This is a genomic window from Propionibacterium cyclohexanicum (genome assembly GCF_900111365.1).
GTDB classification, from domain to species: domain Bacteria; phylum Actinomycetota; class Actinomycetes; order Propionibacteriales; family Propionibacteriaceae; genus Propionibacterium; species Propionibacterium cyclohexanicum.
The window spans coordinates 1-45,093 of the sequence record NZ_FOGZ01000024.1 but is presented as its reverse complement, the minus strand read 5'-3'; the positions used below and the strand labels follow the sequence as shown (position 1 = coordinate 45,093).

44 protein-coding genes are annotated in these 45,093 nt (G+C 65.7%); 26 read left to right on the top strand and 18 right to left on the bottom strand.

Annotation, left to right across the window (positions count from 1 at the left end; translation table 11 throughout):
* Positions 1 to 98: 98 nt before the first annotated feature.
* Positions 99 to 3,557 carry a MobF family relaxase gene (gene mobF / locus BMX93_RS13350; RefSeq protein WP_091970867.1) on the top strand — a complete coding sequence of 1,153 codons (3,459 nt, stop codon included), beginning with the start codon at positions 99 to 101 and terminating at the stop codon, positions 3,555 to 3,557.
* On the opposite strand, the gene BMX93_RS10585 is transcribed toward mobF, so the two are convergent.
* Positions 3,554 to 4,447 carry an O-methyltransferase gene (locus BMX93_RS10585; protein WP_091970866.1) on the bottom strand — a complete coding sequence of 298 codons (894 nt, stop codon included), beginning with the start codon at positions 4,445 to 4,447 and terminating at the stop codon, positions 3,554 to 3,556. The genes mobF and BMX93_RS10585 overlap by 4 nt on opposite strands.
* The gene (locus BMX93_RS10580) at positions 4,447 to 5,862 is read right to left on the bottom strand and encodes an ATP-binding protein (RefSeq protein ID WP_091970865.1); all 1,416 of its coding nucleotides are present in this window, start codon (positions 5,860 to 5,862) and stop codon (positions 4,447 to 4,449) included. The genes BMX93_RS10585 and BMX93_RS10580 overlap by 1 nt, the downstream gene beginning before the upstream one ends.
* Positions 5,863 to 6,025: 163 nt before the next feature.
* Here BMX93_RS10580 and BMX93_RS10575 point away from each other — a divergent pair, with 163 nt between their 5' ends.
* Positions 6,026 to 7,309: a DNA cytosine methyltransferase gene (locus BMX93_RS10575; protein ID WP_218139310.1), complete on the top strand. Its 1,284-nt coding sequence runs from the start codon at positions 6,026 to 6,028 to the stop codon at positions 7,307 to 7,309.
* Positions 7,310 to 7,316: 7 nt separating this feature from the next.
* Here BMX93_RS10575 and BMX93_RS10570 read toward each other — a convergent pair whose 3' ends face one another.
* Positions 7,317 to 7,712 (bottom strand): very short patch repair endonuclease, encoded by a 396-nt coding sequence (locus BMX93_RS10570; RefSeq protein WP_091970864.1) that lies wholly within the window; start codon positions 7,710 to 7,712, stop codon positions 7,317 to 7,319.
* 211 nt (positions 7,713 to 7,923) lie between these two features.
* Here BMX93_RS10570 and BMX93_RS10565 point away from each other — a divergent pair, with 211 nt between their 5' ends.
* On the top strand, positions 7,924 to 8,298 hold the full coding sequence (locus tag BMX93_RS10565; RefSeq protein ID WP_091970863.1) for a sulfate permease: 375 nt from the start codon (positions 7,924 to 7,926) through the stop codon (positions 8,296 to 8,298).
* 282 nt (positions 8,299 to 8,580) lie between these two features.
* Here BMX93_RS10565 and BMX93_RS10560 read toward each other — a convergent pair whose 3' ends face one another.
* Entirely contained in the window at positions 8,581 to 8,865 is a 285-nt protein-coding gene (locus BMX93_RS10560; protein ID WP_218139309.1) for a helix-turn-helix domain-containing protein, read from the bottom strand.
* 422 nt (positions 8,866 to 9,287) lie between these two features.
* Here BMX93_RS10560 and BMX93_RS12965 point away from each other — a divergent pair, with 422 nt between their 5' ends.
* The 5 genes from BMX93_RS12965 to BMX93_RS10535 all read left to right on the top strand — a co-directional run bounded on the left by BMX93_RS12965 (position 9,288) and on the right by BMX93_RS10535 (position 13,965).
* Positions 9,288 to 9,734: an SHOCT domain-containing protein gene (locus BMX93_RS12965; protein ID WP_245725831.1), complete on the top strand. Its 447-nt coding sequence runs from the start codon at positions 9,288 to 9,290 to the stop codon at positions 9,732 to 9,734.
* 318 nt (positions 9,735 to 10,052) lie between these two features.
* Positions 10,053 to 10,703, top strand: a complete 651-nt coding sequence (locus BMX93_RS10550) for a TetR/AcrR family transcriptional regulator (protein ID WP_091970860.1) — start codon at positions 10,053 to 10,055, stop codon at positions 10,701 to 10,703.
* A gap of 17 nt (positions 10,704 to 10,720) precedes the next feature.
* A complete protein-coding gene (locus BMX93_RS12795; protein WP_143052895.1) occupies positions 10,721 to 11,944 on the top strand; it encodes a twin-arginine translocation signal domain-containing protein in 1,224 nt (407 codons plus the stop codon).
* A gap of 208 nt (positions 11,945 to 12,152) precedes the next feature.
* Positions 12,153 to 13,409: an amidohydrolase family protein gene (locus BMX93_RS10540; protein WP_091970859.1), complete on the top strand. Its 1,257-nt coding sequence runs from the start codon at positions 12,153 to 12,155 to the stop codon at positions 13,407 to 13,409.
* 31 nt (positions 13,410 to 13,440) lie between these two features.
* The gene (locus BMX93_RS10535; RefSeq protein ID WP_091970858.1) at positions 13,441 to 13,965 is read left to right on the top strand and encodes a DUF1097 domain-containing protein; all 525 of its coding nucleotides are present in this window, start codon (positions 13,441 to 13,443) and stop codon (positions 13,963 to 13,965) included.
* Positions 13,966 to 14,154: 189 nt separating this feature from the next.
* Here BMX93_RS10535 and BMX93_RS10530 read toward each other — a convergent pair whose 3' ends face one another.
* The 4 genes from BMX93_RS10530 to BMX93_RS10515 form a co-directional block, all read right to left on the bottom strand.
* Positions 14,155 to 14,550 (bottom strand): DoxX family protein, encoded by a 396-nt coding sequence (locus BMX93_RS10530; protein ID WP_091970857.1) that lies wholly within the window; start codon positions 14,548 to 14,550, stop codon positions 14,155 to 14,157.
* Between the two features lie 45 nt (positions 14,551 to 14,595).
* Positions 14,596 to 15,516 (bottom strand): carbohydrate kinase family protein, encoded by a 921-nt coding sequence (locus BMX93_RS10525; protein ID WP_091970874.1) that lies wholly within the window; start codon positions 15,514 to 15,516, stop codon positions 14,596 to 14,598.
* 147 nt (positions 15,517 to 15,663) lie between these two features.
* Positions 15,664 to 17,070, bottom strand: coding sequence for a glutamate decarboxylase (gene gad, locus BMX93_RS10520; RefSeq protein ID WP_091970873.1), 1,407 nt, complete (start codon positions 17,068 to 17,070; stop codon positions 15,664 to 15,666).
* Between the two features lie 165 nt (positions 17,071 to 17,235).
* Positions 17,236 to 18,696 (bottom strand): NAD-dependent succinate-semialdehyde dehydrogenase, encoded by a 1,461-nt coding sequence (locus BMX93_RS10515; protein ID WP_091970856.1) that lies wholly within the window; start codon positions 18,694 to 18,696, stop codon positions 17,236 to 17,238.
* Between the two features lie 350 nt (positions 18,697 to 19,046).
* Between BMX93_RS10515 and pflB the strand changes: the two genes are divergently transcribed.
* Both pflB and pflA read left to right on the top strand, forming a co-directional pair.
* Positions 19,047 to 21,317, top strand: coding sequence for a formate C-acetyltransferase (pflB, locus tag BMX93_RS10510; protein ID WP_091970854.1), 2,271 nt, complete (start codon positions 19,047 to 19,049; stop codon positions 21,315 to 21,317).
* A 30-nt stretch (positions 21,318 to 21,347) separates the two neighbouring features.
* Positions 21,348 to 22,175 (top strand): pyruvate formate-lyase-activating protein, encoded by an 828-nt coding sequence (gene pflA / locus BMX93_RS10505; RefSeq protein ID WP_245725830.1) that lies wholly within the window; start codon positions 21,348 to 21,350, stop codon positions 22,173 to 22,175.
* Between the two features lie 148 nt (positions 22,176 to 22,323).
* On the opposite strand, the gene BMX93_RS10500 is transcribed toward pflA, so the two are convergent.
* Entirely contained in the window at positions 22,324 to 23,241 is a 918-nt protein-coding gene (locus tag BMX93_RS10500; protein ID WP_091970852.1) for a 2-hydroxyacid dehydrogenase, read from the bottom strand.
* Positions 23,242 to 23,273: 32 nt separating this feature from the next.
* Between BMX93_RS10500 and BMX93_RS10495 the strand changes: the two genes are divergently transcribed.
* The 3 genes from BMX93_RS10495 (at position 23,274) to BMX93_RS10485 (ending at position 25,820) form a co-directional block, all read left to right on the top strand.
* Entirely contained in the window at positions 23,274 to 23,735 is a 462-nt protein-coding gene (locus tag BMX93_RS10495; RefSeq protein WP_091970850.1) for a DNA polymerase Y subunit UmuC family protein, read from the top strand.
* A gap of 859 nt (positions 23,736 to 24,594) precedes the next feature.
* Positions 24,595 to 24,840, top strand: coding sequence for a hypothetical protein (locus BMX93_RS10490; RefSeq protein ID WP_143052893.1), 246 nt, complete (start codon positions 24,595 to 24,597; stop codon positions 24,838 to 24,840).
* 761 nt (positions 24,841 to 25,601) lie between these two features.
* Positions 25,602 to 25,820 carry a hypothetical protein gene (locus tag BMX93_RS10485; RefSeq protein WP_091970846.1) on the top strand — a complete coding sequence of 73 codons (219 nt, stop codon included), beginning with the start codon at positions 25,602 to 25,604 and terminating at the stop codon, positions 25,818 to 25,820.
* A gap of 403 nt (positions 25,821 to 26,223) precedes the next feature.
* On the opposite strand, the gene BMX93_RS12960 is transcribed toward BMX93_RS10485, so the two are convergent.
* The gene (locus BMX93_RS12960) at positions 26,224 to 26,373 is read right to left on the bottom strand and encodes a hypothetical protein (RefSeq protein WP_177170193.1); all 150 of its coding nucleotides are present in this window, start codon (positions 26,371 to 26,373) and stop codon (positions 26,224 to 26,226) included.
* 717 nt (positions 26,374 to 27,090) lie between these two features.
* Here BMX93_RS12960 and BMX93_RS10470 point away from each other — a divergent pair.
* The 9 genes from BMX93_RS10470 (at position 27,091) to BMX93_RS10430 (ending at position 35,376) form a co-directional block, all read left to right on the top strand.
* Positions 27,091 to 28,032 carry a metal ABC transporter solute-binding protein, Zn/Mn family gene (locus tag BMX93_RS10470; RefSeq protein ID WP_218139308.1) on the top strand — a complete coding sequence of 314 codons (942 nt, stop codon included), beginning with the start codon at positions 27,091 to 27,093 and terminating at the stop codon, positions 28,030 to 28,032.
* Positions 28,032 to 28,904, top strand: coding sequence for a metal ABC transporter ATP-binding protein (locus BMX93_RS10465; RefSeq protein ID WP_091970832.1), 873 nt, complete (start codon positions 28,032 to 28,034; stop codon positions 28,902 to 28,904). Before BMX93_RS10470 ends, BMX93_RS10465 begins: the two co-directional genes overlap by 1 nt.
* 2 nt (positions 28,905 to 28,906) lie before the next feature.
* The gene (locus BMX93_RS10460) at positions 28,907 to 29,824 is read left to right on the top strand and encodes a metal ABC transporter permease (RefSeq protein ID WP_091970830.1); all 918 of its coding nucleotides are present in this window, start codon (positions 28,907 to 28,909) and stop codon (positions 29,822 to 29,824) included.
* 319 nt (positions 29,825 to 30,143) lie between these two features.
* A complete protein-coding gene (locus BMX93_RS10455) occupies positions 30,144 to 31,232 on the top strand; it encodes a polyprenyl synthetase family protein (protein ID WP_091970828.1) in 1,089 nt (362 codons plus the stop codon).
* Positions 31,229 to 32,143: a phytoene/squalene synthase family protein gene (locus tag BMX93_RS10450; protein ID WP_177170192.1), complete on the top strand. Its 915-nt coding sequence runs from the start codon at positions 31,229 to 31,231 to the stop codon at positions 32,141 to 32,143. Before BMX93_RS10455 ends, BMX93_RS10450 begins: the two co-directional genes overlap by 4 nt.
* Positions 32,140 to 33,750 (top strand): phytoene desaturase family protein, encoded by a 1,611-nt coding sequence (crtI, locus tag BMX93_RS10445; RefSeq protein WP_091970826.1) that lies wholly within the window; start codon positions 32,140 to 32,142, stop codon positions 33,748 to 33,750. The genes BMX93_RS10450 and crtI overlap by 4 nt, the downstream gene beginning before the upstream one ends.
* Complete coding sequence (locus BMX93_RS10440; RefSeq protein ID WP_091970824.1) at positions 33,747 to 34,121, top strand: lycopene cyclase domain-containing protein; 375 nt, start codon at positions 33,747 to 33,749, stop codon at positions 34,119 to 34,121. The genes crtI and BMX93_RS10440 overlap by 4 nt, the downstream gene beginning before the upstream one ends.
* Positions 34,118 to 34,468: a lycopene cyclase domain-containing protein gene (locus tag BMX93_RS10435; RefSeq protein WP_091970822.1), complete on the top strand. Its 351-nt coding sequence runs from the start codon at positions 34,118 to 34,120 to the stop codon at positions 34,466 to 34,468. The genes BMX93_RS10440 and BMX93_RS10435 overlap by 4 nt, the downstream gene beginning before the upstream one ends.
* The gene (locus BMX93_RS10430) at positions 34,465 to 35,376 is read left to right on the top strand and encodes a prenyltransferase (RefSeq protein WP_218139307.1); all 912 of its coding nucleotides are present in this window, start codon (positions 34,465 to 34,467) and stop codon (positions 35,374 to 35,376) included. The genes BMX93_RS10435 and BMX93_RS10430 overlap by 4 nt, the downstream gene beginning before the upstream one ends.
* A gap of 52 nt (positions 35,377 to 35,428) precedes the next feature.
* On the opposite strand, the gene BMX93_RS10425 is transcribed toward BMX93_RS10430, so the two are convergent.
* Positions 35,429 to 36,970: a patatin-like phospholipase family protein gene (locus tag BMX93_RS10425; RefSeq protein WP_091970820.1), complete on the bottom strand. Its 1,542-nt coding sequence runs from the start codon at positions 36,968 to 36,970 to the stop codon at positions 35,429 to 35,431.
* Positions 36,971 to 37,077: 107 nt separating this feature from the next.
* On the opposite strand from BMX93_RS10425, the gene BMX93_RS10420 reads away from it, so the two are divergent.
* Positions 37,078 to 37,998, top strand: coding sequence for a cation diffusion facilitator family transporter (locus BMX93_RS10420; RefSeq protein WP_245725829.1), 921 nt, complete (start codon positions 37,078 to 37,080; stop codon positions 37,996 to 37,998).
* Positions 37,999 to 38,110: 112 nt separating this feature from the next.
* Positions 38,111 to 38,575 (top strand): deoxycytidylate deaminase, encoded by a 465-nt coding sequence (locus BMX93_RS10415; protein ID WP_091970816.1) that lies wholly within the window; start codon positions 38,111 to 38,113, stop codon positions 38,573 to 38,575.
* A gap of 9 nt (positions 38,576 to 38,584) precedes the next feature.
* On the opposite strand, the gene BMX93_RS10410 is transcribed toward BMX93_RS10415, so the two are convergent.
* The 5 genes from BMX93_RS10410 to BMX93_RS12785 form a co-directional block, all read right to left on the bottom strand.
* Positions 38,585 to 38,962, bottom strand: a complete 378-nt coding sequence (locus tag BMX93_RS10410; RefSeq protein ID WP_091970815.1) for a PRC-barrel domain-containing protein — start codon at positions 38,960 to 38,962, stop codon at positions 38,585 to 38,587.
* Positions 38,963 to 39,119: 157 nt separating this feature from the next.
* A complete protein-coding gene (locus BMX93_RS10405; RefSeq protein WP_091970813.1) occupies positions 39,120 to 39,365 on the bottom strand; it encodes a PLDc N-terminal domain-containing protein in 246 nt (81 codons plus the stop codon).
* A gap of 470 nt (positions 39,366 to 39,835) precedes the next feature.
* A complete protein-coding gene (locus tag BMX93_RS12955) occupies positions 39,836 to 40,006 on the bottom strand; it encodes an RHS repeat-associated core domain-containing protein (RefSeq protein ID WP_177170191.1) in 171 nt (56 codons plus the stop codon).
* Positions 40,003 to 40,512, bottom strand: a complete 510-nt coding sequence (locus tag BMX93_RS12790) for a hypothetical protein (RefSeq protein WP_143052892.1) — start codon at positions 40,510 to 40,512, stop codon at positions 40,003 to 40,005. The genes BMX93_RS12955 and BMX93_RS12790 overlap by 4 nt, the downstream gene beginning before the upstream one ends.
* Before the next feature lie 20 nt (positions 40,513 to 40,532).
* The gene (locus tag BMX93_RS12785; RefSeq protein ID WP_143052891.1) at positions 40,533 to 41,321 is read right to left on the bottom strand and encodes a hypothetical protein; all 789 of its coding nucleotides are present in this window, start codon (positions 41,319 to 41,321) and stop codon (positions 40,533 to 40,535) included.
* A 206-nt stretch (positions 41,322 to 41,527) separates the two neighbouring features.
* Here BMX93_RS12785 and BMX93_RS10400 point away from each other — a divergent pair, with 206 nt between their 5' ends.
* Entirely contained in the window at positions 41,528 to 42,412 is an 885-nt protein-coding gene (locus BMX93_RS10400; RefSeq protein WP_091970812.1) for a 1,4-dihydroxy-2-naphthoate polyprenyltransferase, read from the top strand.
* A gap of 907 nt (positions 42,413 to 43,319) precedes the next feature.
* On the opposite strand, the gene BMX93_RS13450 is transcribed toward BMX93_RS10400, so the two are convergent.
* Positions 43,320 to 43,442, bottom strand: a complete 123-nt coding sequence (locus BMX93_RS13450; protein ID WP_281245667.1) for a hypothetical protein — start codon at positions 43,440 to 43,442, stop codon at positions 43,320 to 43,322.
* A 555-nt stretch (positions 43,443 to 43,997) separates the two neighbouring features.
* The gene (locus BMX93_RS13130) at positions 43,998 to 44,321 is read right to left on the bottom strand and encodes a hypothetical protein (protein ID WP_218139306.1); all 324 of its coding nucleotides are present in this window, start codon (positions 44,319 to 44,321) and stop codon (positions 43,998 to 44,000) included.
* 19 nt (positions 44,322 to 44,340) lie between these two features.
* On the opposite strand from BMX93_RS13130, the gene BMX93_RS13125 reads away from it, so the two are divergent.
* Positions 44,341 to 45,033, top strand: a complete 693-nt coding sequence (locus BMX93_RS13125; protein ID WP_218139305.1) for a transglycosylase SLT domain-containing protein — start codon at positions 44,341 to 44,343, stop codon at positions 45,031 to 45,033.
* The last annotated feature ends 60 nt before the right edge of the window (positions 45,034 to 45,093 follow it).

Below are 45,093 nucleotides of genomic sequence, written 5' to 3'. Positions count from 1 at the left end.
GGAACCTCCATCCTCGGAAGACCTCGACCCCTCCCCCCACACCGACGCGCCACCCGACCGCGCGACATGCCCTACACCCTCATCTATGAAGAGCCCCGTTGACGCGCTACTACGCGGAGGAGGGGAGCCCGCCTGGTCGCTGGCTCGGCTCCGGCGTCGCCGCGCTTGGCGGTGGCCGGATCGCGGTGGGCGATCAGGTCTCGGAAGCCCAGCTCCAGCTCCTCGTCGGCATGGGCCGCGACCCGATCACCGGCGTCCCGCTGGGGCGCGCGTACCCGGAGTACCGCAGCGTCGCGGAGCGGATCGCTGCCCGTGTCGCCGACCTGGACCCCGACATGGGGCCGGCGGCGAAGGCCGAGGCGGTCGCCGGGATCGAGGCCGAGGAGACCGAGCGCGGCACCCGCCGGGCGGTTGCGGGGTTCGACTTCACCTTCTCGATCCCGAAGTCCGCGTCGGTGCTCTGGGCGGTCGCGGACGCGGGGACGCAGGCGCTCATCGCGGACGCGCACCATGCGGCGGTTGCGGAGGTGGTTGCGTTCATGGAACGGGAGGTTGCAGCCACCCGCACCGGCGCAACCGGACGCAACGGCGCGGTTGCGCAGGTCGACGTGGCCGGGCTGATCGCCACCGCGTTCGACCACTACGACAGCCGGGCGGGCGATCCGCATCTGCACACGCACGTCGTCGTGTCGAACAAGACGCAGACCGTCCTGGACGGCAAGTGGCGGTCCCTGGACGGTCGGCCGATGCACGCCGCGACGGTCGCCCTGTCCGAGCTGCACGAGGCCGTGTTCGCTGACCACCTGACCCGCGCGTTCGGGGTCGAGTGGGAGGCCCGGGACATGGGCCGGGACCGGAACCCGGCGTGGGCGATCGCCGCGGTGCCGGAGGAGCTGGTGGCCGAGTTCTCCTCCCGCTCCCGGCACATCGACGCGGAGAAGAACCGGCTCATCGCCGAGTACGCGGCACGGCATGGCCGGCAGCCCTCGATGGCGACGATCATCAGACTCCGCGCCCAAGCCACGCTGAGCACGCGGCCGGAGAAGGAGGTCCGCTCGCTCGCGGACCTCACCGCCGACTGGCGACGGCGCGCCGGCGGGCTGCTCGGAGCCGATGCGACCGGATGGGCGCGCACCGTCGCCGCGAACGACGCGCCGCTGCCGCTGCGCGCCGACGACGTGTCCCTGGACGTGATCGCCAGTCTCGGGCTGAGCGTCGTGGAGGCGGTTGGCGAGAAGCGGTCCACCTGGCGCCGCTGGAACCTGACCGCCGAGGCGGCTCGGCAGACGATGGGCTACAGGTTCGCCACCATCCACGACCGCGAGGCGGTCGTCGGGCTGGTCGTGGATGCCGCCGAGGCCGGGTCGCTGCGCCTCACGCCGCCCGAGCTCGCGTCCAGTCCGGCCGCGTTCCAGCGGCGGGACGGGACCAGCGTGTTCCGACCCCGCCACTCGACAGTGTTCTCCTCCGAGGTCCTGCTGGTGGCCGAAGACCGCCTCCTGAAGCGCGCCCGCACCACCACCGGCCCGACCGTGCCGTTGGCGACCGTTGAGAGGATCACGGGCAAGCCCGACCGCGAGGGCCGGGTCCTCGGCGACGACCAGGCCGGCGCCCTCGCCTCGGTCGCCGTCTCCGGCCGTGTGGTCGACGTGCTCGTAGGGCCGGCCGGCGCCGGCAAGACCACGGCCATGTCGGCGCTGCGGCGGGCGTGGGAGAACGAGCACGGCCACGGCTCCGTCGTCGGGCTAGCGCCCTCGGCGGTCGCTGCGCAGGTGCTCGCCGATGACCTCGGGATCAGAACCGAGAACACCGCGAAGTGGTGGGACACCCACCAGCGCACCGGGGCCACGTTCCGCAAGGGCCAGCTCGTCATCGTCGACGAGGCGTCCCTGGCCGGCTCCCTGTCCCTGGACCGCATCACCGGGCTTGCGGCCGAGGCTGGGGCGAAGGTCTTGTTGGTGGGCGACTACGCGCAACTCCAGTCCCCGGCCGCGTCGGGGGCGTTCGCGATGCTCGTGCACGACCGCGACGACGCCCCCGAGCTGGTCGACATCCACCGCCTCGTCAATGAGTGGGAGAAGGCCGCCTCCCTCGGGCTCCGGCACGGCCGCACCGAGGCGATCGACGCCCACCTGGAGAACGGCCGCGTCGCCGAGGGCGAGACGGAGGCGATGATCGACGCCGCCTACCGCGCCTGGCGCACAGACACCCTCGCGGGCAGGGCGGCGGTGCTGGTCGCGGACTCCAACGAATCGGTGCTCGCGCTGAACGAGCGGGCCAGAGCCGACCTGATCCTCGACGGCACCGTGGACGCACGCCGAGAGGTCGAGCTGCGCGACGGCACGAGAGCCGCGGTCGGGGATACCGTGATCACCCGCCACAACGACCGCCGCCTGCGCGCCGGGAGGGGCTGGGTCCGCAACGGCAACAGATGGACGGTCACCGAGGTTCGGGACGACGGCTCTCTCACCCTGCGCCGCGCCGGCCGCAAGTGGGGCGGCTCCGTCGTCCTGCCCGCGGACTACGCCGCCGGGCACGTCGAGCTTGGCTACGCGGTGACCGCCTACCGCGCCCAGGGCATCACCGTGGACGCCTCGCACGTCCTGGTCGACGCGAGCACGACGCGGGAGAACTTCTACGTCGCCATGACCCGAGGCAGCCACGCGAACGTCGCCTACGTCGCCGTCGAAAAGCCCGACCCCGCACACGAGACACCGCACCCCAGCGACAATGCCGAGGCGACCGCGCGGAGCGTGCTGTTTGGGGTGCTCCAGCACGTCGGCGCCGAGCTCTCCGCGCACGAGACGATCACCGCCGAGCAGGAGGCGTGGGGTTCGATCGCTCAGCTCGCGGCCGCGCACGAGACGATCGCCGCCGCCGCGCAGCACGACCGCTGGGCTGCCCTCATCCGCGCCTCCGGCCTCACCGACGACGAGGCAGAGGACGCGATCGCCTCCGAGGCGTTCGGGGCGCTCACCGCCGAACTGCGCCGGGCCGAGGCCAACCACCACAGCATCGAGGCCCTGCTGCCGCGCCTGGTCCGAGCGCGCGGCTTCACCGATGCCGACGACATCGCCGCCGTCCTGCACTACCGCGTCGCCACGACCACCGCCCGGCCGGCAGGTTCGGGTCGCGCCCGCAAGACGCCGCGGCTGATCGCGGGACTCATCCCCGAAGCCACCGGGACCATGAGCACCGAGACGCGGCAGGCGCTCACCGAACGCCGCGACCTCATCGAGGCCCGCGCGGACGCCCAACTCGCCGGCGCTCTACAGGACGGCGAGATGTGGACGGTCGCGCTCGGCCCCGAGCCGAAGGATGCCAAGGCCGCCGCGCTCTGGCGGCGGCACGCTCGCACCGTCGCCGCCTACCGCGACCGCTACAGCATCACCGGCCCCACACCGCTCGGAGCGCCGGCCGAGAGCGCGGCACAGAAGATCGACGCCGCCCGCGCTCAGGCGGCGCTCGACCGAGCCCAGAGACTCACCGATGTCGAATGGCACGCGCAGCCACCGACGCTGCGTACGGGACCACGGAGAATCGGTCCAGGTCTCTAGCGAGTGCCCACTCTCCAGCGGTAGACCTGCGCGAATGCCTTAATGTCCTTTGGTTCGACGCCCTTGATCTTTGGCAGGGCGCCGGAGGTTGACCCGACGAGTTCGGTCTCCAGGTAAGTGATTTCGCGCTCGGTGAGAACGGGAACGTTGATCTCGAAGGCATCGTCTCCGGTGCGGACGAAGTGGAGGTCATCGAACCGGCAGGCGTCGATGGTGCGGTCGAGGTTGGCGCTGGTGACGATCCCGCCCCAGGTGAGCATCTTGGCATCGTCGGCGTAGTGGAAGTTGAAGAGCTGGCGGAATGGCAGACCGTGCGCGTCGCGGCCCACCGAGTGGGCCGTGGCTTGGAGCACACTCCGTTCGACCTGCGCGGGTCCCCAGCCGTTCATGTCACTGGCGTTCAGATCGTCGCCGATGAGGTCCCCGAGTTTGTCGCGAAGATTGTCGAGCCGATTCGACAGGGGGTACGTGGCGGCTCCGTTCACGGTGACGAGCACGATGCTGCCGGGAACGCTCGACCTCACTACATAGTCGAGGTCGCGCAGGATGTCCTTTGTCAGCACGTCCGTGTAGTCGAGCCAGGTGATCGACAACTTTGTCCAATCTACCTGTGGGAGTTGATCGCGCGCCTCGCCCATGAGGACTCGGATGCTGTTGTAGGGCTTATTGAACTCGAGCCGGTGCTGAATGTTGGTGTCGCGCTCGATGCTCGTCATCAGAGGGATGCCGAGGCCGCGGTGAAACTCGACAAAGTCGATGAACTCCAGCCCGCCGAAGCCGACGTACTGGTACTGGTCCAGCGCCGAGATGGCCGTGAGACGACGGCACGCATCCACGATCATTCTTCGCTGGGCAGCCTTCGCCGGGCGGAACTCGTACTGTCGGGCCATTAGCCGATTTCTTGGTCGTAGAAGTAGTCGAACGTGAGGCGGCCGACCTCGGAGCCGCTGGTTGCACCGAGTGCGGTTGCCACCTCATCGAACCGTTTCGGGTCGACGGCATACTGAATCCGCTGAATCTTCGGCGTCGGGGGAGCCTTCGGCTTCGGCGGCGGTGCTGCCGGCGCGACCATCTGGGTCGATGCCGAGAGCGATGTGATCGGCTGATCTTGAGCCTCGTCCAGGGCGACCAGAATCTCGGGTTTCTGCTCGTCCTCCTCCAGTCGGGAGCGAACTTGCTTCGCGCGGTTGATGACAGCTTGAACCGCAACGAGGGCCGTCTTCATTTCCGATTGGACAGCTCGGAACACGGGCGAGTCGCGGTCGACGGCGGTCTTGGTCGTGTTCCAGGGCAGGAGACCGGCGTCGTCGGCCGAGAGGTAGACGAAGCCTCGGAAGGCTCGATACTGCGGGTGGTAGGCGGCAGCGGGATTGCCCCAGCCGGTCAGAGGAGTCCGGTCGGCCACCAGCAACAGGCGGTCGTTGCAGAACAGGTACCAGCCGGCGTCGCCTGGGTCCTGGAAGTTCTCTGCCTGGCCGTCGTCCTCGGGATCGGCGTCCTTGTCGCGCTTCGGCGGCGCGACGGTTCCCGCGTACAGCTTCACCTCGACCGTGCCCCCACCAGCACCCGCCACTTGGAACTCCTTCACGAGTGGTCGAACCACGTCCGATGCCTGGAGCGATGGCCTCGACGCGGTGAGCGGCTGCTCGCTGTTGAGGTGGAGTTGAAGGCCGCTTTGGATCGACTCCTGGTGGCGCACCCGAAGCTCTGTTCGGAGCGCCTGGATGATCGCGGGGTCTCCGAGGTCATCTTGGACGCTCGGATGAAGCTTGGTGACGGAGATGACTGTGCCCGCTACCTCGTCCGGGCCAAGCGCGACTGACTCCTCGACGGAGCCGAACTGGAACGTCCATTCGTCCTGTTGCGCCCATTCCTCGACGTCGACGCTGAGGTCGAAGCGGGAGCCGTCGTTCGTTCCGGGCGTGCCTCGGAAGGCGGATTGCACCGCGAATGCCTGCCCGATCTTGAAGATGGCCCGCTTCATGCCAACGCCGAACTGGCCCACCGACCGCTTGACGCCCGTGAAATCCTTGGAGCGTCCGAACCGGAACGCGTAGTGCCGAGCGATGTCGACGGAGATGCCACCCGAGTTATCGGAGATGGTGAACGACTCGTCGCCGAACTCGATCTTGACCCACTGACCGCTGAGGTTGCCGTCCGGGTGCAGACCCCGAGCGCCGTCGACGCTGTTGTCCACCAGGTCTACGATCGCCGGCAGCAGCTCGATATCCTTCGTAAGCATCTCGATGAAGAAGCGCTTCTCTGCGCCGGCGTCGATCGTCGTGTCAGGGGTGGATGTCACCATGTACTCATGATGCCCGACCTCTGCCCGCTTCGAGGGAGACACGATGCCCTCGGTGCGTGCGCTAGGGGGCAAGATGTGCGATCGTCATAGGGTGTCGGTTACCTCTGCTCGCGCTCGCCTGACCAGGCCGATCGCCGTCGACCTGTTCTCCGGCGCCGGAGGGATGAGCCTGGGCTTTGAGCAGGCGGGCTACGACGTGGTTGCGGCGGTCGAGTACGACCCGGTGCACGCAGCTACCCACGCCTTCAACTTCCCTGAGTGCGAGGTCTTGTGCCGCGATGCCTCCAACTTGTCGGCAGCCGACGTGCTCGCGGCTGCCGAGCGCGGGTTCAAGTGCCTGCACCCTGGCGTTCCTTGGCCGGGACGGCTCGACGCGGTGGTCGGCGGGCCACCCTGTCAGGGATTCTCGACTGGCGGCAAGCGAGAGCACGACGACGAACGTAACGATCTGCTGCTGCACTTCGTTCGGCTGATCGAAGAGCTGAAGCCTCCGACGTTCTGCTTGGAGAACGTGGCGGGGCTGTTGGAATCGAAGTTCGACAAGGTGCGCGAGGAAGCATTCGGCCGGCTCCGCGCAGCGGGGTACGCCCTGTCGGGAACAGACAAGCCCGTCAATAGCCTCAACTTCGGTGTTCCTCAGTCTCGGCGTCGCGTCATTGTCCTGGGGGCGCTAGGCGATGCTGCTCCTTCGCGGCCGACTCCGGTCGAGGGCGAGGTGTCGGTCGAAGAAGCTCTCGACGGTCTGCCGTCCCCAGCGAGCTACGCGACATTGCTCGATTCCGACGAGGTGGACTTGACTCCCGAAGACGTGGAGCGACGTGCGTCGATCAAGAGCCCGTATGCGCGCATTCTCGCCGGTCTCGAAGCGTTGCCGGGCGACAAGTCGAGGCCCCGAGCATGGGAACCATCGACGCTGACGGGCTCGCGGAGGACCACCCACACGGAAGCAACTGTCTCGCGGTTCGCGAAGACAGAGCTCGGTGCCGTGGAGCCAAAGAGCCGCCTGTATCGGCTGCCGCTCGATGGCCCATCCCGAACGCTGAGGGCTGGCACCGGCTCAGAGCGTGGCTCGCACACATCTCCTAGGCCCATCCACCCGCGCGAGGATCGCGTCATCACCGTACGTGAAGCCGCGAGGCTCCACGGCTATCCCGATTGGTTCCGGTTCCACACCACCAACTGGCACGGCCATCGTCAGGTGGGAAACAGCGTCCCGCCGCCACTCGCCCGGGCGGCCGCGCTCGCCTTGCTCGGGTCGTTGGGCTACTCGCCCGTGGCGCTTCGAGCTGCCGTCTCACTCGGCGACGTATCTCTCCTGTCTCTGTCGCGGACAAAGGCGCAGCCTGTGATGGACGCGCTGGTTGAAGAGCTGCCCGCGACGAGGATCAGAAAGCCGATCACCCAAGACGATCAGGCAGCCGACGCCTACCAGGCCGAGGTCGGTTGACTCCTGTTCAACGCCCTGACGGTCGGGCACCGTCAGGGCCGCGCACATGGAACTCGACCGACGATGCAACTACATCCGGAGGAACGTGACTCCAATATCGGAGCACCGTCCACCCTGCCTCTGATAACGCCTGAGTCGTCTCTTGGTCCCGCACGGCATTCGCAGCGATCTTCGGTGTCCAGTACGCGAGGTTCGACTTCGACGGAACATAGTGCTCGGGACATCCGTGCCAGAAGCAACCGTCGATGAACACGGCGATCTGCTTGCCAGGGAACACGATGTCCGCCGTCCGTCGCGATGAGGGCAGAGGGCGCGCGTTCACTCGATAGCGCAGTCCGCGCGCGTGCAGAAGGCGTCGCACCGCAAGCTCGGGCTTCGTGTCGCGCGACCGATTCCCGCGCATGACCTTCGCGGAGTGCGGACTGCTTGCCCACGAGTCTGCTCCCACCCTTCCAGGCTATGCCGGTGCCTTCCCCTTGTCGCAGGTCAGTCGTACAGTGGTAGGCGAGGCCGGTTTCCTTCTCTGCGGGTCCCTCGGGACAAGGCCCTTCGGGGCGATCATCCACGTACTGCCTCCTCGACGGAGAACTACGTGTTGATGAGAGGTCCGAACCATGCTTCGCCTGCTCTGGGCGGCGAGCGTCCGCATCCGCTACTTCCTGCGGCGCTACATGCCCACCAACATCCTGCTCGACCTGATCCGCACTCGTCGCGGCCTGAAGTGGGGCATCCCCGCGATGCTCCTGGCCGTGCCCTACCTGCTCCTCGCGAGTATCTGCGCCAACCTCGTTCCTGACGCCGGTCCCGGCTGGCTCAACCTGCTCGTGCTCCTGTTCGTCTGGAACGCGCTCAAGTTCATCGTCATGGGGCCGGTCAGCCTCGCGCTGCTGGTCCGCGTTCGCATCCGAGAGGCCGTCGCCCGCCGCCGAGCCCGGCGTCAGGACGACGCGATGGAGCCTGTCGCCTATGCGGAAGCGAGCATGGCCTGATGCGCGCCGCGATCTACATCCGCACCGCCGTACCAAACCCCGCAGCGCACGAGCGACAGCGAGAAGCCTGCGAACGACCGCGAGGCATCCGCGGTCGTCGTCGCTGACCTCGACCGACTCGGCCGCACCCTCGACGCGTTCGCACAGATCATGGCGACGCTGGACGACGCGGCGCGCCCTTGTACGTCGTCGAGCAAGGCCGCGTGATCCTCCCCACGACACCGGCGGTCGGCATCATGCGCGCGTTCGCCGAGTACGAGGCCGAGCACGCAGAGGACGACATCACACACTGATCCGAGGGCGGCGGCCGCGCGGGCGAATCTCGGCACCCTCCGCGGCCACCGCCCTTCTTGCTGCCCCCTGGCTGACTCCGAAGTGCAGGCCAACCTCCATCAGCGTCAACCCCTTCTCGTAGAGCCGCACGGCCTCCGGCACCTGCTCCTCGGTGAGCCCTCGCCGACGCATCGGCACCGAGCGGCGAACAAGATGCGCGGCCACCGTGCGGTGATAGACCCCGAACCTCTCGCCGAGCTGCGGCAGGCTCAGGCCTTGCTCGTACAGCGCCACCAGCTCATCCACCTGGGCCGGGCTCAAAAAGGTTTGAGCCATCCCAACCGAGCGCACGAGACGCCCCCGATCATCCATGATCGACGGCTCAGACGGCCGCTCGCTACGCTTGTAGATGCCCCGAGACAGGCGGGAAGCCACGGTTCTCAGTGCCGGGGAGGGGTTCTCAAACTCTCTACGAAGGGGCACCGCTTATGGGTGGAAGCATTGCGGACAGCTCATCGGCTGGGCGACCACCCTCCGATACAGCTCTGAGCGGGGTGATCCGCGTACATCGCCGCGCACAGACTGCACGGTGGACCAGTCGGATCCAGGGGCCCGGGTGGGGACGGCGAGAGTGAGCGTCCGCTAGTGTCGGCGCCATGAGCGCAGAAGCCCCCCTCTATCAGTTCACCTCGCACATCCTGGGGAAGAACGCGAAGGTGACGATCTACCCCGGCCGCCTCGAATGGCGCGTCGATCGTGGCGTGTCCGGCGCGAAGGTCACCGCCGGGATCATGACGGGCGGCCTGTCGATGCTCGCGACCGGCGTGAAGCACGGGAAGGCCGGGACGGAGATGATCCCGGTGAAGGCGATCACGTCAGTGACGACGGCGCGCGAGGGGATGCTTAACTGGAAGGTGTCGGTGATAACAGCGGGGAACACGATCGACTTCCGGGTTTCGCACAAGGAGGCCGAGATCGTGAAGTCAACGTTGACCTCGCTGATTCTCGGCACCCACCCGAGCCTCGCATCGGCCGCGGCCGCGCCGGCTGCAGGCGGGGACACCGCTGCGCAGCTGCAGCAGCTCGCATCGCTGCGAGACGCCGGCGTGCTCACCGAGGCGGAGTTCGCGGCGAAGAAAGCGGAGATTCTCGCGCGGCTCTGAGCTTGCTTGCACCCATGGGAGAGTAGGCACTGCGAGGTGGCGTCGCGCAAGAGCAGCATCCTGCACTGAAAGTCGGGAGTACCAGGTCGGCATCGTTGACCAGGCTCCAGAGGCAAGACGAGCTTGTCACTGATGTGCACACGGCGACGAGGATGCTGAGCCGGTGGCCGTCTGGGCATCCATCCCTTCTGGGCCAGCGAGGCAACGAGATGCCGCTCGAAGTCGATGACCTCGAACCCGCGATCACTCGGCTCTGGGAGGTAGCGAGGAAGTATCAGCTTCCTAGAGTAAATACTCTATTTGCGCTACTGTCATGGCATGACGATGCCAGCCCGAGTCCCGCGCCGCGCGGCACCGCGTCGTGCTGCCATTCTGGAAACCGCTCGACGACTGTTCACCGAGCAGGGCATCGGCCCGGTCACGACGAATCTCATCGCCCAGCAGGCGGGCATCAGCCCCGGGAACCTGTACTACTGGTTCGGGTCGAAAGCCGAGATCGTCCGCGCGCTGTTCGACGACTGGACGGCCCGGATGAGTATCCCCGAGGAACTTCCCTCAGACCCCGTCGACCAGCTGCGATGGTTGTGGAGACGGCTGGTCGAATTGCCCCAACCCGACCCGGACTACGCATTCTTCTTGCGCGACCTGTTTCCCTTGCTGCACGCCGATCCGCTGCTCGCGACCACCTACCGCAGCAATCACGCAGTCCGTCGCGATCGGCTCGCCGCCACGATGGACGGCCTCGTGGCTGCCGGCCTGGTGCAGGCACCCACGCCGCCCACGACGACGCGTGAACTCGTGGATCTCGTCTGGCTCGTGACTGAGACCGCGCAACCCTTCGCGGCCGCACTCGGCGAGGATCGCGCGCAGGCGAATCATTACGCCCGAACGGTCGCCGAGGCGCTGCTCACCGATGAGGGGCGAGATGCCCTCGAGCTGGCGGCCCGGCGCACCGGGAGCGAACAGTGACAGGCCCGGATCAGGGCATGGCGAACCCGCCCGACAGCAGCGCAGCGCCGCGGGAGGCTGCGCACCGGAGGCTCACGAGGCGGGGCGTGCTCAAGGCCTCCGCGGTGGGTGGGGGTGCCGTCCTCGCCGCAGCGGCATCGGGAATCGCGATTCGGGGCGCGTCGAACGGAGCATGGGACCAAGGGCAGACAGAGCCGTACCTCCTGTGGCGTGATGGGCCCACCGCCCCCGGTCTGCTCAAGCTGGTGGCGGCAGGCGCGCTGGCCGCAAACCCCCACAACATCCAGCCCTGGTCCTTCCAGGTGGGAGCCACCAGCATCGACCTCTACGCCGACCCGTCCCGGGCGATGCCGCTGGGCGACCAAGATGGACGCGAGCGGATTGCCGGATATGGCTGCGCCATCGAGAACATCGTTGTGGCCGCTCGGTCGGCCGCATTCGACCCCCATCTCGTGGAATGGCCAGACGACGACCCCGCCCACGTCGCGCACCTCGACGTCGACGCTGGAGAGCCCGCCAGCTCTGCCGAGTCAGAACGGGCGCGCGCAATCACAGCGCGCCACAGCAATCGCGGACCATACAGCGCCAGGGCCGTCGACCCGATGACGCTCGAGACGCTCGCGGCGCAGGGCCCTGACGGGGCCGAGGTCGTCTGGGTGACCGATCAAGCGGCCATGGCGGAGATCGGCGCGCTGTATGTCGAGGCGACACAGGCGAGTGTCGACGATCTCGAGGTGTCGGTCGAGGCGTTCTCCTGGTTCCGCAACGATCGCCAGGACATCGAGCGCCACCGAGACGGTCTCACCCTGGACTGCCAGGGACTTGATGCGTTCACGCTGTTCATGGCCAAGATCCTTCCGGCCCAATCCCGTGAGAGCGGCGATGCCTTCTGGGTGAGAACCACCCGTGTCACCCACACGGCAACCGCCCGGGCCTACGGCATCATCCGGGTCGCCGACATACGCGACCGTCATGCCCGCCTCGCCGGCGGGCGCCTGGTGCAGCACGTGCACCTGGCCGCCACGGTGCAGCACCTGGGGATGCAGCACATGAACCAGGTGAGCGAGCGGATTGCGCGCGACGCTGCGAGGGGTCAGCCGGACCGGTTCTCGCGGCGCTGGGAATCGGCAACGGGTGTGCCCGCAGGGCAGGCGCTGCTCGCATTCCGGGTCGGCTATCCGGACCGCGTCGCGAAACCCAGCCCGCGTCGTCCCCTGACCGAGATAGCCCGGGAACCCTGACCAGCGCACCGTGATCCTTTCGGTTGCCGAGCGCGGCAACGCACAGTCCCACAGCAATGCACAGTCCCCACGGCAAGCGTCGGCCTCGACGACATGTGGACACATGACCGGACAATTGAGTGGCCCGTGATAGTCATTCTCCTCGACGTCACGCATCCCTGTGCGTGGCGAAGCACCGTCCGGCGGACTGCGGAAATGGGAGTGCAGCATGGCGGAACTCGTCCTTGCAGATGTGAACATCGGGAAGTCGACCAGTCGCAACGTTCTGATCCGTGAGGGCACGATCGCGTCCATCGCGGCGACCCTCGGCGCACTCCACGCGCAGCCCGGAGCGACGCTCATCGAGTGTGGTCACCGGGCGTTGGTCCCGGGCTTCGTCGAACCACACATGCATCTGGACAAGGCCCTGCTCGATGCCAGAATGCCTAACCTCGAGGGGACCCTCGAGGGCGCCATCGCGGTGACCGGCGCTCTCAAGGGCCAGTTCACGCTGGAGGACGTGACCGAGCGCGCCCGCCTGGTGCTCGACATGGCCATTGCCCACGGCACGACCTTCATCAGGTGCCATCCCGATGTCGACCCGATCGAGAAGCTGATCGGCGTCGAGGCATTACTTGCGTTGCGCGAGGAATACCGGGGACGCGTCGATCTGCAGATTGTCGCCTTCCCCCAGGAGGGCATTCTCAAGGCACCCGGAACCTATGAATTGATGGACCAGGCGATGGCGGCGGGAGCCGAGGTGGTGGGCGGGTGCACGTACAACGAGCCAACACTCGAGGGTTGCCTGCGACACATCGACATGGTCTTCGACTTGGCCGCGAAATATGACGCGCCGGTGGACATGCACTGTGATTTCCAGGTGGACACGTCGGATCCGCGCTACGCGCTGGTGGAGCACATCGCTGATGTCACCATCGCTCGTGGCTGGGAGGGCCGCGTGACGCTCGGCCACGTGACCTCACTCGCGTCATTGTCGGGGAAACACCGAATTGAGGTCTGGGACCGGATCAAGCAGGCAGGCATCAATATCGTCCCGCTGCCTTTCACCGACATGCACCTCAACGCTCGCGGTGATGACCATAATATTCGCCGCGGAATTGCGCCGATCAGTTTGATGTGGGCCACCGGGGTGAGCGTTGGCCTGTCCTCGAACAATGTGCGCAATGCCTTCACGCCCTTCGGGAATGCCGATCTCATGGATGTCGCACTTTTCTCCGCCCAGACAGGCCATATGGGCGCACCGGCTGATTTTGAACAACTCATCGACACGATCACCTACCGAAATGCTTCCATCGTCGGCATCGCCGAGGGATACGGAGTATCTGTCGGCGATCGGGCTGATCTCGTGGTCCTCGATGCCCCCGATCAGGGAACCGCCCTACTGGATCGGGCGGTGCGTTCCTGGGTGATCAAGGCAGGTCGCGTGGTATCCACTACGAGCATCACCACGACATTGACCCGCTGATTCCTGCAAGACCTGATCGAAAGGACACGCCATGCTTTCGCGTGTACCCAAGGAAGTCATCGCCTCGATTCTCGCGGCAACCACTGCTTACATCGGATCGACCGCTCTGCATCTGCCGCCTTGGGCCATTTTTGTGGCCTGGGCGGGTACCTATCTTGCCGGTGGTCCCACCGGGCCTGTCATGAAGAAGATGTGGGCCACTATGCCGATCGGCTCGACCTATGCCCTGATCATCATCGTTCTTGTCCAGCGCCTCGGGGGAATACTGGGCTCCGGGTACTGGGGACCGGCCACCGTTCAGGCACTTGTCATCCTGGTTGTCAACACTGCCCTCATGTACACGGCGCGAATCCGCGCCGTCAATCTCGTGCCAGGTATGTTCTTTGGCTTCGCCTCGATGTTCGCCACGTTCTACGGCGGATTCGGCTGGAACACGGCGAATCCCCTGGTGGCCTGGATCGCGGTGATCGCCATGAATGCTCTCGGTCCGGTGTACGCTTGGGTTGCCGAGTGGCTGAGCACTCCGCGGAACGCAGATCGGCTCGAACAGCCCTGATCAAGGTGTCCACCATTGGGGTTCACGCTGATGGCGGAATTCGTGGGCGAGTTGTTGTGCGTGGGTGATGTCATGCCTGATGTGGCGAGCCAGCATCGCGTCTGGGCACATGTGCCGGGATGGGAGTTGGTATAGCGCTGTCATGCTGTCACGGCGCGCCGCAGGTATTTCGAGTTGTTCCCCGGACCGTCAAGCGGAGCGCTTGAAGGTCCTCCAGGCCGTCGTGATAAGCGGAATCTGGAAGGGCAGCCGGGCCACTGCAATCATCTTGATGGCGAGCTGCTTGTCCTTGACCACCCGCACGGTGTTGATATTGGCCGGGAAGACGGCGATGAACAGAGCGATCGCCGCGAGCGACGCGGCACGCCGGGTCTTCGGCACCATGAGCCCCGTGCCCACCGCCAGTTCGGCCACCCCGGATGCCAGGGTCAGGATGCGCTTCGGCAGGGGGATCTCGTCGGGAATGATCGAGTCGAAACCGGCTGGCCGCACGAAGTGCAGCACTCCCATCGCGAGCAGGCCGGTGCCCATCGCGAAGGCCTGGCGTGATCCGTCCGAAGTGCTGCCGGGAAGCCGACATGTCATGGGGAGAGTATGGGGCCAAGACGGCCCCGACCGCAGCCGGTGTGGTCAGCTGTGGGGAGAGTAACAGGGCTGGTCGATGGCGTCCGCGAGCTCCGCGAGGGTCGGAAGGTCTGCCCCTTGACGGCCGACGGTGATCGCCGCTGCACGGGCGCACGTTCGTCCGATCTCGGCGAGCTGCTGAGGTGACCAGGAAGAGGGCAGATCGGCTGTGCTGAGCAGCTGCCACAGCAGGGCCGCCATATAGGTATCGCCCGCACCGACCGTATCGACGACCGGCACACAGTCGCTGGCGACCGTGACCCGGTCCTGGCTGGTGCTCAGCACAGAACCCTTGGCTCCTTCGGTGAGAATCGCCAATGCCACACCGCGTGCGAGCAGGTGATCGAGAACCTCGCCGGAGCTGAGCCCGGGATAGAGCCACCCGGCGTCTTCGTCGGACAACTTGAGAATGGTCGTCGAGGCCGCCAGCCGCTCGAACCAGCCGAGGGCTAGCCGATGAGCGGGCAGCAGGACGGGGCGGATATTCGGGTCGAAGGAGACAATGCCTCCGGCGCGTTTTGTCCTCTCGACGGCATCGAGAACCTTCGTTGCGCCAGGCTGCAGGAATGCTCCGATCGACCCCGTGTGGATCCAGCCGGTGTCGGCCGGGACATCGGAAGCCAGATCCCAGCTCAGCTCGAAGTGGTAATGCGCCTGGCCGGCAGCGTCGAGCTCGACTTGCGCAGTAGATGTCTGGGGCGCGCTGTGCGAACCCGCCATCAGATGCACCCCGGAATGCACCAGGTGCTCCTCAACGCGTCTGCCGCGTTCGTCATCGCCGAGCCAGGTCAGGAAGTCCACCGGCACACCCAACCGGCCCAGGCCGAGCGCCACATTCGCCGGACTGCCACCAGGGATCTCCTGCACCGAATCTCGGCCGGGAACGATGTCGACCAGGGCTTCCCCGACAACTGTTATCGCGGTCATGTCATCTCCGATGTTGGATCTGAGCAACGTCAACTGCGGCATCCAGATCCCACATCATCGCACAGGGAGGTGCCTCGACAGTCCATGGTGGCGGTGTTGTCGGACAGCCGCGACTGGATCGCGAACGATGACTTCTGGACCCTTCGCTCAGTGGTGGAAGCCCGGGTGCTGGCCTTCGGCGGGCATGGGCCCGCGCAGCGCGTCGAGGTAGTCGACCTCGGTGCGCAGATCGGCGAGGAAGGCATCGGCCAGGTCGCGGCTGAAACCATTGCGGACCACGATCCGCTGCACAGTGATATCCGTGAGGTCGGCCGGCATCGGATAGGCCGGTACGAGCCAGCCCTTGGTCCTCAGCCGGTCCGAGAGGTGGTACAGGTTCCACTTGTCGGTATATCCCTCACGCAGCCGCCAGGCGAACACCGGAATGTCCGAGCCGTTGTTCCACAATTCGAAGGCAGGGATCTTGGCGATCTCGGATGCCATCTCGGTGGCCACGGCGCGGGATGTTTCCTGCACCCGGCGATATCCCTCCGCTCCCAGGCGCAAGAACATGTAGTACTGCTGGAGTACCTGTGCGCCGGGCCGCGAGAAGTTCAGCGCAAAGGTGGGCATCTCACCGCCCAGATAGCTGACCTTGAAGACCAGATCCTCGGGCAGGCACTGCGCATCGCGCCACACCACCCATCCGAGCCCGGGATAGACCAGCCCGTACTTGTGTCCCGAGGTGTTGATGGACACCACCCGGGGCACCCGGAAGTCCCATGCCAGATCAGGCTGCACGAAGGGCGCGATCATGGCTCCCGACGCGCCATCGACATGGATCTTGACGTCCAGCCCGGTTCTCTCCTCGATCTCATCGAGGGCTGCCGCGATCTGTTCCACCGGCTCGTACATGCCGGTATAGGTGACGCCCATGATGGCCACGACGCCGATGGTGTTCTCGTCCACGTACTCGGCCAGGCCCTGCCCGTCCAGCACCGGGTGCTCGAGGCTGATCGGCACATAGCGGGGCTCCACATCGAAGTAATTGCAGAACTTCTCCCAGCACACCTGGACGGCACTGGACATCACGAGATTGGGCTTGTCGGTGGGCTTGCCTCTGCTGTGGCGGGCATGTTGCCAACGACGTTTGAGCGCCAGCCCGCCGAGCATGCATGCCTCCGACGAGCCGATCGTCGAGGTGCCGATCGTGTGATCGGGATCGGGGGCGTGCCACAGGTCGGCCAGCATCGTCCAGCAGCGGGTCTCGATCGCGGCAGTCTGGGGATACTCGTCCTTGTCGATCATGTTCTTGTCGGCAGCCTCGAGATAGAGCTGCTGCGCCCGGTCGTCCATCCAGGTCCCGACGAAGGTCGCCAGGTTGAGCCGGGCGTTGCCGTCGAGCATCCCCTCGTCGTGGACGATCTGATAGGCGGTCTCGGGAAGGCTCTCTCGGGCGGGCAGCCTGAACTTCGGCAGCGATGTCGCCTCACCGGGCCGGACGAAGACCGGATCGAGTTCTACGGACTCGCGCTCGTCGTCGCTGCGCTGCACATGCTGGTTGGTCGTGACCATCGACACTTCCTCTCCTGAGTGGCACCGCCCACGCTAGCGACGCGCGGGAGCGTGCGGTGTCGACCGCGCGGATCGGCAGCTGTGAGATCGAGGCAGCCACGGCCGGGCAGCCGGAGAGCTGGAGGGTCACCGGCTCGTTGCTCCACGACGCCGACCCGGCTCGGCTCACACGTTGGGGGATTCGCGTCGCGGGATGGCCAAGTACTTGTACTCCAGGTACTCGTCGATCCCCACCGTGGAGCCCTCCCGTCCCAGGCCCGACTGCTTCACTCCGCCGAAGGGCGCGCGCGGGTTGGACACCAGGCCGGCGTTGATGCCGACCATGCCGACCTCCAGGGCCTCGCCGAGGTTCAGCACCCGGTCGATGTCGCGCGAGAAGACATAGCCCACCAGGCCGGCCGTCGTGGCGTTGGCCAGCCTGATCGCCTCTTCCTCGGAGTCGAAGGGGATCACCGGGGCGACCGGGCCGAAGATCTCCTCGGTGGCGATCTCGCAGGACGCCGGGACATCGGCGAGCACTGTGGGGGAATAGAAGTATCCCGGCCCGCCGATGCTGCCCGAACCCACCACGGTGCGCGCCCCTTGGGCGATCGCGCCCTGCACGAGCCGATCCACCTTCGAGCGTCCTGCCTCGTCGATGAGCGGACCGACCTCGACACCGGCGTCCATTCCGTTGCCCACCCGCAGCGCTGCCATCCGCTCGGCGAGCGCGGCCGAGAAGTCATCGGCGACCCGACGGTCCACGAGCAGCCGGTTGGCGGCCGTGCATGCCTCGCCCATATTGCGCATCTTGGCGTCCATGGCGCCCTGGACCGCCTGGTCGAGATCGGCATCGGCGCACACGATGAAGGCGGCATTGCCGCCCAGTTCCAGCGAGGCGCGCATCACATGGGGAACCGTCTGGGCCAGCACCGTCTTGCCCACCGCAGTGGATCCGGTGAAGCTCACCTTGCGCGCGATACCGCTGGACATCCACGGTGTGACGACCTCTGTCGGTGAGGACGTGGTGACGAGATTGAGCACCCCTGCAGGAAGGCCGGCCTCGATGAGCACGTCGGCCAGTGCCAGCGAGGTGAGCGGGGTCTTCTCGGCAGGCTTGAAGACAATGGTGCAGCCGGCTGCCAGGGCCGGCCCGATCTTGCGGGTGCCCATGGCCAGAGGGAAGTTCCACGGCGTGATGATGACGACCGGACCTACCGGCACCTTGGACACCACGATGCGAGTCGATCCGTCGCCGGTGAGTGCGGATTCGCCGCCGATCCTCACGGCCTCCTCGGAGAACCAGCGCAGGAATTCCGCGCCGTAGGCGACCTCGCCTCGCGACTGGTCGAGCGGCTTGCCCATCTCGGTGGTCATCAACTCCGCGAACCACTCGGTGCGTTCCACCACGAGCTCATAGGCCCGTCGCAGGATCTCAGCTCGCCGGCGGGGAGCGGTGCTGGCCCAGGATGCCTGGGCGCGGCCTGCCGCTTCGACGGCGCGGCGGGCCTCGATGGCTCCGCCGTCGGCGATGTCGGCGATGATCTCGTTGGTGGCCGGGTTCTCCACGGCGAGGGTACGGCCCGATTCGGCCGCCTGCCAGACCCCGTCGATGAGCAGTCCGGTGTGCGGAAGTGTCAGTGTCATGGTTCTTCTCGTCCTGAATCTCGCGGGTCGTTCCGGTGAAGGCCCTGGGCCCAGCTTCCCACCTGCCCCTTGGCGAAGCCACGGCGTGTCCTGGTGACGGTGGCGAAGCCGCGGCCTGTCCCGGTGAAGCGGGCCTGCGCTTCGCCGAGATCTCACCGAGGGACGGTCCGGCACGGCGAGACCGATTTTTCGAGGAATTTCCTCATCCAATGGGGATCGCATAAGCTCGCCTGTGGCGACGGGGCCGGCCCGTCAACGAACACAGCCACTGACTGCGTACCGTGGCGGCCTGATCCCCGCATCATGCGGCGCCGCAATGAGGCACGGACCAGCCTTGATGAAGGAGTGCCATGACCGCTGAGGTGAAGGAAAGCCCCGCCGCGACCCGCGAGGATGCCTGGGAGGGATTCGTCCGGGGCCGCTGGGTCGATACGATCGACACCCGCGATTTCATCGTGACCAACTACACCCCCTATGAGGGCGATGCGTCCTTCCTTGCCGGCCCGACCGAGCGCACGACGACGGTGTGGCGCACGCTGCAGGACCAGTTCCTCTCGATCGAGCGCACGAAGCGCGTCTACGATGTCGAGACCCACATTCCAGCTGATATCGATGCCTTTGGCCCCGGATACATCTGCGAGGACGACAATGTGATCGTCGGCCTGCAGACCGACACCCCGCTGAAGCGCCCCATGATGCCCGCCGGGGGCTGGCGGATGGTGGAGACCGCGATCCACGAGGCCGGGCTGGAACCCGACCCCAGGGTCAAGGAGATCTACACCAAGTACCGCAAGACTCACAACGAGGCAGTCTTCGACATTTACACCCCGCGTATCCGTGCTGCCCGCAGCTCCCATCTGCTGACCGGTCTGCCCGACGCCTACGGCAGGGGCCGGATCATCGGTGACTATCGCCGCGTGGCGCTGTACGGCATCAACCGTCTCATTGAGGACAAGGCCGTCGAGCGCGACGCAGTGGTCAACGAGCCGTTCAGCGAGCACTGGGCACACTTCCGCGAGGAGGGTGCCGAGCAGATCAAGGCGCTGAAGAAGCTGAAGCGGCTCGGCGAGAGCTATGGATTCGATCTCTCGCGCCCGGCGCGCACCTTCGTCGAGGCCGTGCAATGGACCTATTTCGCCTATCTCGGCTCGGTGAAGAGCCAGGACGGCGCGGCCATGAGCATCGGGCGGCTGTCGGGCTTCTTCGACATCTACGCCGAGCGCGACCTGGCTGCCGGGATCATCACCGAGTCGCAGGCCCAGGAGGTCATCGATGCGATGGTCACCAAGCTGCGGATCGTGCGCTTCCTGCGCACCATCGAATACGATCAGATCTTCTCCGGAGACCCCTACTGGGCCACCTGGTCGGACGGCGGTTTCGCCCAGGACGGGCGCACGCTCGTCACGAAGACCTCCTTCCGCCTGCTGCAGACCCTGCGCAATCTCGGCCCGGCACCCGAGCCCAACATCACGATCTTTTGGGACGACAAGCTTCCGGCGGGATACAAGCGGTTCTGCGCGCTCATCTCAATCGAGACCTCGGCCATCCAGTACGAGTCGGACGCCGAGATCCGCGGGCACTGGGGAGACGACTCGGCGATCGCCTGCTGCGTCTCGCCGATGGCGGTGGGCAAGCAGATGCAGTTCTTCGGTGCCCGCCTCAACTGTGCCAAGGCGCTGCTCTACGCCATCAATGGGGGGCGCGACGAGATGACCGGCAAGCAGGTCGTGGAGGGCTTCGAGCCGATCACCGGCGATGGCCCGCTCGACTTCGACACCGTGTGGACGGCCTATGACGCGATGCTCGGCCATGCCGTCGAGACCTACGTCGAAGCTCTCAACATCATCCATTACTGCCACGATCGCTATGCCTACGAGGCTCTCGAGATGGCGCTGCACGACAACGAGGTGCTGCGGACGATGGGCTGCGGCATTGCCGGCCTGTCGATCGTTGCCGACTCGCTGTCGGCCATCAAGTACGCCTCGGTCACGCCGGTACGCGACGAGTCGGGCCTGGTCGTCGACTACCTCACCGAGGGTGAGTTCCCCTTGTACGGCAATGACGACGACCGCGCCGACGAGCTGGCCCAGCTCGTCGTGAAGACGGTGATGGCCAAGATCCGGGCGCTGCCCATGTATCGCGATGCGGTGCCCACCCAGTCGGTGCTCACCATCACCTCCAATGTGGTCTACGGCAAGAAGACCGGCTCCTTCCCGTCCGGACACCGGGCGGGCACGCCCTTCGCGCCCGGCGCGAACCCGGAGAACGGGGCGGACACCCACGGCATGATCGCGTCCATGATGAGCGTCGGAAAGCTCGAGTACGACGACGCACTCGACGGCATCTCGCTGACCAATACGATCACCCCGCCCGCGCTCGGACGCACCGAGGACGAGCGGGTCACCAATCTGGTCGGCATCCTCGACGCCGGGATGGGCGAGGGCCTGTACCACGCGAACATCAATGTGCTGAACCGCGAGACGCTGCTCGATGCCATGGAGCATCCGGAGAACTACCCGCAGCTGACCATCCGGGTCTCGGGATATGCCGTCAACTTCGTCAAGCTCACCCGCGAACAACAGCTCGATGTGCTGTCGAGGACCTTCCACGAAGCGGTCTGAGATGGACGCACGACGTGCGGTGGGGGCCTCGTGAGGACCGGCGCCCCCACCGCCTCGCGGCGGCTGGCCGGGGGTATCCCAACCGCCGAGGAGCTCTCGCGCGCCGAGCTGGCCGCAGCACTGCAAAGCGGCGAGGTAGGGATGGTGCACTCCTGGGAGCTCGTCACCGCAGTGGACGGCCCGGGGACGCGCATGACCACCTTCCTGGCCGGCTGCCCGCTGCGCTGCCTGTACTGCCACAATCCCGACACCTGGTCGATGCGCCGTGGCACCCCGGTGCGGGCCAGCGAGCTGCTGGCCCGGGTGCGCCGTTATCGCAGTGTCTTCCGCTCCACCGGTGGGGGCATCACCCTGTCGGGCGGTGAGGCCCTCATGCAGCCGCAGTTCGTCTCCCGGGTCTTCGCCGGTGCCAGGGAACTCGGTGTCCACACCGCGTTGGACACCAGCGGAGTTCTTGGTGCCCGGGCCGATGACGCGCTGTTGGCCGAAACCGATCTGGTGCTGCTCGATGTCAAGGCCGGCGACGCCCTCACCTACCGGCGGGTGACCGGCGGCGAGTTGGCTCCCACCCTCGACTTCGGGCGCCGGCTCAGCGCACACGGGATCGAGATCTGGATCCGCTTCGTGCTGGTGCCCGACCTCACCGATGCTCCCGAGACGGCGCAGGCCGTTGCGGAGTACGCGTCCGGCCTGGCCTCGGTGAGCCGGGTCGAGGTGCTGCCATTTCACCAGATGGGGCGGGGCAAGTGGCACGAACTGGGCATTGACTACGCGTTGGAAAACACTGCGCCGCCGTCGGTCGAGCTGCTGGCCGCGACCCGGGCGATCTTTGCGGCGCGGGGGCTGACCGTCTACTGACGGCGTTCGGGACGGTGTCCGTCCTCGCCGTGGGGACACGGCGGATGTGAGATGGGCTTAGGCGCTCCCGTGACGGATCGGACTTCGTGCGGGTCCGACCACGAAGTCCGATCCATCAGTGCTGCCCCTGGGTCTGTTGCCGAGTGCCTCAGGTGTGTGCCACGACGTTCTCGGGCTCCTCGCCGGCAAGCAGGTGGTCGATCTGGCGTCGCAGCAGCGCAGCGACTCGGGGGAAGGTGGCGGGCGTGTTGCCGCCCTGGTGTGCGGTGATGATCGTGTTCGGGGCGTGCCACAGCTGATGCCCGGCAGGCAAGGGCTCAGGATCGGTCACGTCGAGGGCCGCCCGCAGCCGTCCGTTCGTCAGTTCGGTGAGGAGAGCCTCGGTGTCCACGACCCGGCCGCGCGCCACGTTCACCACCAGCGCATTGTCGGGCAGCGCGGCGAGTGCGACGGCATCGAGCAGGTGGTGGGTGCTCGGGGAGTAGGGCACCGTCAGCACGACTATGTCCGCGTCCGGCAGCAGCTCGGGCAACTCGCCGATCGCGTGGACACCCGGTCGTGCGGTGCGGGCCACTTCGGTGATCTCCACCTCGAACGGGCGCAGCCTCTCGACCAGCGCTCGGGCCACCGATCCGGCGCCGATCACCAGCACGCGCTGGTCGGCGAGGGAGCGCGTCTGGGTGAACAGCCAGTTTTCTTTCCGTTGTGCGTCGAAGGCATCGGCGAGCTCGCGCTGGGCGACCAGGATGAGCGCCATGGCCAACTCGGCGGTTTCCCCGGAGTGGACGCCGCGGCCGTTGCAGATGGTCACCCCGGGCGGCGTGAGCGGCAGTGCGTGCTCGAACCCTGCGGAGGGCAGCAGCACGTACTTGAGTCCTGGTAGCTGCTTCAGTGCCTGCCAGCGGTCAGGGGTGGTCCAGTAGTGCCCGATCTGTACTGCGTTCACCTGGTGGGCCAGTTCGTCGGGAAGCGGGTTGAGGAGGTCCCACTGAATCAGGTTCACTCTGTCGCGCATATCGGCGAGGCGGTGGAACAGGTCGGGATCGGGGACGGTTACAGTGAGCACGATCCGAGTGTGCCAGCTGTGCGCAGGAGTGTGTGTGCACCACCGCCCAGGCGATCCGGACACGCGTCCGCCACGACCTCGGGATTCCCGTCTCCGAGGGGACCGCACCGACGTGCACTCTCGCCGAGCTCGCCAGTCACGGCGCCAAGCACACTACTGCGCTGTGCGGGGGCCGCCAAGGACGGATGCCTTCGCGCCGGCAGGCCTCGATGCCATCCTGCACGCGACTGCCGTCGGCGGCGTGTTGGGCGTGGGGGCGTCTGACCGAGCGTCTGGCCGCGTTGCAGATCACCACGGCCCGCGAGCTGCGCGATACCCACCCGGTAGCGATGCGCAAGCGGTTCAGCGTCACCGTCGAGCGGCGCGGCCAGGTCATGTTCTCCCGCTCCTTCTCGACCCCGGTCACGAGCACCGACGCCATGCACCAAGTGTTCTTCGATCTGCGCCCAGAACGTCACCCGCCGGCCAAGACAGCAGAGGTCCGTGGCAGGTAGCGTGTGGGTCTTCGCAGCCAGCAGCTGGCACGTGCAGCTCGACCAACGAGGCAGCCGTCTCGGCGCTCTTATCGACCACGTCAACGCCACCGTCGACCGGGACGCTCTAGCCCTCGGCCTCGCCGACCTCAAATCCCCTCCGAACTGGCGGATCCGCCGCGCCACATCCCAGCCCCCAAACGTTAACCGATATTTCACGTACGAGGCCTGCGTCGGACATTCTTCATAGTCAGCATAAAACTGACAACCAAAGACGCGGGGGCGACCGTCAGCCCGCAATGAGATTTCAAAGGGGACATCATAGCGCAGCATAAGCTCTGGGCGACAATTTCCGTTGCAAGGATAGCACGGCATCGTTATTAGTTGCACCCCCTCACCGCAAGTGCAACAACTCTCAACGATCCATCCTTAGCGACAAATCACACCCAACTGACAAAGGATGACGCCCTGAGGGGTCTCGATATCATCCAGAAATAGACTAACGGCACCGATGGGCGCTTCAATTACTCCAACCTGGTAGCCTCCGGCGTACCGTCAGAAATCGCAATCGAGTATGCCGGTGTACTCAAGGCAGCGGGCGAGTCGTACACTGCTCCAGCAACTGAGCAAAATGCCATCACCACGGCCGCCACAAAGTTCGAACCGTCCATCGAAGCGGCACGCAACGCTGGTGCCGTTACCGAGAACATTGACTGGGGTAAGGTCCTCCGCGTCGTTGGCTCCGAAGTCGAGTGCCTAGCAGTCAGGGAGACCTTGCTCGTCTGGTGGCCCTTCGCCTACTGCATTCCCAATCCCGATGGCAATGGGACCTGGCTGGTTATTATTTGGTGAGAGAGCACTCAACCAGAAAGCTAACCACATGACTGATTCATCTTCTACCAATGACTTGGTGCAGCGTCTTAAGTCCGTCGAGGAGTTCATGGGCGATCAGACACCCTCGGTGCGCGCATTTGTCCGTGCTCTTCGGATCAGGGAGGAGGCTCGGGGCAAAAACGAGCATCCAGGAATCACGATAGAGACACTATGGACAGACCTCGTCACCATCCTGAGCTCCTTCGAGATGCGCCTCAACGCACTGGAAGCAGATGACCCGCCACCCAAATGAGGCTCATCAAAAACGAGGGTGTAGCGGGGGTGTGATCGGGGTCGTCGCGTCGGTGCCGGATCCGTGGTGTCAGGAGTGCGGCTGCCAAGACACGGTTCGAGACAGCGTGGTTCGCCGACTCGCGCACGAACCGCTCGGATGGCGTCTGACCGTGGTGGAGATCACGATCCGCCGGCCCGGATGTCCTCCGACCGTCTCGCCCGCGTCGCCGAGGAATGACTCGTCGGGCAAGGAGCCTCCACGACCGAACTGCTCATCCGCGGCGACAACCGGGCCGTCGGCGAGTTCTACGCGCAGCTCGGATACCGGTCCGTTCTCGCGACACTCTGGCAGAAACGATACGACGGCCACACCCGCTGAACGGTCGGCATGGGGCCGCGGCCGGGTCAGATCGCAGACCAGGACGGCACTCGCGCTCGCGTGGCAAGGCAGGGCGGCACGACGCACACGCTCACAGCATCCTCTAGAATTGTCCACACGCTATTGACAGGAAAACAGCTGCAGCGGAGACTAGCCACGAAGCTACACAGTGCCGAGATCGATCTCGTGATGGCTGAGCGGAGCTTCCTACACGTTCAGCCCGTTTCATAGGTGATCATGTTTCATGGACAGATTCGAGACATAGTTATGACAAAAACATTGAGTGTCTTCGTAGCGTCCCTCATGTTATTGGTGCTGGCCTCACACCGGCCAGCGCATCCGCAGCGACCAATACGGCGGCCGCTGTCGCAGCCAGCGATCAAGCGAACGATCCACTGACCGTGATCAACCAAGCCCAGCAGGCCGATCCTCAAGGCCTTGAACGCAAGGTGACCGAGTTACGCACCAGTCACGCTCTCATGGCCCTGTTCGCCGGCGCCCCGAACACCGACACGCAAACCTATCTGGAGTTCTTCGCCGCTGCCAGCAGCGGGCGGGGTTGCCGGGTGGATCTGTGGTGGAGTATTCTGGGCAGTCGGGCAACTCCCCGACTTCGATAATGCCTGCCGCTAACAAAACCGGTAAACTGGCCGGACAGTGGATTCTATTCACCTGTTCTCTGATCGCGTTGTTTACGGTAATCTGGTGGGCCTCAGCCCATCGCCCTCCGCTGCCCTTGGCAATCGGGTGGGTTATCATGGCGATCATCTTGGGCTGGGCAGCGACCTTCGGTCGCCGTCGTATGCAAGACCACCGATAAGCGGAACGTTTGTGGGCGGACCTGGCAGGGGTCCGCCCACAATTCTGCTCAGAGAACTCCTACGATGCGCTCCCGATACGTGCGGCACTTGTACCGCAACCGATCGTCACTGGTTGGTTTCCTCGACAGCTTGGGCATGAGGGGTGTGGTTCTATGAGGGCCATGGACCCAGCGGGTGTGCAGGTGCGGTCTGCCGGGGTCGGTCACGGCAGCCGGCAGGCCAGGCCGCTGCGAGGAGTCCGGCGGGCGCTGTGCTGGGCCGGTGTCGGCATCTTCGCCGTGATGCTGTGACTGCCGGGCACGAAATCGAGTCCGCTCACGCAGTCGCCGGTCATCGTGATCGGCTCGTTCATCACCGGATACGCCCGGATCACGGTGGGGCTGGCGGCCGGACGCCTGGTGCTGTGGGCTGCGTGTCTCCTGTTGTGGCTGAAGGACCTCGTCTGGGGATCATCCGGACGGCTCGCACCGTCACGGCCGATGCTCGGCAAGGTCGGGGCCGTCCTCAGCCGAGTCGGCTCCGTGGCCGTGGGGGTAACGGAGACCGTGGCCGTGATGGTCTGTCTCGTGGTCTTGTCGCTATCCGGCTCGGATGCTGGATGCCGTTCCGAGTGCTGTCCCCGGCCAGCGCGTCGGGCTGCCGGATCATCACGTGGAAGCAGCCGGTCGATCTCGCCTACGGAGCGTGGGTGTCGGTGTATGTGAAGGAGCCTGGCTCGCTGGTGGCGCGTGCGACCGATGTTGGGTGGTGGGTCACCGGGACTGATGACCCCATCGCCGCCGGGGCATGGTCGCTGTCCTGGGACGGGAACCATGCTCACCTGGCCGTGTGGAACCAGAACAACAGCACACAGCGCGGGACTGCTGCATGTGTAGGTGACATCTGGTGTGTGGGGCCTGAGCACCTGTACCGCCTCATAGCCCGGACTTTGCCTGCGCCGGTCCAGAGCGTAAGGTTCAACTGCTAACAAGAATCATTTGCGATTGACGAGGCTGGTGCCCTTACCCTCCCGGGGTGCCCACGTCGCGCCAGACGCGGAACACAAGCGCTGAACCAGAAGGAGCAACACATGGGCATGCATCGTCGGATGGTGCTGGCAGGAACCATCGCCCTGGGCCTCGCCACATTGACAGCCTGCGGTACGACCGCGGGTTCGAGCACCCAGACCCACTCGAGTGCCACAGCCGGTACGACGATCTCGGTCGTGGCCTCTACGAATGTCTGGGGCGATGTGACGAGCCAGATTGCGGGAGATCTGGCGAACCGGACCGTTCAGATCACCTCGATCATCAGCGATCCCAATGCCGATCCACATTCCTATGAGGTGAGCACCCAGAACCAGCTGGCCCTATCCAAGGCCCAGATCGTCATCGAGAATGGCGGCGGATACGACGATTTCGTCACCAAGATGCTCGACTCCGCCAAGAACTCCTCGGCCACTGTGCTCAATGCAGTCGACATCTCCGGGAAGAAGGCGCAGGCTGGAGAAGAACTGAACGAGCACGTCTGGTACGACTTCGGGACCGTCGACAAGGTCGCTCAGCAGATCTCCGACGCGCTGGGCGAGAAAGACCCCGCGAACAAGGCGACCTATGAGGCGAACGAGAAGTCCTTCGAACAGAAGGTCGCAGGATTGACCACCACTGAGCAGACCATCAAGAGTGCCCATGCAGGCGCTCCGGTGGCCATCACCGAGCCCGTGCCCGTGTACATGCTGGAGGCCTGCGGGCTGGTGAACAAGACACCCGAGGAATTCAGCGAGGCCGTCGAAGACGGGACGGATGTCGCGGCGAGCGTGCTCAAGCAGACCACGGATCTGTTCGACGCCAAGCAGGTGAAACTGCTCGCCTACAACGAACAGACCACTGGTGACTCCACAACCGCCGTTCTCGATGCGGCGAAGCGGAACGATATCCCGGTGGTCCCGGTCACCGAGACCTTGCCGGACGGGGAGAATTACATCTCATGGATGCAGTCCAACCTCGACGCGCTGTCAAAGGCTCTCGGCTGATGACGGTGGTCCATGACCTGGTAAGTCCACAGACTCGGCCTGCCGAGGCCCCTGCCGGCAAGCGCGTCGTGCTGGCGCTGCGCGATGCGCGATTGAGCTATGGCACCCGCACTTTGTGGTCGCACCTGACCCTCGATGTGGCAGCCGGTGAGTTCATCGCGGTCCTGGGCGCCAATGGCTCGGGCAAGACCAGCCTCCTCAAGGCGATTCTCGGACTGCAGCCTCTGTCGGGGGGCTCCCTTGAGGTCGGCGGGCATCCGGTCAAGCGCGGCAGCGGAGAGATTGGCTATGTCCCCCAGCAGCGCCGGCTGGACGCCAGCACGCCGCTGCGGGCCCGCGATGTGGTGCGCCAGGGCATCGACGGCCACCGTTTCGGGCTGCCTCTGGGATCGGGGAGCGCGCGTGCCCGTGTCGATGACGCGCTGCGCCAGGTGGGCGCCCAGGAGTTCGCGAACATGCCGGTCGGGTTGCTGTCCGGCGGTGAGCAGCAGCGCGTCCGGGTGGCTCAGGCGCTCGCCGCCGATCCGGTGCTCCTGCTGTGTGACGAGCCGCTGCTGTCCTTGGACATCGGCAGCCAGAAGACCATCACCTCGCTCATCGACCAGCGCCGCCGAGACCACGACACTGCAGTGGTCTTCGTCACCCACGAGATCAATCCAGTATTGCCCTATGTCGATAGGGTGCTCTACCTGGCCGGTGGGCGCTTCCGGATGGGCACCGTCGACGAGGTCTTCACCTCGGAGAACCTCAGCGAGCTCTATGGCACCTCTGTCGCCGTCGTGCGAGCGGGGGAACGCATCATCGTGGCCGGTGTGCCCGAGACCGAGGACGCACCGAGCCACCATGTCGAGCCCGCGGACAAGGAGAACTGAGTATGTGCGTGCTTCTCGTGGCATTGCAGACGCACGCCCCGGATCTGTGGGGACAGATATTCAACTTCACCGACTACGGCGAACTGCTGGGCTTGGTGCGCAACTCGCTCATCGCCGGGGCGGTCCTCGGTATCGTCGGCGGGCTGGTGAGCACCTTCGTCATGATGCGTGACCTGCCCTTCGCCGTGCACGGCGTCTCGGAGCTGTCATTCGCCGGTGCCTCCGCGGCGCTGTTCTTCGGAATCAACGTCGTGGCCGGCTCGCTGCTGGGATCGATCCTCGCCGCGATCGCCATCGGCGCTCTCGGGGCGCGCGCGAGGGATCGCAATTCCACCATCGGCGTGATCATGCCATTCGGCCTCGGCCTGGGCGTGCTCTTCCTGTCCCTGTACCAGGGCAGGTCAGCCAACAAGTTCGGACTGCTCACCGGGCAGATCGTTTCCGTGGACGACCCTCAGCTCGGCTGGCTCGTCGCCACCGCGCTGGTGGTCGTGGTCGCACTGGCCCTCATCTGGCGTCCTCTGCTGTTCGCCAGCACCGACCCCGAGGTGGCTGAGGCCCGTGGGGTGCCGGTGCAGTTGCTCTCAGCGGTCTTCATGCTGCTGCTCGGCCTGACGGTCGCGATCTCCGTGCAGATCATCGGTGCCCTGCTCGTGCTGAGCGTCATCTGCACCCCGGCCGCTGCGGCGATGCGCGTCACCGCGTCGCCCCGGCTCGTGCCGTTGCTCAGCATGGCCTTTGCAGTGGCCTCGGTCTTGGGCGGCACGCTGCTGTCCCTGGGTAGCAGGGTGCCGATCAGCCCCTATGTCACCACGATCTCCTTCGTCATCTATCTCATCTGCCGGTTCGCGGGTGGCTGGCGCTCGCATCACGGTTGGTCCGCGCGCGCCGTGCCTCTCGCCACCGCGCGGGCCGCCTGAGCCGGGAGCCGGTCGCCACGCAAGCCTGTCTTCACGCACAGCCCCGCCTCCACTCATAGCCCCGCCTCCACGCTCCGCGCGCTGCTGCGGGATCTGGCGCTGGTGGCCCGGCCGCTCGCCGACTCGCTGGGGATCAGGGGCGCAGTCGCGCGCGCCGCCGGGTTGAACGCGTCGGGGCTGGGTATCTCCACATCGAGTGAGTGGGACAATCCTCCGTGCTAGGCTGATTACTAGCCAAGCTAGATAATTCTCCGAGTTACCCGGGAGGCGCCGTGGTCCGATCCCTTACCGGCGGCTGGTGCACGGGAGCGGGTGCGAGATGACCGTCTCCACGGTTCGTGCCCGAGAAGAACTGAGAGTACAGATCGAGCGTGAGCTCGCACGTCATCTCGCCCAGCGCACTGAAGTGGCCTGCGACTACGGGGAGCAGTTCGCCACCTTGTGGCGATGTGCTGCCCGGCATGTCTTCGGCGGAAAACTCGTGCGCCCCATCCTCTTCGTCGAGATGACACAGGCATTGACCGGACAGCCGGATTCTGCCGCACCCTCCCACGAGCGAGGCACCGTCATCACTCTGGCTGCCGCCCTTGAACTGCTGCACTACTCGTTCCTCCTGCATGACGACGTCATCGACGGCGATCTCCTGCGCCGACACGTTCCCAACCTCATCGGGGAAATGCGCGGTGCCCATCCAGCGTCCCCGGGTGAGCCCTCGCTGCACTGGGGGCGCACGAGCGGAATCCTCATGGGCGACCTCCTGCTGGCTGGCGCTCACCAGACGTTCGCGCGCGCCGACGTGGCGTACTGCACGCGGCTGCGCCTGCTCGATCTGCTCGACCACACGGTGACCGAGTCGGTGGCTGGCGAGCAGGCCGATGTGGCACTGAGCGACGCAGTCATCGCCCCCGACCTGCAGACCATCGTGACGATGATGGCGCACAAGACGGCCACCTACTCCTTCGAGCTCCCGCTGCGCGCCGAGGCGATCCTCGCGGGATCGCCTCTGGGCACTGAGCGTGAACTGCGGGAGGCGGGACGGCACCTGGGTCTGGCATTCCAGCTCCAGGACGACCTGATGGCAGTCTTCGGAGATGCCGCCGAGCATGGCAAGGACGCGCTGTCGGACCTGCGCGAGGCAAAGCAGACGGTGATCATCGCCTACGCCCGCATGACCGACGTGTGGCCCCAGATCGCACCCTCGTTCGGCTCCCACGAGATCACGGTCGCGGACGCCGAGCGGATCCGCGAGCTGCTCACCCGATGCGGGGCCCAAGGATTCGCCGAGCAGCTCATCGATGAGCACGTGCGTGCGCTCTACGAGCTGCTCGCCGGGAGCCTCGACATTCCCCCGGACGCCCAGCAGGTGCTGCTCACCTGCGTGCAGCACCTGGAAGGGCGGCGCAGGTGAGCGCGGCCCGTCCCGACACGGACCGCGCCGCCCTCGACCTGTACACCGAGGCCGCCGGGACCGTCGCGAGCAGGCTCATCGCCACGTACTCCACATCGTTCGGCCTCGCCACGCATCTGCTCGGGCGACGTCACCGGCAGCACGTCCACAACATCTACGCGATGGTGCGGGTGGCCGACGAGATCGTGGACGGCGTCGCTGCGCAGGCAGGACTGGATGCCTGCGCCCAGCGCGCCAGCCTTGAGGACTATGTGGCACAGACGCACCGCGCGATGCACGTCGGATACAGCAACAACATCGTGCTGCACGCCTTCGCCGTGACGGCGCGCCATACCGGGATCGACGAATCGCTGACCCAGCCCTTCTTCGATTCGATGCGCGCCGATCTTGACGCGGCCGGCGACAACCCTGGCGGCCTGCACGTCTACACGCCTGCCGATCACCAGCGCTATGTTCACGGCTCGGCCGAGGTGGTGGGCCTCATGTGTCTGCGGGTCTTCCTGTCCGAGGAGCAGCCCTCTCCCGCCGAGATGGCCACCCTCGAACATGGTGCCCGCCAGCTCGGGGCGGCCTTCCAGAACGTCAATTTCCTGCGCGACCTGGCCGAGGACACCGATCGGCTGCAGCGAAGCTATCTGGCTGGTGTGCGGCCCCTTGATGACGCCGGCCGCGATCTGTGGGTGGCGACAGTGCGCAGCCAGCTGGATGATGCGCGTCGCTCGATTGCCCTGCTCCCGGCCGATTGCCGTGCCGCCGTGCGCAGTGCCCTGGCACTGTTCTCGGCCGTGACCGATCGAGTGGCGCGCACCCCCGCGCAGGAGCTCTACCGCCGACGGGTGCGCGTCGCGGATCCAATCAAGCTGGCACTGGGCGGACGCGAGGTGCTGCGAACCTGGCTGGAGGGCCGATGAGACGCAGGGTGGTCGTGATTGGTGCCGGCATCGCTGGTCTGGCGAGCGCCGGACTCCTCGCGAAGGAGGGCTTCGACGTCACAGTGCTCGAGCAGAACGCCCTCATCGGTGGGCGGGCGGGGATCCTCGAACGCGACGGCTTCAGGTTCGATACCGGGCCGTCGTGGTATCTCATGCCGGAGGTCTTCGAGCACTTCTTCGAGCTCATGGGCACCAGCACCGCCGAGCAGGTCGATCTGCGACTGCTCGACTCGGGATACCGGGTGTTCCCCGAACCCGAGGCCTCCGGCCCCTCGCGGGCTGTGACTGTCCCGCACGGAACAGAGCGCGTGCGCGCGCTGTTCGAGGAGCTCGAACCGGGCAGCGGCCCGGCGCTGGATGCCTATCTTGCATCTGCGCGGCAGACCCTTGAGCTCGCTTACCGGTACTTCCTGTACAACCCGTTCACCCGGCTGTCGACGCTGGCGGCGCCAGAGGTCATGCGGCATGCCCCGAGACTGCTGAGGGTCTTGACCACATCCCTCGACCGCTATGTCGCCGGAACCTTCCACAATCCGGTACTGCGTCAGCTGCTCGGTTATCCCAGCGTCTTCCTCGGAACCGAGCCGCGCAGGGCACCGGCGATGTACCACCTCATGAGCGCCCTCGATCTCGATGGCGGGGTGGAATATCCGCGCGGCGGATTCCACGAGTTGATGCACTGTTTCGCGAAGCTCTCGCAGCAGGCCGGCGCGAGGATCGAGCTCAATGCCCGCGTGGAGTCCATCCTCACCACGCCCGGCACGAGGCCGAGTGTGCGGGCGGTGCGATGGGTGGACCCCGAGGGCGCGGTGCACGTCGAACAGGCCGACGTCGTCGTCTCCGCCGCAGACCTGCACCACACCGAGACGAGCTTGCTGCCCGCTCGATTGCGCAGCTATCCGCAGCGCTGGTGGGACAGGCGTACCAGCGGACCCGGCGCGGTGATCGCGCTGCTCGGCGTGAGGGGCGAGCTTGCGCAGCTGCCGCACCACTCGCTGTTCTTCGCCCGCGACTGGCGAACCAACTTTGACGCCATCTTCGGGCGCCAGCCCCGAATCCCCTCGCCGGCGTCCAGCTATGTCTGTCGGGTCAGCGCTTCCGATGACTCGATGGCACCAGCCGGTCACGAGAACCTCTTCCTGCTCATCCCGGTTCCGGCCCAGGAGGCAATAGGGCGCGGCGGCCCCGACGGTACCGGGGCGAGGCAGGTGGAGCAGGCTGCCGACGCGGCCATCGACATGGTGAGCCACTGGGCCCAGATCCCCGATCTGCGCCAGCGCATCATCGTGCGCCACACGATCGGCCCGGCTGACTTCTCCAGCCAGTTCAACTCCTGGCATGCCGGGATGCTGGGGCCAGCCCACACCCTGCGGCAGAGCGCCTTCCTGCGGGCCCGCAACGCGTCGAGGAAGGTCGACAATCTGTACTACGCCGGGGCAAGCGCGCTGCCCGGCGTCGGTCTGCCGATGTGCCTCATCAGCGCCGAGATCGTGCTCAAACTCATCCGCGGCGACCACTCCGCCGGGCCTGTCCCGCGGGAGGCGCGCCCGGGCCACCGGCTCGCCCCGGCCAGGGGGCGGGCATGAGCGTGCTCTATCTCGTGGCGCTGTCCAGCGCACTGTGCGCCATGCTGGCCCTCGACGCTCGCTACCGGCTGTTCTTCTGGCGCGACCCCCGGGCAGCATCGATCGTCACCGCCGCCGGCCTCGCCTTCTTCCTGGCCTGGGACGCCGCCGGGATTGCGCTGGGCATTTTCGCGCGCGGTGACGCCGAGATCGCTACCGGAGTGGTCCTCGCGCCCGAATTACCACTGGAGGAGCCGCTCTTCCTCGTCTTTCTCGTGGTCTGCACCATGGTGGTCCACAACGGTGCGGAGCGTTTGCTGGAGGCCCGGCGTGCGCGTGCGGATCGCAGGGGGACGACGCGAACATCTGTGGGGGAGGAGCCGAGATCGTGAACTATCCGGCACTGTGCCTGGTCTTCCTCGCCGCGGCCGTTCTCGTCTCGGTGCTGCTCGGTCTGCGCGGACCCCGACCCCGCCGATCCACGGTGGTCCTGACCCTCGCCGTCATGGTGGGCCTCACCGTCGTCTTCGACAATGCGATGATCGCCGCCGGGCTCATGGAGTATCGCCATGACCAGCTCAGCGGATTGCACCTGGGGCTCGTACCCGTCGAGGACCTGGGCTATCCACTGGCCGGCGCCATTGCAGCACCTGCCCTGTGGACCGCCCTGCGGGCCCGGCGCCGATCGAGCACCGCGAACACCAAGGGCACTCGCACAGCGGGGGAGCGCTCGCAGTGAGTGCCTCCGAGTTCTCCATAGAGCCCAGCGGGCGACCACGCGCAGCTGAGGCGGTGCGCCAGATCCTCCTCGCCTCGCGGCCGGTCAGCTGGATCAACACGGCATTCCCCTTCGCAGCGGCCTATCTGCTCACCACCCGGCAGGTGGACGTGGTCTTCGTCGTGGGTACGCTCTACTTCCTCGTTCCCTACAATCTGGCGCTCTACGGCATCAATGACGTCTTCGACTACGCCTCCGACCGCGACAATCCACGCAAGGGCGGCATCGAAGGTGCGCTGCTGGCGCCAGCGCTGCATCGCGCGACGCTGTGGGCGGCGCTCCTCACCAATCTGCCCTTCTGCGCTGTCCTCTTCGCGGTGGGCTCGCTCCCGGCCCGGCTGGCGCTGGCGATCAGCGTCTTCGCGGTGATCGCCTACTCGGCGCCGCTGCTTCGTTTCAAGGAACGCCTGGTGCTGGACTCGATGACCTCGGCGACGCACTTCGTCAGCCCGGCCGCCGTAGGGCTCGCGCTCGCAGGCAGCCGTCCCGCCCCGGCGGTGGTGGCAGTCCTCGTGGCGTTCTTCTGCTGGGGGATGGCCTCGCACGCCTTCGGTGCGGTGCAGGACATCGTGCCGGACCGCGGCGCGCACATCGCCTCGGTCGCGACTGTCTTCGGAGCCGCGGCGACGGTGCGGCTCGCGCTCGCCGGGTGGCTGCTGGCCGGGGTGGTGATGGCCTTCACGCCATGGCCCGGACCGCTGGGCGGGCTGCTGGTGGTGCCCTATCTGGTGAACGCCGGACCCTACTGGCGGCTCTCCGACGCCGACTCGGGCACCACCAACCGAGCATGGCGACGATTCATCGCGCTGAACTATGCGGCCGGATTCCTCGCGACGCTCATTCTCATCTGGGCCTGGTTCCTCGGCTGAGCCCCGATCACGCCGGCCGCCAGGGCGTGGCAGGAGCGGGATGTCGCGGGAGTCAGGATGTGGCGGGTGATGCGGGATGGGCCTCGAAACCCTGCCACCACAGCTGCGCGCCCTCGGGCAGCAGTTGCGGGTCGGCGCGCAGGACCAGCTGGCGCAGCCTCTCCTTGACGGCGCCGATCGGGGAGAGAATGTCTTGATTGCCGGGCTCCCGGCGCGAATCGAGCACCTGCTTCTCCAGGCGCCAGGCCTCCAAGCGGGCCTGGATGATCTCACGATCGATCCGCTCGGCCTCCGGGCTGGCCTCACGGACTGCCTCGGCGGCGCGCATCCACCCGTAGTCGCGGTTGATCGTCAGCAGGCCGGGGTCGATCGACATGGAGTTGTGCACCAATAGTTCCGGCTCGATGACCACTGCTCCGGTGCTGCGGGCATAGGCCACCTCGTCGCGGTCGGACTCGTCGCCGCGGATCGAGCTCACCCGGAACAGGATCGAGACGAGATCCTTGGCGCCCACACCCGGCTCGGGGTCAAGCCCCTCGGGGCCCGAGACGATGACATAGGGCCTGGTCACCCCAAGATGGGCGACGGCCTCCTCGACGGGCACGTTCTCCCGGATCCCGCCGTCCACATACCACTCGCCGTTCATCTCGACAGGCTTGAAGACCCCGGGGATCGAGCAGGATGCCAGGACCCCCATCGAGATGTCGAAGCTCTTGCCGCCCAATGGCTCGTCATTGCGGTTGACGAGCTGGCCGTCCTGGCGCATGTAGTGCAGCTCGCCGGAGTTGAGGCCCACGAAGGCGCAGCGGAAGATCATGCCGGACTGGGTGACCGTCTCTGAGCGGAAGAAATCGCGCGAGAGCAGCCGTTCGAGAATCGGCCCCGGCTTGAACAGCGAGCGAGAGCGCTCCAGGCCGCGCACCGCGGCGGTGAGATCGGAGCCGACCCGCCCGATGTGTGGCAGGCCGGTGAACAGCTGGTAGAGCAGGTTGGGTGACCACTCCGGGGAGGTCGGGGGTTCCTCGGCCATGGCGAGAGCCAGCGTCGCTACTTGCGGGACGATCTCTTCCGGCTCGGCGCTTTCGGGTGCTGGCTGCTCGACGGCAGGCTGGTCGGCATTCGCGCGCCCAGGCCACGACCAGCGGCCCAGCAGGCGCACGCGCCGGCCGTTGTCGTCGTCCTCGTCGAGGCGGCTGGAGCTCGCCGCCTCCTCGCGCGCCTCCGCCTGCCGGAAGGCCTCAAGCATGGCGCTGTGTGATTTCAGGCGGGTGAACCAGGGACGTTCGGCAAACATGTCGCCGCTCGTCTGCATCGACAGCCAGAGCTCCTCGATGCCCTTGAGGGCCCTCAGCTGTTCGGCCGGATCACGGGACTGGCACAGCAGGGCGCCCAGGATCGAGCCGGCGGAGGTGGCGGTGACGACGGTGGGGGCGATGTGCTCCCGTTCGTACAGATAGCGCAGGGCACCGATCTGGAAGCTGGCCCTGGCGCCGCCGCCTGCGATCACCAATCCCTGAACAGCCTTGTCATCGCCGTTTCCGGCGCGCCCACGCGTGAGGAATGGCAAGACACCGAACCATGCAGGTCGAGACATGTGCCAAGCCTAACCAGGCAGATGGTGCGCCTACGACGCGGTATCCACGGATCGTCTCGAGAGGCCAGCCCCGCGTGCCGATCGAGGTTCGCGAGATACTTGCCCGCGTGAGCAGCTCCCCCCGCTATGCCGAACCTGTCGATCTGAGCAAGTTTGCCTGGCTGTCCATCGCCGCGGCACTCGCAACGATCGGACTGAAATCCTGGGCTGCCTGGACCACCGGATCGGTCGGCCTGCTCTCGGACGCCCTCGAGTCGCTGGTCAATCTCGTCGCGGCCGTCGTGGCGCTCTTCGCCCTCAAGGTGAGCATCAAGCCACCCGACGACAACCATCAGTTCGGCCACTCCAAGGCGGAGTACTTCTCGGCGGCCGTCGAGGGCACAATGATCTTCGTCGCTGCCATGTTCATCATCTACACCGGTGTGGAGCGCATCGCGAATCCGCGGATGCCCGAACGCCTGGGAGTCGGCCTGGCCGTGTCGATGGTGGCCTCGGTGATCAATGGCGTGGTTGGCATGGTGCTGCTGTCCCAGGGCAGGAGGCGGCGTTCCGCAACCCTGGTCGCCGACGGGCGCCATCTGCTGACAGATGTCGTCACCTCGGTCGCCGTGCTTGTCGGGGTGGGTCTGGTGATGGTGACCGGGGTGCAGATTCTCGACCCGGTGGTGGCGATCCTGGCCGGTCTCAACATCATCTGGATCGGCTACCGGCTCGTCCATCACTCCGTGGAGGGCCTTATGGACATTGCGCTGCCACCCGATGTCGAGGCCAAGATCGCTGAGGTTCTCGACCGCTATCGCAGCACCGGGGACGCCGATTTTCATGCGGTGCGCACCCGGGAGTCCGGGAACCATCGGTTCATGGAGATGCACATGCTGGTACCCGATGAGTGGACCGTCAAGCGTGGCCACGATCTTGCGGAAGACGTCATCGACGCCCTGGTGCTCGTGGAACCCGACCTTCGGGTCTCGGTGCATCTCGAGCCGAAGAGCGATCCGAAGTCCTACGAGGACATCGACGACGTATGAGGCCACCATCCCCGCTGTAATGTCTGGGGCCTTGCCGCAGGTGCGGGGGCGCTGCCCGAGGGCGGGCCGATTGGGTCGCCGAGGCAGCTGGGTGCATGGCTAGGCTGAGCGCATGGCGATCATTGCGGCCGGATCGGCGCTGACAGTCCCTGGCTGGGACGAGTACTTCCTCGGCATCGCGCAGGCGGTCTCGGCGAGGGCGAAGTGCACCCGCCGCAAGGTGGGAGCCGTGCTCGTCGGATCCGATCACCGCATCATCGCCACTGGCTACAACGGTGCCGCACCGGGTCGGCCCGATTGCCTCGAGGGGGCCTGCCCGCGGGGCCGGCTGCGCTATGACGAGGTTCCCGGCTTGGGCGACTATGACCGCCCCGGCACACCGGGCTTCTGCATCGCGATCCACGCCGAGGTGAATGCGCTGCTGTTCGCCACCCGCGACACGAAGGGAGCCACCGCCTACATCACCGACCAGCCGTGCCCGGGCTGCCGCAAGGCGCTGGCGGCAGCCGGAATCGTGCGAGCCGTGTGGCCCCAGGGCCAGATGGACGCCGATGAGATCGTCGACTTCGGCTGCTGAACACCTGCCTCAGGCCTGCGTCCCGGGGTCATCGGAGTGGCCGGGTTCCTCCTCGTCGGGTTCGGAATCGGGTGCCAGCGTCGCGATCCCGTAGTACTTGTACAGGTCGGCCTCCTCGTCGGCGTCCAGATGGCGGTCCGGGTCGATCGTGGGGGCATCCTTGACGGTTGCTTCGGGGTAGGGGACGCGGATGCGCCCGCTGCCGATGTCGGCGTGGGCGAGGGGCACGAAGTTCTCCTTGGTGCCGAACAGGCCGGTCTTCACGGTCACCCAGGTGGGGTGACCGTTCTTGTCGTCCAGGTAGACCTGGCCCACCCCGCCGATCTTCTTGCCGTCCCGGTCGACGACATCGGAGTTGTACAGATCGTCGTAGTTCTCATCCGCCATGGGCTGTCCTTTCCGCCGGGCAGGCCGTCCACAGGCGACGGGCCGTGCTCCTCCGTAGTGCACCGCGCCAGCGCTCAGGTTTCCTTGCCGATCGCTGCGTGGGTCCGTTGCCACCATACTGATGGGGACACCGATGCGGGGAGGCGTCGGGGAGAAATCAGAGTTTGTGGAGCCACTCCTCGTCATCGTCCGGCGGCAGCTCGCCGGGGCTTCGCGGCGTGGCGAGCCCGAAACGTCCGATGAGGATCCAGGCAAGCGGTCCGACCACCGGGATGACGATGACCACCATGGCCCACATCCATTTCGGCATGGCGGGCATGTCGGCGTCGTCGGTCTGGACCAGATCGACGACGGCGTAGATCGTGAGCGCAAGCAGCACGATCACGAGGAGGACACGTGCCATGCACCAAGTCTAGTGTCACTTGGTCTCGTGCCACTCGGTGCCGGGCGGCCCGGCGTCGAGCCCAGATCTGCATGGTGGGGCCAGCCCGGGTCGGCTGCCCTGCCGGCGTCCGGACCCTGCCAACTCCTGTGGCGAGCAGGCCAAGAGGCCCCTACCGAATAACCCAGAGAGGTCGTAGTTCGCGATTCGGCTCGAGATTGAACGGTCTGCCGGACACTCTGACGGAGGTACACTCGCCGGGCTGCGACATCAGTTGCCGCCTCCTCGGCGGTATTTTCCGCGGCGTCTTCCGCGAGGTCAGTCCAAGTTTTCCGAGTGCGACCTCACCCGCACCGATCCCTACGTCCGCACTGGACCCGAGAATACTGGCCGCCGCGACAACCGCTGCAACAGCAAGCACCACCGCTCCCGCGACAACCGCGGTTTCCTTCCACGTCCACAGTCCGGTGGGGCCTGTCTTGTTGAGGGGATCATCCGCCGGTGTACACATACGCCTGCCCGGTTAGCGCCCCGATGGCGTCGATGGTGAGGAAGGCCGGGCCGTCGTGGCGGGCCTGCACATACAACAGCTCGGTCTCCGCATTCCTATACGCCCCGGCGAACAAAACCGACGTCGACGCGGCACCACTGTGGGCAGTCACAGCACCCCACGGACTATAACTTCTAGTACCCAACCCTTTCCCTGAGCGCGAGAAAACCATTCACTAGCGACTTCAATGATTTCTGTGCGGTCTAAATCAAACTCCCTTCTAATTCTCCTAATGATTCGTTCTCTTGGTAATCCATCATCAATATAAAGGGTATCGGCGAGATATCCCCCGAAGAGATCTCCTCCCACTTTTAGTCGCGTAAACCCGATCGCAAAGAACTCTGCGAGATGATACTCATCAAGCCTGACAAGGTTTAATGCCAACCCAAGGGCTAGAACCCAGAAGTAGTCCGCGTATTCAAGCACTGGCTGGCCGACACTCACGATGACCTGATCAATGGAATCTTCAATGTCGTGCGAGGAGGTAGTATCATCTGAGGCCATGTCAATAAGTTCTACCAGCTTCTCCGGCGCCGCATCACACCTCAACCATTCCTCCGAGGCATGAGCGACTTTGGATCGGTCAGTTTGATGTGTGAAATATTCTGCGACAGCCATGAGCCAATTTAAATCAACATTCATTTATATTGATTGCCCGTCTTAATTCTTGCATCGTACCGACATCCAGTTTCCACATTCTCATACCAATGAGCTTGAATTGACCCCCTTCCAGAAAAGTTATGACTTTCTGAAGACATCGTAGACCAATCCTCCTCATCTCCTCCAAACACATTAGTCAAACGGTCTATGTCATCAATCGTTCTTCTGGAGCCATTCCCTGCAATTGCGCGTCCAACACTCTCTTCACCCATCACTTCATGGGTGCCAAACTCTTCAGCGAGGCGCGCAGCCTGTGCGGCGCTGGATGCAACTTCCTCGTCCTCGGCGAGGTCGGCTCCGAGTTTTCCGAGTGCGACCTCACCCGCACCGATCCCTACGTCCGCACCGGACCCGAGAATACTGGCCGTCGCGACAACCGTTGCAACAGCAAGCACCACCGCTCCCGCGGCAACCGCGGTTTGCCTACTAGCCCGAGCTCGATTGGGATCGAGGTCGATGTCCGCCACACGAGTAATTTGACAGGGCCTGAAGACGAAAGCGGACCACTCTTCTGGACCTCTCCTGGAATAATCGCTCTTCTGCCTGAGGGTGGCCCGGATAGTTTTCTGTTCGAGACTGAGGATTATTGCGTGTGAGTCGATCGCATCGAGATCCCAGTAAGTATGAAACATGAGGGAGTAGTCGACAATAATGTCCAATGCATTCAGGCAGGCGTGGTGCACCTTCTGGGCTGCCTCCCACTCGTCACGGTGCCCTGGCTCGCGCACGTCGTTACCGCGCGGAGTGATTCCGCGGAGCTCGTTCATCCTGCGAAGGGCCAGGATCACCCGCTGGGTGGAGGAGATCGGGACCTCGTGACTGCGCTGGCGAAGTGTGCCGCCAGATACATTGGCTCGACCTCATTCACCATCAAGCTGAGATGTCCCGCCTGGGCGGTCGTCCAGAAGCGATCTCGGGTGCTCCGTGGCAAGATCGGCTCGGACATCGTGAGTACTGGACGGAAGAGGGCCTCATGGCGACTGCTGCGGAATGGCTGGAGGGCGCCCGTCCTCGGACGCTGCCCACCGGGATCTCTCCGGTCCTGGCCGGCACCGCCATCGCCTGGTGGTATGGGCAATTCGATCCTGGTGTCGCTGTGTTGTGCCTGGTCGTGGCCTTGGCACTGGTGGTTGGCGTGAACTTCGCCAACGACTACTCCGACGGGGTGCGCGGCGCCGACGACAACAGAGTTGGCCCGCAACGGCTGGTGGGTTCGGGCGCAGCGGATCCCCGCACGGTGCGCAATGCCGCTCTGGGCTGTTTCGGGATGGCCGGCCTGGCCGGCCTGGCGGCGGTGTCGATCACCGGATACTGGTGGCTGCTTGTGGTCGGCGTTGCCTGCGTCCTCGCCGCCTGGTTCTACACCGGGGGACGTCATCCTTACGGGTACCTCGGTCTCGGCGAGATCTTCGTCTTCGTTTTCTTCGGCCTGGTCGCTGTCGGTGGCACTGTCTATCTGCAACTGGGTCGGGTACCCGCCGCGGGCTGGGCGAGTGCCTGCGGGATTGGGTTGCTGGCCTGTGCGGTGCTCGTGACGAACAATCTGCGCGACATCGCCAGCGACACTGCCGCCGGCAAACGCACCCTGGAGACCAGACTCGGCGACCGGGCAACGCGCTGGCTCTACGTGGCGATCGTCTTGCTCTGTGTGGTGTGCGCACTCGCCGTCGCCGCATTGACCACCTGGTGGGCCCTATTGGCGCTTGTCGCGCTGGTCCTGCTCGCGCCGGCCTGCCGATCATTGCTGGCCGGCGCCACGGGGATGGACTTGGTCGCCACGCTCAAGGCCACCGGACAGGGGGAGCTGCTCTGGGCAGTCGGGCTGTTCATAGGTATAGGGATCGGCCTGCTCACCTGACCCGACTACGGCCTGACCCGACCACGGCATGCGCCGCGACGACCTGTGCTGCTGGAGGTATTTGGCACCGTGCGTCCATGATCTGTTTCCTGAAATGTCATCTCCGGGGCTCCCGCAGAATGTGATCCTCGGTCGACAGGGGTGTTCGGGGGCGTAGCGTGCCCATGTCGGTGTATTGGTTGTCTGCCGCGTCTGGCCGGCCTGGTCCTGCTGTCCGACATATCTGATGTGTGGTTCGGTCGAAGGGTCGTGTCATGGGTCGCGGACTGGTGGATGGCGGGAATGCGGAGTGTGATCTCCCGTCGGGAGAACGTTGTAGGAAGGGCGCGGGACGCTTCGATGTGCGCCCCATCCTCGTTCCTCTCCTGGCGGTGGCAATGGTCGTGGCAGCTTTCCAGCCGCCAGCCTCTGCTGCACCCGGACACGCGTCATCCGAGGCAAACCCAAGTGCTGCAGCCCCGGGTGATTTCAATACTGATGGCGATCTGGCTGTCGACGGAGCTGGGTCGTCCGACGGGTATCACGTGCGCGTCGCGCAATCCGGGTCCGGATTCGCGTGGCGTGATGTGGCGCTGATTCGCCCGGCGGGTTTGGATGAGCAGACGTGGTACGGGTATCAGTGCGCCAGCGATGACGGGAAATACATCGCTGTGGCGGTGCTTCCTGGGGACGCGATCAATGACAATGTGTCACGGGACCGGGGTGCGTACGCGTATGCGGTGAATGTGGCGTCGGGCGCGGTGACAGCGCTGGCGTCCGGCGTGGCGTTGATGTATCACACCCCGGGGTGCGGCATCGGCGACGATGCAGTGTTCACGGCAGCTCTTGGGCCGTCGGAGCAGGTCACCCAGGTGTTGGAGTTCGACTTGTCATCAGGCAAGACGGAGCAGCAGTCGGTGGTGAGCGGTCAGGTGACTTCGGTGGTCCCTACCGCGAAAGGGCCGGTGGGCGCGCTGGCGTCATCGGTGGTGTCGGTGCCGGCGGGCGGGTCGGTGAGCAAACCGGTGGGGGTCCGCAAGGTCGCTGACACGGATGGTGCCGCATATGGGCTGCGGGCGAATGCTGAGGGCGGTACGGATTATTTGACGGTTGAGCAGGCCAACAAGACCGCAGGTGTGTGGCACGAGTCAGGTGGGTCGGCGCGCAAGGTCGGGTCGGGTCCGGTCAGTTCTGTGGGCCTGTTCGCGGGTTCTGGGGGCCGAAACCGGGTGGTGGGTGCCCAGAGCAGCGACGCATCCATTTCGTCGCTCGGCAAGACCAGCTTGCCGTTGGGTGCGCGGGTGGTGTCCTTGTCAGGAGCCGCGGAGTTCGGCCCCTCGACATCCGAGGTGGGGCAGGGCGGTGCTCCTCAGACGGCGGCGCAGGCACAGGCGAGGGGCGCGGACGCATCGCTGGTCGAGTCCATGTCGACTCACACGGTGTTCACAGCTGCGAATGCGCAGGTGAGCGCATCGACGCCCTCATCGGACCAAAGCTCATCGAACTCAACGGGAGCCCAGCCGGACGGGCAGGGCGCGGCACCGGCGCGGTCGTTACCCTCACATCCTGCCAAGGTCGGGACAGGCGATGCGCAGATCGCCGTGACTCAGCAGACGGGCCCGCTGACTCCGGCGGTGGCATCCACGGCCGTGCCGTCCGGGCCTACCAGCTCGCCGGCGTCGGGAACGGCATCTGCCTCATCTGCCACATCGTCGAGTGCGAGTTCGTCCCCAGCGTCGTCTGTCCCCGGCTCCTCGTCGTTGACCACGAACCCATCGTCGCCGGGGGTGAAAGTCGAGGCGCGTGATGCGGTGGCAGGGACGCAGATGTCGGCGGCGTCGGCGACGCCTACGTGTGCTGTGCCCCGGTTGACGTCGACGTTGCAGGCGATGCAACCGTCGAATGCGCAGGTGGATTGGGCCACGGACATGGCGGAGCAGGGGAATCTAGTGGGGCAGTTCGCCAGGCCGGCAAACTTCCAGAACATGGGTTTGGTGTCGTACGAGCCGAGTTCGGATTTTCCGCCGATTGCTGTGGAGAACCCGACCGGTGATGGGTGGAATAGTGTGCCGCGCTCGGTGATGCTGGCGATCGAGGCGCAGGAATCGAATTTCAACCAGGCATCGTGGCATGCCCTGCCGGGGATCGCGGGGGACCCATTGATCGCGAATTATTATGGGGCGGGAGATTCGATCTCCACGATCGACTACCCGGATGCGGATTGTGGCTACGGAATCTCGCAAGTCACCGATGGGATGACAACAGATCAGACGTGGATCTCGGCTCACGGGCAGATGAAGGTGGCTACGGATTACGAGGAGAACGTCGCGGCGGGCCTGGAGATTTTGGAGAACGTGTGGAACCAGTTGAGTGACGCGGGGATCACGGCGAACAACGGAGACCCACAATACTTGGAGAACTGGTATCTGGCGGCGTGGGCCTACAACTCGGGTGTGGAGCCGACCGCGGCCTTCGGGAACACCTCGGGGTGCACGCCCTCGGCGTCCTGCACTGGCCCGGACGGCACATGGGGTCTGGGCTGGGCCAACAATCCGGCAAACCCAGACTTCGATCCGGCACGCAGCCCGTATCTGCGGTCCACCTATGTGAAGCGCCCCAGGTTTGATGCCGCATCCTTGTGAGTTGGAAGGATAGATGTCATGCCGAAGAAGATTGATCCCGCGCTGCGTGAGCGCGCTGTC

Excerpts from the sequence above, each read along its gene's own strand:
- BMX93_RS12795 (WP_143052895.1), top strand. The coding sequence starts at position 10,721 with ATGGCGAACCCGCCCGACAGCAGCGCAGCGCCGCGGGAGGCTGCGCAC.
- BMX93_RS10515 (WP_091970856.1), bottom strand. The coding sequence starts at position 18,696 with ATGACACTGACACTTCCGCACACCGGACTGCTCATCGACGGGGTCTGG.
- BMX93_RS12960 (WP_177170193.1), bottom strand. The coding sequence starts at position 26,373 with ATGAACGAGCCGATCACGATGACCGGCGACTGCGTGAGCGGACTCGAT.
- BMX93_RS10465 (WP_091970832.1), top strand. The coding sequence starts at position 28,032 with ATGACGGTGGTCCATGACCTGGTAAGTCCACAGACTCGGCCTGCCGAG.
- BMX93_RS12785 (WP_143052891.1), bottom strand. The coding sequence starts at position 41,321 with ATGAACGAGCTCCGCGGAATCACTCCGCGCGGTAACGACGTGCGCGAG.
- crtI (WP_091970826.1), top strand. The coding sequence starts at position 32,140 with ATGAGACGCAGGGTGGTCGTGATTGGTGCCGGCATCGCTGGTCTGGCG.
- BMX93_RS10535 (WP_091970858.1), top strand. The coding sequence starts at position 13,441 with ATGCTTTCGCGTGTACCCAAGGAAGTCATCGCCTCGATTCTCGCGGCA.
- BMX93_RS10565 (WP_091970863.1), top strand. The coding sequence starts at position 7,924 with ATGCTTCGCCTGCTCTGGGCGGCGAGCGTCCGCATCCGCTACTTCCTG.
- BMX93_RS10580 (WP_091970865.1), bottom strand. The coding sequence starts at position 5,862 with ATGGTGACATCCACCCCTGACACGACGATCGACGCCGGCGCAGAGAAG.
- BMX93_RS10575 (WP_218139310.1), top strand. The coding sequence starts at position 6,026 with ATGAGCCTGGGCTTTGAGCAGGCGGGCTACGACGTGGTTGCGGCGGTC.
- BMX93_RS10405 (WP_091970813.1), bottom strand. The coding sequence starts at position 39,365 with ATGGCACGTGTCCTCCTCGTGATCGTGCTGCTTGCGCTCACGATCTAC.
- BMX93_RS10415 (WP_091970816.1), top strand. The coding sequence starts at position 38,111 with ATGGCGATCATTGCGGCCGGATCGGCGCTGACAGTCCCTGGCTGGGAC.
- BMX93_RS10400 (WP_091970812.1), top strand. The coding sequence starts at position 41,528 with ATGGCGACTGCTGCGGAATGGCTGGAGGGCGCCCGTCCTCGGACGCTG.
- BMX93_RS13130 (WP_218139306.1), bottom strand. The coding sequence starts at position 44,321 with ATGTCCGTGGCCCAATCCACCTGCGCATTCGACGGTTGCATCGCCTGC.
- BMX93_RS10425 (WP_091970820.1), bottom strand. The coding sequence starts at position 36,970 with ATGTCTCGACCTGCATGGTTCGGTGTCTTGCCATTCCTCACGCGTGGG.
- BMX93_RS10490 (WP_143052893.1), top strand. The coding sequence starts at position 24,595 with ATGACTGATTCATCTTCTACCAATGACTTGGTGCAGCGTCTTAAGTCC.
- BMX93_RS10455 (WP_091970828.1), top strand. The coding sequence starts at position 30,144 with ATGACCGTCTCCACGGTTCGTGCCCGAGAAGAACTGAGAGTACAGATC.
- BMX93_RS10525 (WP_091970874.1), bottom strand. The coding sequence starts at position 15,516 with ATGACCGCGATAACAGTTGTCGGGGAAGCCCTGGTCGACATCGTTCCC.
- BMX93_RS10530 (WP_091970857.1), bottom strand. The coding sequence starts at position 14,550 with ATGACATGTCGGCTTCCCGGCAGCACTTCGGACGGATCACGCCAGGCC.
- pflB (WP_091970854.1), top strand. The coding sequence starts at position 19,047 with ATGACCGCTGAGGTGAAGGAAAGCCCCGCCGCGACCCGCGAGGATGCC.
- BMX93_RS10470 (WP_218139308.1), top strand. The coding sequence starts at position 27,091 with ATGGGCATGCATCGTCGGATGGTGCTGGCAGGAACCATCGCCCTGGGC.
- BMX93_RS10550 (WP_091970860.1), top strand. The coding sequence starts at position 10,053 with ATGACGATGCCAGCCCGAGTCCCGCGCCGCGCGGCACCGCGTCGTGCT.
- BMX93_RS10585 (WP_091970866.1), bottom strand. The coding sequence starts at position 4,447 with ATGGCCCGACAGTACGAGTTCCGCCCGGCGAAGGCTGCCCAGCGAAGA.
- BMX93_RS10410 (WP_091970815.1), bottom strand. The coding sequence starts at position 38,962 with ATGGCGGATGAGAACTACGACGATCTGTACAACTCCGATGTCGTCGAC.
- BMX93_RS10440 (WP_091970824.1), top strand. The coding sequence starts at position 33,747 with ATGAGCGTGCTCTATCTCGTGGCGCTGTCCAGCGCACTGTGCGCCATG.
- BMX93_RS10460 (WP_091970830.1), top strand. The coding sequence starts at position 28,907 with ATGTGCGTGCTTCTCGTGGCATTGCAGACGCACGCCCCGGATCTGTGG.
- BMX93_RS10540 (WP_091970859.1), top strand. The coding sequence starts at position 12,153 with ATGGCGGAACTCGTCCTTGCAGATGTGAACATCGGGAAGTCGACCAGT.
- BMX93_RS12790 (WP_143052892.1), bottom strand. The coding sequence starts at position 40,512 with ATGGCTGTCGCAGAATATTTCACACATCAAACTGACCGATCCAAAGTC.
- BMX93_RS10570 (WP_091970864.1), bottom strand. The coding sequence starts at position 7,712 with ATGCGCGGGAATCGGTCGCGCGACACGAAGCCCGAGCTTGCGGTGCGA.
- gad (WP_091970873.1), bottom strand. The coding sequence starts at position 17,070 with ATGGTCACGACCAACCAGCATGTGCAGCGCAGCGACGACGAGCGCGAG.